Genomic DNA, 52,843 nt, shown 5'->3' on the forward strand with positions numbered 1-52,843 from the left:
TGACGACAGCGACCGGCCGGTTCGACCTCACCCGCTGGGACGAGGAGACGTGGTCCGACGAGAGCGGCGTGCGGCTCGTGGCCGTGACCAACGCCAAGACGTTCGAAGGTGGGATCGCGGGCACCAGCACGGCCCGCATCCTGCAGGCGTTGGCGAAGGAGGGCTCGGCCGCGTACGTCGGCATCGAGCTCGTCACGGCCACCGTCGACGGGCGGACCGGCACGTTCGTGCTGCAGCACTCGGCCGTCGCCTCGGCGTCTGGTGGGTCGATGACCGTCGCGGTCGTGCCGGACTCGGGCACTGGTGAGCTCACGGGCCTCGCCGGCGACCTCGCGATCGCCAAGTCGGACGAGGGCGAGCACACCTACACGTTCACCTACGAGCTGGACTGAGCTCAGGCGGTGACCGGGCACTCCGGCCGGTGCGCGGCCGCTGCCCGCAGGCCCCACCGCGCCCCGCACACGCGGCACAGTCGCGCGCTCTCCCCGTCCACCAGCGGGATGACGGGGTCGCCTCCCGTCAGCGCGTTGTTGGCCAGCGTGTAGACGGCGAGCTCCGCGTCGGTCATCTCGGAGCGCGGCTTGTCGACCAGCTCGCGGATGCGCAGCAGCGCGTACTGCATCCACGCGCCGGTGGTGAGCGGGCGGTCCAGGGCAGTCGTCATCGAGCCCTCCGTGGTGGGAACTGTCGTCACTCGACAGTCTGCGGCACCCGGCTGGTGTCGACTGTGCCGATGTGAGACAGCACGCCCGCGAGGACGGCCTCGGGTGCGTCCTCCTGCAGGAGGTGCCCGGCGTCCGGGACGAGCGTGTACCGCGCCCCGGGGATCGCCGCCGCGAGCTGCGCCGCCCGCGCGGCCGGGACCCAGCGATCCTGCTCGCCCCACAGGATGTGGACGGGGCACCGCACGTCGCCCAGCAGCTCGGCGAACTCCGCGGTGTAGCGGTCGTCCTGCTGCGCCACCTGCCGGTAGAACGCCGCCTGCCCGACCGGGCCGCGCCACGGTGCCGCGTAGCGGTCGAGCTCGTCGTCCGTGAGATCGCGGTGCGCCGCGTTGTCGACGTATGCGCGCAGCAACGCCTCGTGGATGTACGCGGGCAGCCCCGCGAACACCGCCTCGTGCTCCCGCGCCGCCTGCACGAACGGCGAGCCGTGCGTGCCGATCGCGACCGGGTCGACGAGCGTGAGCGTCCGGTAGTCGCGCCCGTCGAGCAGGTGGGTGCGCAGCGCGGTGGCGCCGCCGAAGTCGTGCGCGACGACGTCCGGGCGCGTCAGACCCCAGTGGTCGAGCAACGCGGCGAACACCCGGTTCTGCACGCCGAGCGACACATCGCCGGGAGCCTTGTCGGACGCGCCGTAGCCGAGGAGGTCCCACCAGTACACGCGGCGGTACGGGGTGAGGTGCGGCGCGATCCGTCGCCAGACCTGCGACGAGAACGGGGTGCCGTGCACCAGCACGAGCGGGTCGCCGGCGCCGGCCGCGCCCCAGCGCACCGTCCGACCCTCGAACCGAAAGGTCTCCTGCAGGTCCATTTCTAACCCCTTTCGATCGATTTCTGGTTAGCTCGACCCATGCTCCCAGAGCTGATCGACGCCGGCCACCCGGCGCTGGACCTCCTCAACACGGCCGGCGGCGCCACGCGCGAACGTGATGTGGAACGGCTGACGTCCTTCGCCGAGGCCGTCGCCTTCGCGGCGCGCTCCGGGCTCGTCGACGCAGCGGAGGCCGCGGGGCTGGCCGGGCTCGACTCGCCCGCCGAGGTCGTGGAGCTGCGTGCGCAGCGCGAGGCCCTGCACGGGTACCTGTCCGCGCTGGTCGACGGCCGCCCGCCGGCCCCGGCCGACCGCTCCCGCGTCGAGCGTGATGTGCGCGCCGCGTACCGGGCCGCTCGATTGTCCGGCTCGCTCGCGGGGCCTGCCTGGATCGTCGAGGTAGGGCCGGGTCTCATCGGGCACCGGTTCGCGCTCGCCACCGCGGCGCTTCTTTCGGGGTCTTCGCGAGAGCAGATCTCCCGGTGCGGGCGGTGCTCCTGGTTCTTCCTCGACCCCTCGCCGTCGCGGCGGCGGAGGTGGTGCTCGATGGCCACGTGTGGGAACCGGGCGAAGGCGGCGCGGCACCACTCGCGCTCGCGCTGAGTTCTCTCGCGGGAGATCTGGTCGGCCGTGGCGGGTTCGCGGCGTGGGTCGGTTCGCCTCGCGGTGGTCTCGGGTCGCGTGGTCGGGGTCGCCGCTGGTGTCGTCCGTGTTGGCGATGTCGCGGCGAGCTTCGGCTCGCTGCCGGTTCTCTTGCAGGTGCTTTCGGCTCGAGGTACGGGTTGCTGCCGCGCTGCTTCCGCTCCTCGGCCCTGGCGGGCCTGCGGTGCGGGTCAGCTTGCCCACGAACCACCCTGGTCGCCCTGCTCGGGTGGTCACCCCACGTGGTGCCGCTGATCCTGATTCTTCCCGTTTTCGCTGGTTAACGGCACCGCCTTGCGGTAGAATCGAACGCATGGTCGACGTTGAGGAGTGGGTCGGTGTGCCCGACTCGCTGCTGCTCGACGGCTCCCCGTCCCCCGCGGCGGTGCAGCCGTCGGGATGGCTCGCGCTCGAACTCGACCAGTACTTCTCCGACCCCTCCACCCTCGACGACCCCGCCCTGATCGACGCCCTGGTCGGCTACGAACGCCTCGCCGCGTGGGCGCAGGCCCGGCAAGCCCGACTGATCGCCGAACTGGCCGAGCGGCGCACCGAACGCGACGCGGTCACCGACTGGGCCGCCGACGAGGTCGGCACCGCCCTGCACCTGTCCGGTGGGGCGACGGCGTTTCGCACCCGCCAAGCCGAGACGCTGACCGCGCGACTGCCGGACACCCTGGCCGCGTGGGAAGCCGGCCTGGTGGATCAGCGGCGGGTCACCGTGATCACCGAGGGCACCGCCCACCTCACCAACGCCCACGCCGCCGCCGTGGAAGCCCGGGTGCTGCCGAAGGCGCCGCAGCAGACCGCGGCCCAGCTGCGGGCCGCCGTCAAGCGGGCGATCATCGCGGTCGACCCGGCGGGTGCGCAGGAGCGGCACGAGCGGGCGCGCCGGGATCGGCGGGTCGCGGTCAACCCCGAACCCGACGGCATGGCGTCGCTGTGGGCGCTGCTGCCCGCCCCGGACGCGGTCGCGGCGTACGAGTGGTTGACCCGCCTGGCCCGCGGCTGCGGCGCCGACGACCCCCGCACCATGGACGAGCGGCGCGCGGACCTGCTCGCGGATCTGCTGTCCGGCCGGCTCACCAACCCCGACCTGGCGCTGCCGACCCCGGTGAACCCGGGCAAACCGCTGGTGCAGCTGCTGATGCCGATGACCAGCCTGTTCGGGCTCACCGACGATCCGTGCGAGCTGCTCGGGTACGGCCCGATCACCGCCGAGGTGGCCCGCGAGATCGCCGCCAACTCCACCTGGCGGCGGCTGTTGTTCGACCCCGCCTCCGGGGCGCTGCTGGATCACGGCCGCAGCACCTACACCCCACCGACGGCGTTGGCCGAGTTCGTGCGGGCGCGGGATGTGTACTGCCGCTTCCCCGGCTGCCGCCGCAAGGTGGTCAACGGCGAACTCGACCACATCACCGCGTTCGCCGCCGGTGGCGCGACGAGCGCGGCCAACCTGGCCGGCTACTGCGTGCGCCATCACCATCTGAAGCACGCCGGCGGTGGTTGGCAAGTCCGCGCCCTGCCCGACGGCGGGCTGGAGTGGACCACCCCGACCGGGCACACCCACCTCACCCGGCCCTACGACTACCGCACCGATCCCGACCCACCCTGAGCGAATCTTCCTTATCGGTGATAAATTGAGGCCGTGGCAGAACGCGTCGCGGGGCGGCTGGACCGTGAACTGATCGTCCGCACTGCACTCGACCTGCTCGACGAGATCGGGCTGGACGCGCTGTCCACCCGCAAGCTGGCCGAGCGGCTAGGGGTGCAGTCGCCCGCGCTGTACTGGCATGTGCGGGGGAAGCCGGAACTGCTCGACCTCATGGCGCAGGAGTTGCTGCGGCCCGGGCCGCAGCCCGGCGTTGCGGGTGGAACCTGGTCGGAACGTGCCCGCGAGGTTGCTCGCGAGCGTCGGCGTCGGCTGCTGTCCCGGCGCGACGGGGCACGGCTGGTGGCCGGCACGCGTCCCGGGCCGGACGCGGCGCGGGAAGCCGAGGCCGGGATCGCCGAGCTCGTGGCGGCGGGAATGGATCCGGCGACAGCGCTGCACTCGCTCGTCGCGATAGGCCACTTCGTCACCGGCTTCGTGCTGGAGGAGCAGGCCGCAGCGGGTCGGGAGCTGCCCGTACCGGCTGATACCGGCGACTTCCCGCTGCTCCAGGCCGCGCTCGCGGCCGGTGGTCCACCGGAAGGAAACCGCGCGTTCGAGCACGGGCTCGGCGCGCTCATCGACGGGCTGGCCCGGCACCTGCCGAACCACGAGGAAGGACAACGATGACTCGACCCAACGTGCTCGTGCTCGGCTTCGACCCCTACCGGGTGCCGATCTCCGACGCGGACGCCGTGGCCGCGGCGCTCGATCGCGGTCAGGCGCGCTTCGCGGAGCTCGACCTCGCCACCGAGACGTGCCTCCTCGGCCTGGACGACGACGTGCCGGCCGTCGTGACTTCAGCGCTCACGGCCCAACCGTGGGACTGCGTCGTCGTCGGCGGCGGTCTGCGCAAGCCGGCGGAGGCGCTCGAGCTGTTCGAGCTCGTGGTGAACCTCGTGCACCGCCACGCCCCGCAGGCCGCCATCGCGTTCAACACCAGTCCGGAGGACAGTGCTGACGCCGCGGTCCGCGTACTGGCCGCCTGATCCGGCTCAGGCGGGCAGGAGCGGCGCCGGCTCTCCGAGCGCCTCCAGAAGGCGCGGCGGGACGGGGCGCTTGCCGGAGAAGTCCGACGCGACCACGACGTACACGTTGCGCGCGGCGACGCACACCTCCCCGCCCCGCAGGACCTGGAAGTCGAGCGCGAAGCTGGTGGTGCCGATCCGGCCCGTCGACACCGCGACGGCGGCGTCGTCGCCCCAGCGCACGCCCGACTTGTAGTCGAGCTCCGACCGCACCACGTGCACGTCGAAGCCGAGCTCGATCAGCTCCGGGTACGGGAGCCCGCGGTCGGCGAGGAACGCCGCCATGGCCTCGTCCACCCAGGTCAGGTACCACCCGTTGAACACCACGCCCTGCGAGTCGATCTCCATGTAGCGGGGCGTGATCGGCATGCGGAAGGTCATGGCCCGACGCTAGCCGAGCCCGCATCCGCTCAGGCGCAGTGCGCGGACGAGATCGGGAGCGACACCACCGCGCCCGGCGGCAGGACCGTCCAAGCGCTCGGCGCGGCACACCGTCAGCGTCGAGCACAGGTGGCGGTGGTGGATCTCTTTCGCGGTCTCCCTCGGGTACTGCCCGGTCTGGTCACGGGGGGACGACACGCACTCCCCGAACCCCGCGAACGGTGTCTACCCGACGCGCTCCCGGATGGTCCGGTTCACCGCGCGGCCGAACGCGTTGACGACGCCGCGGACCGTGACGGGCTTGAGGTGGGCCAGTGCTTCGGCGAGGCGGGTGCGTTCCTCGCTCGGTCGGCCGCGGTCACGGTAGGGCTGCAGGATCTCCGTCTGGAACATGGTCATCAGGTCCTCGGCGAGCGCCGAGGTGTGCTGCTCGATGAGCCGGTGGGCCTTGCGCCACAGCTCGGGCGGCAGGCCCGAGTCGATCACCGCGAGACCGGAGCCGAGGACGGCGGCGCCGTGCAGCCGGAGGCGTCCGTCGTCCAGCGGCTCGACGACACCCAGCCCGACCAGGGTCTGGATGTCGGCGTCGGAGAGGGTGCGGCCGGCGCGGCGGTCCAACTCGGCGCGGTCGACCTCCTCGATGTGCTCGGGCACCCACGGGGTGAGCAGGGCCCGTTGCAGGGCCAGCTCCGCCGGGCCGGCATCGAGCGGCAGCCGCTGTAGGTGCGACTCGATCGCACTGAGCGTGAAGCCCAGTGCCGACAGCTCGCCGACCAGCTCCAACCTGGCCAGGTGGGCGGGTCCGTAGAGCCCGGTCCGGCCGCGCAGCTGAGGAGGCGGGAGGAGTCCGCGGCCGGCGTAGTAGCGGATGTTGCGCACGGTGACCCCGCTGCGGGCGGCCAACTCGTCGATCGTGAGCAACTCCTCCACTGCCGTCATGGGTGAGAGGTATACCCGATCCTTGACCTATGTGACAGTACTGCTGTAACAAAGGCGCATGACCCAGATCCCCGAGGCTTACGTCTACGACGCGATCCGCACACCGCGCGGCCGGGGCAAGGCCTCCGGCTCGCTGCACGAGGTCAAGCCGGTCTCGCTCGTCATCGGACTCATCGACGAGATCCGCCGCCGGTTCCCCGACCTCGACACGAACACCATCGACGACGTCGTGCTCGGCGTCGTGTCGCCGATCGGCGACCAGGGCGGCGACATCGCCAAGACCGCCGCCATCGCCGCCGGCCTGCCTGACACCGTCGCCGGCGTGCAGCTCAACCGCTTCTGCGCGTCGGGCCTGGAGGCCGTGAACACCGCCGCGCAGAAGGTGCGCTCCGGCATGGAGGACCTCGTCCTCGCCGGCGGTGTGGAGGCGATGTCGCGCGTGCCGATGGGCTCCGACGGCGGCGCGTGGGCGATGGACCCGGACACCAGCTACCAGACCGGCTTCGTGCCGCAGGGCATCGGCGCCGACCTGATCGCCACGCTGGAGGGCTTCTCCCGCACCGACGTCGACACGTTCGCCGTCGAGTCGCAGTCGCGCGCGGCGAAGGCGCAGGCCAACGGGTACTTCTCGCGGAGCGTCGTGCCGGTGAAGGACCGCAACGGGCTCACCGTGCTCGACCACGACGAGTTCATCCGCCCCAACGCGAGCGTCGAGGGCATGGCCGCGCTCAGCCCGTCGTTCGCGATGATCGGCGACCAGGGCGGCTTCGACGCCGTCGCGCTGCAGCGCTACCACTGGGTCGAGAAGATCGACCACGTCCACCACGCCGGCAACAGCTCCGGCATCGTCGACGGCGCGTCGCTGACGCTGATCGGCAACGAGGACGCGGGCAAGCGCAACGGGCTCACGCCGCGCGCCCGCATCGTCGCCACGGCGCTCTCCGGTGCCGACCCGACGATCATGCTCACCGGCCCGGCGCCGGCCAGCCGCAAGGCGCTGGCGAAGGCCGGGCTGACGGTCGACGACATCGACCTGTTCGAGATCAACGAGGCCTTCGCCGCCGTGGCCATGCGCTACATGAAGGACATGGGCATCAGCCACGAGCAGACGAACGTCAACGGGGGCGCCATCGCCATGGGCCACCCGCTGGGTGCGACCGGGGCGATGATCCTCGGCACCCTCATCGACGAGCTGGAACGCCGTGACCTGCGCCGTGGCCTCGCCACGCTGTGTGTGGGTGGCGGCATGGGAATCGCGACGATCGTGGAGCGGGTCTGAACATGACTGAGCAGAAGGCAGTGCGCTGGGAGAAGGGCGCCGACGGCATCGCGATCGTCACCCTCGACGACCCGAACGCCAGCGCCAACACCATGAACGACGCGTACAAGACCGCGATGGGAGAGGTCGTCGACCAGCTCGTCGCGGCCAAGGACGAGCTGACCGGTGTGATCATCACGTCGGCCAAGAAGACGTTCTTCGCGGGCGGCAACCTCGACCAGCTCTCGTCGGCGGGACCCGACGACGCGCCGCTGATCTTCGAGAGCGTCACCGAGGTCAAGGCGCAGCTGCGCCGCCTGGAGACGCTGGGCAAGCCCGTCGTCGCGGCCATGAACGGCACCGCGCTCGGCGGCGGCCTGGAGATCGGCCTGGCCTGTCACCACCGCATCGGGCTCGACGCCAAGGGCGTCGTCTACGGGCTGCCGGAGGTCACGCTGGGCCTGCTGCCCGGCGGCGGTGGCGTCACCCGCATCACCCGCATGCTCGGGATCATGAACGGGTTCATGAACGTCCTGGCGCAGGGCCAGCGGCACAAGCCCGCGAAGGCCCTGGAGATCGGGATCATCGACGAGCTCGCGTCGACGCCCGAGGAGATGCTCGACAAGGCGCGCGCGTGGATCGCCGCGAACCCCGACGCCGCCCAGCCCTGGGACAAGCCCGGCTTCAAGATCCCCGGCGGCGCCCCGTCGAACCCGAAGCTCGCCGCCGTGCTCCCGGCGTTCCCGGCGAACCTGCGCAAGCAGCTCAAGGGCGCTCCGATGCCGGCCCCGCGCAACATCCTCGCGGCTGCCGTCGAGGGTGCGCAGGTCGACATCGACACCGCGCTGCGCATCGAGGGCCGGTACTTCACCGAGCTCGTCGTCGGGCAGACGTCGAAGAACATGACCAAGGCGTTCTTCTTCGACCTGCAGCACATCAACAACGGCGGCTCGCGCCCCGACGGGTTCGAGCAGTGGCAGCCGCGCAAGGTGGCCGTGCTCGGCGCCGGGATGATGGGCGCCGGCATCGCGTACGTGTGCGCGCTGGCCGGCTGGGAGGTCGTGCTGAAGGACGTCTCGCTGGAGGCGGCCGAGAAGGGCAAGGCGTACTCCGAGGGCCTGGTCGCCAAGGGCGTCAAGCGCGGGAAGACCACGCTGGAGAAGGGCGAGGCGCTGCTGGAGCGCATCACCCCGACCGCCGACTACGGCGACCTCGCCGGCTGCGACGTGATCATCGAGGCCGTGTTCGAGTCGGTGCAGCTCAAGCAGGAGGTGTTCCGGGAGGCGATGAAGGTCGTCGAGCCCGACGCCCTGCTCTGCTCCAACACCTCGACGCTGCCCATCACCGAGCTGGCCGCCGGCCTGGACCGCGAGGGCGACTTCATCGGCCTGCACTTCTTCTCGCCCGTCGACAAGATGCCGCTGGTCGAGATCATCAAGGGTGAGCGCACGTCCGACGCCGCGCTGGCCAAGGCGTTCGACCTCACGCTGGGCATCAAGAAGACCCCGATCGTCGTCAACGACAGCCGCGGCTTCTTCACCTCCCGCGTGATCGGCACCTTCATCAACGAGGGCGTCGCGATGATCGCCGAGGGCATCGACCCGCAGACCATCGAGCAGGCGTCCTCGCAGGCCGGGTACCCGGCGCCGGTGCTGCAGCTGATGGACGAGCTGACGCTGACGCTGCCGCAGAAGATCCGCAAGGAGTCCAAGGCGGCGGTCGAGGCGGCCGGCGGAACGTGGGTGGCGCACCCGTCGGAGGCGGTCATCGACCGGCTCGTCGACGAGTTCGACCGCAAGGGCAAGTCGTCCGGCGCCGGGTTCTACGAGTACGAGGACGGCAAGCGCACGCGGCTGTGGCCGGGGCTGCGCGAGCACTTCGGCGCCACCAACCACGACGTCGACCTGCACGAGCTGTCCGAGCGCATGCTGTTCGTGGAGTCGATCGAGACCGTCAAGTGCTTCGACGAGGGCGTGCTCACGTCGGTGCCCGACGCCAACATCGGCTCCATCTTCGGCATCGGCTTCCCGCCCTGGACCGGCGGCGTCATCCAGAACATCGACGGCTACCCGGGCGGCGCCGCCGGCTTCGTGGCGCGCGCGGACGAGCTGAAGGCGAAGTACGGCGAGCGGTTCGAGGTGCCGGAGAGCCTGCGCAAGCGGGCCGCGGAGGGCACGAAGGCGGCGTAGTTCCGGCCGGCCCACGAGGGTTGCAGCAAAGCCACTTTCACGCAGGGATCCTGCGTGGAAGTGGCTTTCCTGCAACGTGGGTCGGCTGCGCGGATCGGGCCCGCGGCGTCGGGGTCGGCGGCTACCCTTCACCCATGGCGTCGATCGAGGACCTCGAAGCGCGGGTGGCGGCCCTGGAGGCCGACGTGCGCGCTGTGCGGCAGGATGCTGCGGCGGCGCGCGTGTTGGCCGGCGGCGCCGATCGTGACGTGTCGGCCTTCGCGGCCCGGCTCGACGCGCAGCGCAAGCTGCTCCAGGCACTCCGCGAGACGCAGATCGAGCACACGGCCCGGCTGGACAGCCTCGAGCAGCGATTCGGCAACCTCGAGCAGCGAGTGGGCGGCCTCGAGCAGAAGGTCGATCAGGGGTTCGACTCGATGCGTGAGGTGAATGCCAAGGTTCTCGCCGGGCAGACCGAGATCCTCACCCTCCTGCGCCGCGCCGAGGGCTGAGCTGCTCCACCGGCAGCACCAGCACCTGCAGCAATCGCGCCAACTCTGCCGCCGGGTCCGCCGTGCGGCCCGTGTGCACCGGCCCCGGCCGCACGACCGTGCTGCGCGGGGCGGTGAGCCGGCGGAACCGCCGCCCCAGGTCCTCACCCGTCCCCGGCCCGGACGCGGCGAGCGCGCCGTCGGTGCGGCGGTCCGCGCGCGGCGGGGTCGGGACCTCGCAGACCGCGGCGGCCACCTCTACCAGCGCGGTGATCGCGTCGACGTCGACGTGCGGGTCGAGGACGCGCAGCCGGGCTGGGTCGACGTGCACCGCGCCACGCAGGAAGTCGACGTCGCGGCAGTACAGCAGCACCCCGACGTTGACCGACTCGCCGCGCTCCGGCCGCGGCACCGCCTGCAGCACGGCGTACTCGTACAGGTTCACGGCCGGGCCGTCAGCCAGTAGGGCGGCTTCGGCGCGCGGGTGACGGGTCGCGGCCGTCCGGCGGCGACGGTCGCGCGCACGCCGGGCAGCCACGCGTCACGGGCCGCGAGGCGGGCGCCGAGCTGCTGCACGTAGGCGCCTCGGACGGCATCGGGACCGGCGAAGCCGGGTTCGTCGGCCAGCCAGTCGTCGGGGACGGCCGCGGCGGCTGCGCCGAGCGCGTCGGCCGTGATCAGCGGGGCGAGGGCGGCGTCGGCGGCGTCCAGGTCGGGGGCGGAGCCGAGCAGGACGTGGTCGGCGGCGTCGTACGGCCTGCGCACGGCGTCGCCTGCCCGTTCCCACGCGTGGTGGAACGTGAGCGTGGCGCCGTGGTCGATCAGGTACGGCGCCCGGTGCCACAGCAGCATGTTCGGGTTGCGCCACGAGCGGTCGACGTTGCCGACGAGCGCGTCGAACCACAGCACCCGGCCGGCGAACTCGGGGCCGGGGTCGAACGCCAGCGGGTCGAAGTCCAGGGCGCCGGGGAGGAAGTCGAGCCCCAGGTTGCGGCCGGGGGAGCGCCGCAGCAGCTCCTGCACCTCCTGGTCGGGCTCGGCGAGCCCCAGCGCTGGATCGACGTCGACGGTGACGAGCTCGGGCACCGGCAGCCCGAGCGCCCGTGCCAGCTCACCGGTGATGATCTCGGCGACCAGCACCTTGCGGCCCTGGCCGGCACCGTGGAACTTGACGACGTAGTGCCCGAGGTCGTCGGCCTCCATGAGGCCGGGCAGCGAGCCGCCCTCACGCAGGGGCGTGACGTAGCGGGTCGCGGTGACGTGGCGGAGCACGGTGCCGATCATCCTCGGGTCGCGTCGGCCAGTGCTGCCACCCGGGCGGTCCGGGCCCCGGACCGCCAGCACAGCACCCACCGGACGGGTGGGGAACCGGGCGCGAACGGCACCATGGCGAGCGTCGGGCGGGCGAAGTAGTCGGCGGCGTGCGCGGCCAGCGGGCACACGCCTTCACCTGCGGCGACGCGTGCCATCAGGTCCAGCAGGGTGGCAGCGACGGGCTCGGGCGAGCGGCGGTAGGGGGCGGCGCGTCGGCCGGCGCGGAACACCGCCTCGCCGTCGAGGTCGGCCAGCGTGACCTCGGACCGTTCGGCCAGCCGGTGGCCGCGGGGCATCGCGAGCACGACCGGTTCCTGCAGGACGACCGGGCCCTCCTCGAACCCGGGCTCGTCGACGGGCGCGTTGGTGACCGCGACGTCGACCTCGCCGGAGCGCAGCAGATCGAGCGGATCGACGAACCCGGTCTCGCGGAAGGCCAGCTCGACGCCGGGGTTGCGCTGCCGGAACCGCGCGAACACGGGTGCGGCCAGCTCGGCCACGGCCGGCGCCTCCAGGCCGACGGTGAGGGTGCCCGCGATCCCGCGCCCGGCGGCGATCGCGGCGGCGATGCCGCGTTCGATCCGGTCGTGCCCGGCGCGGACGTCGGCGTAGAGGGCGGCGCCGATCGGGGTGAGCGCGACGCGCCGGCTGGTGCGGTCGAACATGGCCGCGCCGAACTGCCGCTCCAGCTTCTTGATCGTCTGGCTGACGCGGGCCTGCGAGATCAGCAGGCGCTCGGCGGTGCGACCGAAGTGGAGCTCCTCCGCGAGCGTCAGGAAGATCTCGATCTCGCGGCGCTCCATAATGCAGAGGCTATCAGTCCATGCGCAGAACGTCGTTGTTCCCGCAGGTCGGCGCCATGATGCTCGTGACATGACCGATTACCTGAAGTCCACCGATCCCGGCTACGACGCCGAGCGCTCCGGCTACAACCTCGCTGTCGAGCACAAGCCCGAGGTCGTGGTCCCGGCCGCGTCGGTGGCCGACGTCGTCGCCGCCGTCCGGTACGCCACGGCGCACGGCCTCGGCGTTGCCGTCCAGGCGACCGGCCACGGCCCGTCCCGCCCGGCCGACGGGCAGCTGCTGATCACCACCGGGCGGATGGACGGCATCGCGATCGACCCGGTCGCGCGCACCGCGCGCATCGAGGCGGGGGTGCGCGGAGGTGCGCTCGTCCGGGCCGCGGCCGAGCACGGCCTGGCCCCCGTCAACGGCTCGTCACCCGAGGTCGGGGCGGTGTCCTACCACCTCGGCGGCGGGTTGGGGATCCTCGGCCGCAGCCTCGGCTGGGCCGTCGACCACGTCCGCGCGATCGAGCTCGTCACCGCCGACGGGGAGCTGCGCCGGGTCACCGCCGACACCGAGCCTGAGCTGTTCTGGGCGCTGCGCGGCGGTGGCAAGGGCACGTTCGGCGTGGTCACCGCGCTGGAGATCGACCTGCACCCGGTCGCCCGGCTGTACGGCGGAGGCATGCACTTCGCGGCGGACACCGCGGAGCGCGCGCTCACCACGTGGGCGGACTGGACCCGCACCGTGCCCGAGGCGATGAGCTCGTCCGTGCTGCTCATCCGCATGCCGGACCTGCCGTTCCTGCCGGACGAGCTCCGCGGCCGCTACGTGGTCCACGTGCGGTTCGCGTACACCGGGTCGGCCGTCGAGGGGGAGCGGCTCGTCCGCCCGTTCCGCGAGCTGGGACCGATCACGGACACCGTCGCGGAGATGCCGTACGCGGCCGTCGGCACGATCCACGCCGAGCCCACCACGCCCGTCCCGTTCCACGCGCGCAACGCGGTGCTGCGCAGCCTGGACGCGCAGGCGGTGGCGGAGCTGCTGCGCCACGCAGGTCCGGACGCCGGTGCGCCGTACCTCGTCGAGCTACGGCACCTGGGCGGCGCGCTGAGCCGTCCAGGTGCCGTGCCCAGCGCGCTGGCCCGCCGCGACGGCGAGTTCGTGCTGTACGCCGGGGCGGCCGCCGAGCCGGCGCAGGTTCCGGCACTGCAGGCAGCGTTCGAGCGCCTGTTCAGCGCGCTGGCGCCGTGGGGGACGGGCGGGGTGTGCGTGAACTTCCTGTCCGGCCCCGATGTCACGGCGGCCCAGCTCGCCACCGGTTACCTGCCCGGCGACGCCGATCGGCTGGCCGCGGTCAAGCGCGCCGTCGACCCCGGCGACGTCTTCCGCACCCACCACGGCCGTGCCTGAGAGTCGTCAGCCGACCGTGATGGTGACCTTGTCCGGGTAGAACGCGACGTGGTCCTTGATCTCGGAAACGGCGTCGTACGGCGTCCGGTAGATCCAGACGGCGTTGCCCAGCTCGCCCTCGCGGCCGAGGTCGAAGTAGTCCGCCTCGCCCTTGAACGGGCAGTAGGTGTGGTGGTCGCTGGGACGCAGCACGGCGGGGTCGACGGCCGCCAGCGGCAGGTACTGCACGGCGGGGTAGGTCGACTCCTGGAGGGTCAGCGCATCGGTGGTGTCGGCGATGACGGTGCCGTCCAGCTCCACCACGACCCGCTGCCCGGTGGGGCGGACGGTGATCGGGTGGCTGGCGTCGGGCAGCTTCTGGCGAGGATCCATGAAAGGGTCAACGCCGGCGGCTCGCCGCAGCTTCCGCGGTCAGCCCGTGTTCTCGTGCGTCGCGACGATGACCGCCCTGGCCAGTGTGTGGGAGAACAGGTTGAAGCCCAGGAACGCCGGGGTGGCGCCCTCCGGCAGCTCCAGCGCTTCGACGTCGACGGCGTGCACCACGAACCAGTAGTGGTGCGGGCCGTGCCCGGGCGGCGGGGCGGCGCCGAGGAAGCGGGCCAGGCCGGCATCGTTGGCGAGGGTGACCGCGCCGTCGGGGAGACCGGATCCCTGTTCGTCGCCGGCGTTCGTGGGCAGTGAGGTGACCGAGGCCGGGATGTTCGCCACGGCCCAGTGCCAGAAACCCGACGCCGTGGGCGCGTCCGGGTCGTAGCAGGTGACGGCGAACGACTTCGTCCCGTCGGGGAACCCGCTCCACGCGAGCTGCGGCGACACGTCCTCGCCCCCGGCGCCGAAGATGCCGGAGAGCTGGGCCTTCTCCAGCGGCGCGCCGTCGGTCAGGTCCGTGCTGGTGACGGTGAACGATCCGACCTGCGGGAGATCTGCGTAGGGATCACGAGACATGGCTCGCACCCTAGTGCGGGACCGTCGGGATCGTCGGCTGCAGCGCGGCCATGGGTGGCATCCTGCTCCTGTGGTGCGGCTGGCAGGGGTGCGCAAGACCTACCGGCGGCGCACCGTGCTCGCCGAGGTCGACGTGCAGCTACCTCCCGGGGTGCCCGTGGTGGTGACCGGCCAGAACGGGTCGGGGAAGTCGACGTTGCTGCGGATCGTCGCCGGGGCTTCCGCGCCGTCGGCCGGCACGGTGACGGGTCGTCCGCCCGTCGTCGGGTACCTGCCCGCGCCCTACCCGGCGTCGGCGCGGATGCCGGTGCGCGACCACCTGCGCCACCTCGCCGCCGTGCACGGCCGCGCGTCCCGGCACATGGCGGTGCTCGACGCACTGGGTTTCGACGGGGCGCTCGCCGGGCCCGTCGCGCAGCTCTCCACGGGCAACGCGCAGAAGGTCGGCCTGGCGCAGGCGTTCGGCTGCGCGCCGGACCTGCTCGTGCTCGACGAGCCGTGGATCTCCCTCGACACCGCTGCCGCCGCGGCACTGGACCGGCTCGTCGTCGACGCGCTGGACGCCGGCGCCGCCGTCCTCGTCGCCGACCACACCGGGCGCGCCTACGGACTCCCCGGCGTCGAGGCGTACGAGCTGGTCGACGGCCGGCTCGTCCCCGTCGAGCCGCCGGTGCCGGCCCCGCCGACGGCGATGATCGAGCTGCGCTGCCCCGGGGCGAGGTTGCCCGAACTCCCGCCTGTGGTCGAGGCGTGGCGGGACCGCGACGCCCTGACCGTCCGCGTCGCGGCGGGCCGCAGCGACGCCGTTCTGGCGGCAGCGCTCGCGGCCGGCTGCTCGGTGGTGTCGGTCCGGCAGGAGCACCCGTCGTGAGGACGGTCGCGTGTGCGCGCTACCTCTGCGCCGATGTGCTCCGGTCGCAGCGGGTGCTCCTGCCCGTCATCCTCTACGCAGGGGTGCTCGCCGTTCTGTACGGCGGGGATCCCGGGCCGCTGCCCGCGCCGTGGGCGGCGTCGGCGCTCGTGCTCTACCCGGTGGCGACGTGGCTGGCGCTGGTGCTCGCCAACACCGAGGAGCCGCCGGCGCGGATGGTCACCGTCGCTGCCGCGGGCGGGACGGGCCGGGTGGTCGCGGCGACCCTGGCGGTCGCGCTCGCCGCCGACGTGCTGCTGTCCGCGGCGGCAACGATCGTGCCCGTGCTGATCAGCCACTACCGCGTGCCCGACGGCGCGCTGCTGCTGGGCCTGTGCACCCACCTCGCCGCCGCGGCGACGGGCACCGCGATCGGCCTGCTCGTCGCCCGCCCGTTGATCACCCGCATCGGCTGGTCGTTCTGCATCGGCGCGGTCGTCGTGTCGGCGACGGCCGTGCAGCCGTCGCTGCCGCCCGTCGGGACGGCGGTGCGGACGGTCACGGAGGGTGCCGCGGTGCCGTGGGCGCCCGCCGTGCTCGCGGTGGTGCTGGCGGCCGCGGCGGCCGTCATCGTGTGGGCGGTGGAGAGCAGGCGGTAGCCAGTCTCGAACCCAGCGCACGCAGCTCGGTTCGCAGCTCCTCCGGTGCCTCGACGACGAACGGCGCGTCCAGCCCGATCAGCACGCCGGGCACCCAGTCGAGCCGCTCTGCCCGGAGGCGGACGCGGACCCTGCCGTCGTCGACCGGCTCGATCGTGGCGAGGCCGCGCGGGAGCCGCGCGCGGACCTCGTCCGCGTCGCCACGGACGAGCACCGACACCTCGTACCGCCACGGCGTGCGCGCGATCCCGGCCAGCACGTGCTCGGCGGGGTCGAACCCGGCCGGGGCGTCGAACCGGCCGTCGACGGGCGCGACGCTCGTGACCCGGTCGAGGCGGAAGGTGCGCACCTCCCCGCTGGCCGAGTCGGCACCGGTCACGTACCACCGGCCGCGGTGGGCGACGATGCCGTACGGGTGCAGGGTGCGGTCGCTGCGCCGCCCGTCCCGACCGGTGTAGCCGATGCGGACGGGTCGGCGGTCCCGCGCGGCCCCGGCCAGCCGGAGCAGCACAGCGGTCTCCGGGCTCGGCGCCGGGTGCTCCGGCGCCGTGACGTCGACGGTCTCCAGCAGCGCGTCGAGGCGGGTGGCCAGTGGTTTCGGCAGTACCCGGCGCACCTTCGCCGCCGCGCTCTCCGCAGCCGCCGCCGAGGTCGGCACCACATCGGCCACGAGCCCGAGCAGGACGGCGAGGGCCTCCTCGTCGGTCAGCATCAAGGGCGGCATCCGGTAGCCCGGCGCCAGGCGGAAGCCGCCGTAGCGACCGCGCACGGACTCGACCGGCACGCCCAGGTCGACCAGGTGCTCGACGTAGCGCCGCGCGGTGCGCTCGTCCACGTCGAGCCGGTCGGCCAGCTCGGCGGCCGACCGGACCCCGCCGTTCTGCAGGATCTCCAGCAGTGCCAGCACGCGGGCTGCGGGTCGGGCCACGATCCCTCCTCGATACCGGGCGGAACCTGCCCGGTATCGATCGTAGCGTCGACGGCATGACCATCTCTTCCTTGCGCATCATCACCGAGGACGTCGCCCGGCTTGTCGTGTTCTACGAGCAGATCGCCGGGCTGACCGCCACCTGGGCCACCCCGGACTTCGCGGAGATCAGGACGCCGACGTTCGTCCTGGCGATCGGCAGCACCCGCACCGTCGCTCCGAGCACGGCCCGACCGGCGGCCAACCACAGCGTGATCATCGAGTTCCTGGTGGACGACGTGGACGCCGAGTACACGCGCCTCGCGGAGCACGTGCAGGTCGTCGCCCCGCCCACGACCATGCCGTGGGGCAACCGGTCGCTGCTGCTCCGCGATCCCGACGGGACGCTGGTCAACCTCTTCACGCCCGTTACGGAGGACGCGCTCGCGAAGTGGGGTTAGCTCGTGCGGCGGCGGAAGAGCCGGCCGGACGCCGCGATCCCGGCGATCAGCAGGCCGATGCACCACAGCAGAGCAGGGACGCCCGCGTCACCGACGGTCCGGTCGAGCAGCAGGGCGCGCAGCGTCTCCACCACGGGGGTGATCGGCTGCGCCTGTGCGAACCCGCGCAGCACCTCCGGCATCGTCCCCGTCGGGACGAACGCGCTGCTCACGTAGGGCAGGAAGAGCAGCACGAAGGCGATCGCGCCGGCGGCCTCCGGCCCGCGCACCAGCAGCCCCCACGCCGCCGACACGGCGCCGAAGGCCGCCATGAACAAGGCGAGCAGCGCCGCCGCGAGCACCCAGCCCAGCGGTGTCGCGGCGGGCCGGAACCCGATCAGCACGGCCACGACCACCACGACGGCGGCCGAGACGAGGTTGCGCAGCACGCCCGCCACCACGTGCCCGATCAGCAGCGACGCGCCGAGCACCGGCAGCGAGCGGATGCGGTCGACCATGCCCGTGGCGAGGTCGTGGTTCACCGACGTCGCCGTCATGGCCGAGCCGTGCGCCGCGCAGAGCACGATGATCCCCGGCACGACGTAGGTGAGGTAGTCGGTGCCGGTCTGCATCGCGCCGCCGAACACGAAGACGAACGTGAACAGCATCAGCACCGGCAGCACGATGGCGACGGCGGTGCCGTCGATGCTGCGGGCGGTGTGCCGGACGCTGCGCCCGATGAGGGTGGCGACCTCGATCGCGGGGGATGGAAGGCCCGACGGAGGAGGGCCGGGGCGGGTAGGGGAACTCATGCCGCGACCTGCTCGGTGAGGGCGAGGAACACGTCGTCGAGCGTCGGGCGGTGCACGGCCACCCGGTCGACGGGCACGTCCCGCGCCGCCATCAGCTGCAGCAGATCGCGGACCGCGCCGGCGCTCCCGTCCGTGGTCACGTGCAGGGACATGCCGGACTCGTCGATCCGGCCCTGCCCGTCGAGGGCGGCGCAGGCGGCGGCCAGCGCGCCGACGTCGGACAGCACCAGCTGAACGGTCTCCCCGCCGATCCGCGACTTCAGCTCGTCGGGTGTCCCCTCGGCCGCGACCCGGCCGCCGGCGAGCACCGTGACGCGCTCGGCCAGCTGGTCGGCCTCCTCCAGGTACTGGGTGGTCAGCAGCACCGTGACGCCGGATCCGGCCAGCTCCTCGACGGCCGTCCACACGTCGCGGCGGCTGCGCGGATCGAGCCCGGTGGTGGGCTCGTCCAGGAAGAGCACCTGCGGATCGCCGACGAGGCTCAACGCGATGTCGAGCCGCCGCGCCATGCCGCCCGAGTAGGTGCCGACGGCGCGGTCGGCCGCGTGGACCAGGTCGAACCGGGCGAGGAGGCGCTCGGCCGTCTCGCGGGCGGCGGACCGGCCGGCGTGCCGCAGCCGCGCCATCATCACCAGGTTCTCGCGGCCCGTCAGCACCTCGTCGACGGCCGCGTACTGGCCGGTGAGGCTCACGGCGCGGCGAACGGCCGCGGGATCGGCGACGACGTCGTGGCCGGCGACGACGGCCCGGCCGCCGGACGGCGCGACGAGCGTCGTGAGGATCTTGACGGTCGTGGACTTGCCGGCGCCGTTCGGGCCCAGCAGCGCGTGGACCCCGCCGCGCGGGACGTGGAGGTCGACTCCGTCGAGCACGGGTGTGGCGCCGTAGGTCTTGCGCAACCCCTCGACAGCAATTGTGTATGCCATAGACGAAGTATATGACATACACCGAGTGTAGGATCAACACCGATGACCGAGTCGACGCCGCTGGAGGCGGTCTGGACGGCCGTGCCGGGAGCCGTGCCCCGCACCGGCCTCACGCTCGACCGCGTGGTCGCGGCCGCGATCGAGATCGCCGACGCCGAAGGGCTGGGTGCGGTGTCGATGAGTCGCGTCGCCAAGCGGACCGGCTTCACACCGATGGCGCTCTACCGGCACGTCGCGAACAAGGACGAGTTGGTGCTGCACATGCAGGACCGCGCGATGGGACCGCCGCCGCCCGAGCTCGCCGCCACCGGCGACTGGCGGGCCGACACCGAACGCTGGGCGTGGGCGTCGCTCGCGCGGATCCGCGCCCACCCCTGGTACGTGCAGACGCTGTCGACGTTCGGCGCCCCGGCCACCCCCAGTCACCTGCTGTGGGCGGAAGCGGCGTTGCAGGCGCTGGCGCCCACGGCGCTAACCGAGTCCGAGAAGGTCGAGACGACGCTGCTGATCAACGCGCACGTCGTCGGTGACACGACGTTCCACGCGATCGAGACGGCCACCGAGGCGGTCGGCGTCTACGACGACGTGCTGGCCCGGTTCCTCGACGAGGAGCGGTTCCCCGCCGTGGTCCGCGCGGTGGCGGCCGGCGCCTTCGCCGCCGGCCCCGACCCGGCCGCCGACCGCGACGCCCTCTTCCGCTACGGCCTCGACCGCATCCTCGACGGGGTGGCCGCCTACCTGGCGTGAACCGAGTCGTGGTCCGGCCGGGGTGGGTCAGGCCGCTGAGCAGGCCGAGCGGTCCACGCGGGCGAGGAGGCGGTCGAGCGCGGCCGCGAACACCGCGGGCTGCTCCACCGGCGGCATGTGCGCCGCCTGCTCGACGACCGTCAGCTCGGCGCCGGGGATCCGCGCCAGCTCGTGCGCGACGGGGAGCGGGGTGAAGTCGTCATCGGCACCGACGACGACGGCTGTGGGCACCGCGATCCCGGGCAGCCGGTCGCGGTGGTCCGGGCAGTCCGCGCGCAGGCGGTGGGCAGCTGCCACGCCCGACGGGTCGGAGTCCCGCATCATCGTCAGCACGTGCCCCGAGACGTTCTCGGAGCAATCAGGTCGGATCATTCGGTACAGGTTTTCGACGGTGTAGGGATCCATGCCCTCGCGTTCGATGCGGTCGGCCAGCGCGTGGCGCGCGACCGGGTCCGGGTCGGGCCCGGCGGAGGTGTCGACCAGTGCCAGGCCGGCCACGAGCTGCGGATAGCGGTGCTGCAGGTCGAGCGTCACCAGCCCGCCCATCGAGAAGCCGACGATCACGGCAGGGCCCACCTGCCGGTCGGCCAGCAGTGCGGCCAGGTCGTCGGCGTACCCGCCGAAGTGCGCAGGCGGTCCGGCGCTCGCGCCGAACCCGCGCTGGTCGACGACGAGGACGCGGCGCTGCCGGGCCAGCCGGTCGACGTGGTCGCGCCACATGGTGTGGTCGAACGGCATGCCGTGCACGAGGAGCACCGGGGTGGCCGGACCGTGACCGCGGTCGTGGAACGCGAGGGTGCCCCCGGGCCGGTCGATCGTGTGCATCTCGCTCTCCTCCCTTGATTGACTCCCCGAGCATGCGCGGTGCAAGATGGTGAGAGCAATACCGACAATGGCATCGGAGCAATGCGGTGGACGACTTCCGGGTGCTCGCGGACGCCCTGGCTGCCGACATCGCGTCCGGCCGGCTTCGCCCCGGCGAGCGGCTGCCCACGCAGCGGCGCTACGCCCGTGACCGCGGCGTCGCGGTCTCGACGGCCTCACGCGTCTACGGCGAGCTGACCCGGCGCGGGCTCGTCGTCGGCGAGGTGGGCCGGGGGACGTTCGTCCGCGCCGGCGACTCCGACGTGCGCCGTGGTGCCGTCGAGCCGGCGCGCACCCGGGTCGACATGGAACTCAACTTCCCCGTCCTGCCCGGTCAGGCCGTGCTCCTCGCGCGTTCCCTCGACGGGATGCTGCGCCCGGAGTCGCTCGGGGCCGGGCTGCGGGCACCGCTCGCCGCCGGCACACCGGGAGCCAGGGCTGCGGCCGCGGCGGCGCTGTCTCGGTCGGGTTGGACGCCCGCGCCCGAGTGCATCCTGTTCGCCGGCAACGGCAAGCAGGCCATCTCGACGGCCATCAGCGCGTTCGTCCCCGTCGGTGGCCGGCTCGGGGTGGAGGCCCTGACCTATCCGGTGGTCCGCGGCATCGGCCAGCGGCTCGGCGTGCAGTTCGTGCCGCTCGCCGTCGACGAGGAGGGGCTGCGGCCCGACGCCGTCGCGGCCGCCGGCCCGCTGTCGGCGCTCTACCTGCAACCCACCCACCACAACCCGCTGGGCGTGACGATGTCGGCGGCCCGGCGGGTCGAGCTGGCGAAGGTCGCCGCCGAGCTCGACCTGGTCGTGATCGAGGATCTGATCAACGCCTTCCTCGCCGTCGATGCTCCGGCGCCGCTCGCCGCGTTCGCGCCCGAGCGCGCGGTCGTCGTCGACAGCCTGAGCAAGCGGCTCGCCCCCGGCCTCTCCGTCGGGTACGTGGTGCCGCCGCCGGCCATGGTCGGGCGCGTGGCCGGGGCGCTGCGCGCCGCCGGTGCGATGGCGCCGACGTTCGCCGTCGAGGCCACCACGCGGGTGATCAACGACGGCACGCTGCGCCGGCTCGAGGAGGCCAAGCGGGCGGACGCCGCCGTGCGGCAGGGCATCGTCGCCGAGCAGCTCGCGGGGTTCACGGTGCGCGCCGACCCGCACTCGTACTACTGCTGGTGGGAGCTGCCGGCGCCCTGGCGGGCGGAGACGTTCGTCGCGGCCGCCGCCCGCGCCGGCATCGGCATCACCCCTGCCGCGGCGTTCGCGATCGGGCCGGCGCACGCACCCAACGCCGTCCGGCTCGCGCTCGCGGTGCCGTCGCTGCCGGTGCTCACGGAGTCGCTCGCCACGCTCGCCACCCTGGCCCGCGGCAATCCCGGGGACGAAGGCGGCACGGAATGAGTCGCGTCGTCCGCGTCGCCAGCGCCCGGGCCCACCCGTACGTGGCCGCGCTTCCCCGAGCCGCCACCGCCGACAACACCGCCGTGATCGCGCTCTACGAGCGGCTCGGCTTCCGCCGCATCCTGACCAGCTCGTACGGGTCCCGGCTGTTGGGACGCACCCCGTGACCCGGCGGCTGCCCCGGAGCGTGACGTGGGGGCTGTTCGCCGCCTGGGTCCTGCACGACGCCGAGGAGCTCGTGACGATCCCGCGTTGGATCGAGCGTGCGCGACCGCGGCTGCGACGGCGGTTCCCGTCGGTGCCGGACGCCGCGTGGGACCGGCTCGCACCTGATCAGACGCACACCGCCGTCGCGATCGCGCTCATGGGCGGCCTCGTAGCGGCCGCGGCTGCGGCCGGTGAGCGCACGGAAGGGCGCAGCCCCTTCTTCCAAGCGGCACTCCTCGGGTTCGGTGCCCACGCCGTCGTCCCGCACCTGGCCGGCGCCGCCGTGACGGGTGGCTACACGCCCGGGCTCGGCACCGCGCCCACCGTCGTCCTGCCGTTCACGTGGTGGGCGCGCCGGCAGCTGCGCAAGGCAGGGGTAGAGCCGGCGCCGCTTCCCGCGTCCGCGTTGCTGCTGGTCCCGTTGTCGATCGGCGGGGCACAGGGCGCCGCGAGCCTGATCGTCCGCCTCGCCCGGAGCGTGCGCCGCTACAGCGGGGTGGCGAAGACCTGAGTCCAGTGGATGCCGATGCCGCCCGTCGCGATGCCGACGCCGATCTGCGTGACCTCCGGACGGAGGATGTTGGCGCGGTGGCCCGGCGAGTGCATCCACGCGTCTACGACCGTCGCCGCGTCAGGCTGACCTGCGGCGATGTTCTCCGCGACGACGCGGTAGGAGTACCCGGCCGCGCGGACGCGGGCGTCGACGCCCAGGCCGTCGGGGTCGGTGTGGGCGAAGAAGCCGCGGGCGACCATGTCGGCGCTGTGCCGGCGCGCGGCCGCCGCCAGCCGGGCGTCGACGGTGAGCGGGGGCAGCCGGTGCCGGGCCCGTTCGGCGTTCGTGGCCGTGACGACCGCGGCGCAGCGGGCGTCGTCCGGCTCGCCGTCGTCGTCGACCTCGACGCCGAAGTCGCGGGCGAGCCCGGCGAGGCCGTCGGCGTAGCCCTGCCCGACGGCCCGCAGTCGCCAGCCGTCACCCCGGCGGTAGACCTCGGCCACGAGCAGCACCGTCTCGGTGGACAGCCGGGGCACGACGAACCGGGCGAACGCGCGGCCGCGCTCGTCGGCGAAGCTCACGGCGGGTGCGGGTAGCCGGCCGAGCGGGGTGCCGGGCACGTCCGGTGACGCCACCACGACGACGCGTTCCGCGCCGCGCCGCAGCCGGGCAGGTCGCACGGCGAGCCGCGTGCCGGACAGGCGCACGCCGGGGGCGTCGGGGGCGTTGTAGAAGACCAGGTCGGCGTCGGTCGCGACGAGCCCGTCGGCGCCCACGACCAGCGCCGATACGTCGTACGGGCCGGTGATCGAGACGTCCACGGCGGGCCCGGGCATCGCGATGACCGCACCGGGGACGAGGTCGGTCGCCACGAGCCGTGAACGTGGGTCCCTCCGTCCGGGTTCCCGTGCGGCACGATGCGGACGTGAGTACCGCATTGCTGGTGTCCGCGCGGACGATCCTGCGCGGCCCCGTCACCGACCGGATCGACGACGGCGCCGTCCTGTCCGTCGACGGCACGATCACTGCCGTCGGCCGGCGCGCGGAGGTCGAGGCCGCAGCGCCGCCCGGCACCGTGCACCACGATCATCCCGACGCCACGCTGCTGCCCGGCCTCGTCGACGGGCACGTCCACCTGGCGCTGGAGCCGGGCCGGGACCCGTTCCGCGCCGCCCGCGAGGACGACGACGCGACGCTGGAGGCCGCGATGCGACGGGCGGCGGCGACGCTGCTGGGGGCCGGCGTCACCACCGTCCGCGACCTGGGCGACCGCGGTTACCTGGCGCTGCGCGTGCGGGACGCGATCGCGGCCGGCACCGTGCCGGGCCCGCGGGTCCTCGCGGCCGGCGCCCCGCTGACCCCGCCCGGCGGGCACTGCCACGTGCTCGGCGGCGTCGTGGACGGGCCGGTGGAGATCGCCGAGCGCATCGCCGAGCACGCCGCCGCGGGGGTCGACCTGATCAAGGTGATGGCGTCGGGCGGGCAGTCGACCACGGGCGGCGCGACCATGTGGGAGAGCCAGTTCGACCGCGCCGAGCTCGCCCTCGTCGTCGAGGAGGCGGCGCGGCACGGGCTGCGCGTAGCCGCGCACGCGCACGGCACGCAGTCGATCACCGACGCCGTGGCCGCGGGGGTGGCGACGGTGGAGCACTGCACGTGGATGAACGGGCCGGGCACGAGCGACCAGCGGCCCGAGGTCGTCGCCGACATGGCCGGCCGGGGCATCGTCGCCTGTACGGGCAGCAGCGCCGACTGGCGCCGGCTCGGCGCACTGATCGGCGACGACGAGCGTGCGTTCGCCCTGATGAGCCGTGTGCGCGGGCTCGCGGAGGCCGGGGTGCGGGTGGTGCCCGGCACCGACGCCGGGCTCTCCCCGTTCGACGCGCTGCCGGCGGCGCTGGGCCGCCACCGCGACTTCGGCTTCTCGGCGGCGGAGATCCTCGACATGGCCACGTCCGGGGCCGCGGACGCGCTCGGGTTGGGCGCGGTGACGGGCCGGCTGGCGCCGGGACTGGCCGCCGACCTGCTCGTCGTCGACGGGGATCCCGTCGACGAGCTCGACCGGCTCACCGACGTGCGCATGGTCGTGGCGGCCGGGCGGGTGGCGGCGTGAACCCCGGGCTGTTGTCACGCGTGGTGCGCGGCGGGTTCGTCGAGTCGGAGCACCACGGGCACGCCGTGGCGCTGGACGCGTCCGGGGCGATCGTGTGGTCGATCGGCGACCCCGACGTCACGTTCCTCGCGCGCTCGTCGCTCAAGCCGCTGCAGGCCGTCGCGATGCTGGAGAACGGCCTCGACCTGGACGGGGAGCTGCTCGCGCTGGCCGCGGCCAGCCACTCCGGGGAGGCCGGACATCGCGCCGGGGTGCGGAAGATCCTGGCCGGCGCCGGCCTGGACGAGTCGGACCTGCGCAACACGCCGACCGTGCCGTGGGGCGACGAGGCCGCCTTCCACTGGCGCGCCGAGGGGCACGGCCCGGCGTCGATCGCGCAGAACTGCTCCGGCAAGCACGCGGCCATGCTCGCGACGTGCGTCGCCGCCGGCTGGGACCGCACCCGCTACCTCGACCCCGGTCATCCCCTGCAGCGCGCCGTCCGGGCCGCCGTGGGCAAGCTGACCGGAGACGGCGACCCGCTCGTCTCGACGATCGACGGGTGCGGTGCACCGCTGTTCTCCTGCACGGTGGCGGGTCTGGCCAGGGCGTTCGCCCGGATCGGCGCGCTGGGCAAGGACACCCCGGAAGGGCGGGTCGGGGCGGCGATGCGCGCGAACCCGTGGTGGGTGTCCGGCACCGGGCGGCTCGAGGTGGAGCTGGCCGCGACCGTGCCCGGGGCGATCGGGAAGGTCGGCGCCGAGGGCGTGTTCGCCGCCGCGCTGCCGGACGGGCGGGCGCTCGTCGTCAAGGTGCTCGACGGGGCGCTCCGCCCGTTGCCGGTGGTCGTCGCGGCGGCGCTGCGCGCGCTCGGCGAGTCCGACCTGGGGTCCTTCGGCTCGGTCCCGGTGCTCGGCCACGGCGAGCCGGTGGGGCAGATCGAGCCGGCGGGCTAGGCGGCCGCGAGTGCCGAGAGCAGCACGAGCACCAGGGTGACCACGGCGAGGACGCCGTGCGCCCCGACGACGGCGACCGGGAAGCTCCGCTCGGGCGGAGCGCTCGCGGCCGTCCCGCCGCCGCCCGCGGTCACGGCGGCACCGCGGTAGGTCGGGATCCAGCGCAGGAGCATGACGAACCCGAGCGCCGCGACGGGCAGGAGCAGCACGAAGGCGATCCACGCCAGCGTCGCGCCACCCGCGACGAGGTGGACGATCCACAGGACCAGTCCCGCGGCGGCGAGCCCGAAGTGCCCGAAGATGACCGCGGGTGGGAGGTGGGTGCTGCGGGGCTCGCGCACGCCGCCCTTGGCGATCCACGTGCCCAGCATGAACAGCCCACCCCCTGCGGTGAGCACCCACGAGATCAGCGCGGCTACGGCCATGATCAGTTCTCCTCGGATCGGTAACCCTCTGCCTGGGTCGCCTCGTCGGCGACCCGGACGCCGTAGTGGTAGGCGAGCTTGCCGCCGAGGTAGCCCGACACGCCGAGCGCGGCGACGCTCACGGCCGCGAGCACGAGCGGGCCCACCGGAACCGGCGCCACCTGGTCCGCCCGCCGCCACAGGAAGTTGCCGGCGTACGCGACCGTGATCAGCAGGTTCAGGCTCATGTGCACCAGCGCGGTGCGGAAGGCCGGCGTGCCGGTCGGGATCGCGAACAGGTCGAGGAAGCCGACCGTGGCCGCGGCCAGCGCGCCGAGCACCCCGATCGCGATCAGCCACACCGAGCCGGTGGCCAGGAACGCCGGTGCGTCGACGAACTGCGAGGCAACGTCGAACACGAGGCTCGCGATCCAGCAGCCGATCGGCACCGTGACGAGGATCGGGTGGAAGGGATGCCCGTACGGGCCGGCGATGAGCGCCGACACCGGACGTTTCGCCTGCTGCGCTTGACCGGTCATCGGCGACCTCCATGCGACGCTGCATTTGCCAAGAAAGTTTGGTCTTATCGCGGCTACCCCGTCAAGAGCGGTTTTAAACCTCATCGGGTAGGCGTTAACGTGAACGGATGCGAGGCGCGATCAAGGCCGTGGCCGCGCTCGACGACGAGCTGCGGCACGGCATGTTCTCCTTCATCCGGCGCATGCGCCGCCCCGTGAGCCGCGACGAGGCCGCCGCGGCCGTGGGGATCTCGCGCAAGCTCGCGGCGTTCCACCTCGACAAGCTCGTCGACGCCGGGGTGCTGCAGGCGCGGTTCGCGTCGGGGGACGGCGTCCGCAAGGTCGGGCGGCGGCCGAAGGTCTACGAGCCGGTGGCGGACGACCTGCGGGTGACCATCCCGCAGCGCCAGCACGACGTGCTGGCGGGCATCCTCGTCGACGCCGTCCTCACCGAACGCGAGGGGGAGACCGCGCGGGAGGCGGCACTGCGCGTCGCCCGTGACCACGGCGCCGAGCTGGGGGCGGCCGCGCGGGCCGAGCTGCGGCCCGGCCGGCTGGGCGCCGAGCGCGCGCTGACCGCGGCGTCGACGGTTGCGGAGCAGAACGGGTTCGAGCCGGCCAGGACGTCACCGACCTGCGTGCGGCTGCGCAACTGCCCCTTCCACCCGCTGGCAGCCGCCGCACCCGAGCTCGTCTGCGGCATCAACCACGGGTTCTTCTCCGGCGTCCTCGCCGGCCTCGATGCGACGACCGTCGATGCCGTGCTGGACCCGCAGGCCGGCGAGTGCTGCGTGGAGCTGCGGGCGGCCCTCTGACAGCAGCGCTCAGCCGGTCGGGGCCTTCCCGCCGGTCGGGGTGATCACCGACCAGCCGTTCTGCCCGTTGTGGCCGGCGCTCGTCAAGCCGGGCTCATCGGTGGCGTTGTAGTAGAGCGGCCAGCCGGCGAGGGTCAGCTGCACGGTGCCGTCGGGGCGGCCGACCTGCCCGACCTTGCTCTTCTCGACGCCGAGCAGCTCCGGCTGCTGGCCGGACGGCAGGAGCATCGGCTTCCACGTGTCGGTGCACGCGTCGGTGCAGTGGCTGGCGGGCGGGCTCGCCGAGTCGGCGTCGGAGCGGTAGAGCAGGCGGCCGGCGCCGTCGGTCGCGACGACGCCGAGCGGGCCGCTCTGCACCGCCCACAGCTCGGGGCTGCCGGAGCCGTGGCCGGAGTGGCCCGTCGCCGCCGTCTGGGTGACCTGGGGTGGTGGCGCGGCGGGCGCGCTGAAGCGGCCGGTCACGACGAGACCGACGAGGACGCCTGCCGCGATCGCGGCGAGGACGAGCAGCGGGGAGCGCAGGCGTGGGGAGCGCATGGGCTCCACCGTCCCTCAGGGTTGCCCGCCGGCACGGCGTCCGTCGCCCGGGGGTCGGTGCCGCGCGGCGAGTGCCGGCATCGTTGGGCCGAAGGGACCAAGATCAGGCGTCGAGGCTGCGGGACAGGGCGCGGAGCAGGCGCACGAGCTGTGCGCGGTCGTCCGCGGACAGCCCGGCGAGCAGCGCCTCCTCATGCCGGACGTGCGCGGCGACCGCATGGTCGACGAGCGCGAGCCCGTCCGCGGTGAGCGTGACGAGCACCGAGCGCCGGTTGGCCGGGTCGACCTCGCGGTGGACCAGGCCGCGGGCGACCAGCCGGTCGATGCGGTTGGTGATCGCCCCCGACGTGACCATGGAGCTCTCGACGAGGCCCCCGGCCGTCAGGCGGTAGGGCGCGCCGGCGCGGCGCAACGTGGCCAGCACGTCGAACTCCCAGTGCTGCAGGTCGAAGCGGGCGAAGTTCTCGCCGAGCCTGCGGTCGAGCTGCCGGGACGCCCGGGAGAGGCGCCCGAACACCCCCATCGGGCCGGGGTCGAGGTCGGGGCGCTCCCGGCGCCACTGCTCGAGGATCACGTCGACGGCATCGCGTTCCGGTTCCACGTGTGTTATCTTAGCATTGAAGAGTTCAACGTTGAGATGAGGGTTGGACATGTACCGGACGGTCGCGCTCACCGCGTTCACCCCGCTGGTCTGGGGCACCACGTACCTGGTCACGACCGAGCTGCTCCCGCCGGGCCGTCCGTTGCTCGACGCGACCGTCCGGGCGCTCCCGGCCGGCCTGCTCGTCGTCGCGATGATGCGGACGCTGCCGCGCGGGCACTGGTGGTGGCGGGCGTTCGTGCTGGGCGCGCTCAACATCGGCGGCTTCTTCGCGCTGCTGTTCGTCTCGGCGTACCGGCTGCCCGGCGGGGTCGCCGCCACTCTCGGCGCCGCGCAGCCGCTGGTCGTCGCGGCGTTGGCGTTCGGGCTGCTCGGCGAGCGGCCGACCCGGTGGCGGCTCGGGTGGGCGGTCGCCGGCGCGGTCGGGGTGGCGATGGTGGTGCTGCGGCCCGCCGCCGCGCTCGACGGGCTCGGTCTCGTCGCCGGGCTCGCCGGTGCGGCATCGATGGCGACGGGCATGGTGCTCACCAAGCGCTGGGGACGGCCGGTGCCGCTGCTGGCGTTCACCGGCTGGCAGCTCGCCGCGGGTGGACTGCTGCAAGTTCCGGTGACGCTGCTGGTGGAGGGGCTGCCGCCGGCGCTGGACGGCACGGCGATCGCCGGGTTCGCGTGGCTCGCCGTGCCCGGCACGCTCGTCGCGTACGCGCTGTGGTTCCGCGGGGTCGAGAAGCTGCCGGTCACCGCGGTGTCGCTGCTCGGGCTGCTGTCGCCGCTGATGGCCACGCTGCTGGGGTGGGCGGTCCTGGGCCAGTCGCTCACCGCGGTGCAGCTGGCCGGGTTCGCGCTGGCCGTCGGAGCGGTCGTGCTGGGGCAGATCCCGGCACCTGGTCGTGTGGCCGCGCCCACGTTCGGGCGTGTGCGGCCGGCTCCGGCCGTGTCCGTGTGCCGACAATGACCGGTATGGGCAACCCGCTGGCCGAGACGTCCGACGAGTTCCGCGAGTTCTGGACCGAACGCCGGGTCTGCCTGCTCGGCACGGTCTCGCCCGACGGCACCCCGCACGTCGTCGCCGTCGGGGTGACGGTGGACCTCGACTCGGGGCTGGCCAGGGTGATCGCCAGCCGCACGTCGAAGAAGATCCGCAACGTGCTGGCGCACGGTGACGCCGGCGCCCGGGCGTCGGTGACCGGCCACGACGGCCGTCGCCGCTGGTCGACGCTGCAGGGGCTGGCGCGCGTGCGCACCGATCGCGAGGCGGTCGCCGAGGCCGAGCGACGCTACGCGCAGCGGTACCGGGTGCCGCGACCGAACCCAGAGCGGGCGGTGCTGGAGATCGCGATCGACCAGCTGCTGGGCAGCGTGCGATGACGGACGAGCCAGTGATCGTCGTCGGCATCGGCGCCGACGGCTGGGCCGGGCTCACCGACGCGGCCCGCGCCGCGATCGTCGACGCCGAGGTCGTGCTGGGCGGGCGGCGGCAGCTCGACCTCGTCGCCGGCCGCACCACAGCCGAGCCGGTCGCCTGGCCGTCGCCGATGCTGCCGCGGCTCGCCGGGTTCCTCGACGGCTTCGCCGGCCGCCGGGTCGTCGCGCTGGCCAGCGGGGACCCGATGCTGCACGGTCTGGGCGGCACGCTCGTGCGGGTGCTGGGCGCCGACCGCGTCACCGTGCTCGGGCACCCGTCGTCGGTGTCGCTGGCGTGCGCGCGGCTCGGGTGGGCGGTCGAGGACGTCGAGATCGTCACGGTCGTCGGGCGGCCGCTCGACCGGTTGCGCCGGGTGCTCGCCGGTGGCCGGCGGATCATCGTCCTCTCCGCCGGTGCCGGTACCCCGGCCGAGATCGCGGCGCTGCTCGTCGACGCGGGGTTCGGCGCGTCGGAGATGACGGTTCTGGAGCAGCTGGGCGGGCCCGCGGAGCGGCGCGTCGACGGCACGGCCGAGAAGTGGGCCGAGCCCGTCGACCCGCTCAACCTCGTCGCCCTGGTGTGCCGCGGCGACTCCGGGCTCGGCGAGACGCCCGGGCTGCCCGACGACGCCTACGCCCACGACGGGCAGCTCACCAAGCGCGAGGTCCGCGCCGTCACCCTCGCGCACCTGGCCCCGCGGCCCGGCGAGCTGCTGTGGGACGTCGGCGCCGGCTGCGGCTCGATCGGCATCGAGTGGATGCGCGCGCACCCGGCCTGCGCGGCCGTCGCGATCGAGCAGGACGCCGAGCGGGCCGCGCGGATCAGCACGAACGCCGCCGCGCTCGGGGTGCCGGGCCTGCGGGTCGTGGTCGGGCGGGCCCCGGAGACGTTGAGCGGCCTCCCCGAACCGGACGTGGTCTTCGTTGGCGGCGGCCTCACCCGCGACGGCGTGCTGCCCGCCTGCCTCGCCGCGCTCCGCCCGGGCGGGCGGCTCGTCGCCAACGCCGTCACCGTCGAGACGGAGGCGGTGCTCGCCGCCGCGCACACCGCGCACGGCGGGCAGCTCGTGCGGATGTCCGTGGCGCGGTCCGGACCCCTCGGCGAGTTCACGGGCTGGCGCCCGGCCATGCCCGTGACGATCTGGAGCACGACCGTCCCGTAACCCGCGAGTCGCGGAAACCGCGTCGGCGAGTCGTGGAAATCGGCACGGCGAGATGTGGATTCCGCGCCGGACGCCGTGTCGCCATTTCCACATCTCGGCCTCACGAGAACCACGACTCGCGGGGCGGGTGGTACGACTGCACCGTGACCGTGCACTTCATCGGCGCCGGTCCCGGCGCTGTCGACCTGCTCACCCTGCGCGCACGGGACCTGATCGCCGCCTCCCCGGTCTGCCTCTACGCCGGCACCTACGTGCCGCCGGAGATGCTCGCGATCTGCCCGCCCGGCGCGCGGCTCGTCGACACGGCGCACCTGTCGCTCTCCCAGATCGTCGACGAGATGGTGGCCGCGCACGCCGACGGGCTCGACGTGGCGCGGCTGGCGTCGGGCGACCTGTCGGTGTTCTCCGCGCTGGCCGAGCAGATGCGCCGGCTCGACGAGGCCGGCGTGCCGTACGACCTGTGCCCCGGGGTGCCCGCCTACGCCGCCGCGGCCGCGGTGCTGCAGCGGGAGCTGACGGTGCCCACCATCGCCCAGACCGTCACTCTGACGAGAATATCGGCGCTGGCCACGCCCATGCCGTCCGCGGAGGGGCTGGCTCAGCTCACCGCTGCGGCGGGCACGCTGGTGCTGCACCTGTCGGTGCACCGCATCGACGAGGTGGTCGCCGCGATCGAGCACGTCCACGGCCCGGACGCGCCCGCAGCCGTCGTCGCGTCGGTGAGCCGGGAGCACGAGGTCGTGCTGCGCGGGCCGCTCTCGACGCTGCCCGCCGCCGTCCGGGAGGCCGGGATAACGATGGCGGCCGTGATCGTGGTCGGGCCGGCGCTGGCCGCCGCGCAGTTCCCGGACAGCCACCTGTACTCGGACGCCCGATGCCGGTAGTCCTGATCCTCGGCGGCACCACGGAGGCGCGCGAGCTGGCCGGGGAGCTGGTCGGCGAGTTCCGCGTGATCACGTCGCTGGCCGGCCGGGTGCGCGCGCCCGCGCCGCTGCCGGGGGAGGTGCGGATCGGCGGGTTCGGCGGGGTCGAGGGACTCGTCGCGTGGCTGCGCGACGAGCAGATCGATGCGATCGTCGACGCCACGCACCCGTTCGCGGCGCAGATGACAGCGCACGCGGTTGCCGCGGCAGAGCGTGCCGGCGTCCCGTACCTGCGGCTGGACCGGCCCGGCTTCCCGCCCGACCCGGCGTGGACGGTCGTGGCCTCACTGGAGGAGGCGGCGGCCGCCCTGACCGGCGACCGGGTGTTCCTGACGACCGGGCGGCAGAACCTGCGCGTGTTCGCCGAGTGCCCGCAGTGGTTCCTCGTGCGCGCGGTCGACCCCCCGTCGGGGCCCGCGCCTGCACGGATGCAGGTGCTGCTGGACCGCGGCCCGTTCACCGTCGACGGGGAGCGGGCGCTGCTGCGCGAGCACCGCATCGATGTGCTCGTCACGAAGGACAGCGGCGGCAGCGCGACGGAGGCGAAGCTGGAGGCGGCCCGGGCGGAAGGTGTGGCGGTGGTGCTGGTGGCCCGCCCGCCGGGCCCGTCCGGAGTGCCGACGGTGGCGGAAGCGGCGCGGTGGGTCCGGGCCACCACCCCGTCGAGAACGAAGTTGTGGTGATCAACAGGGCTTGTTGATCACCGTAAGTTCGTTCTCGACGCGTACCGCGCGGGGGGTGTAGACCGCGGGGCCGTCAGCGCGGTGCACCACTCGGGTCGTGCTCGAGCCGACGATGACCAGTGTGCGCATGTCCACCTGCTCCGGGTCCAGCTCAGCCAGCGTCGTGATCGTGACGCGCTCGCCGGCGCCGCCCACGTCCCGCCCCAGGATGACCGGGGTGTCGGGGGCGCGGTGCTCCAGCAGCAGGTCCCGGGCGGCGCCCACCTGCCACGGGCGGGCGCTGGAGCGCGGGTTGTAGATCGCGATCGCCAGGTCGGCCTGCGCCGCGGCGACCAGCCGTTCGGCGACGACCTCCCACGGCTTGAGCCGGTCCGACAGCGAGATCACGGCGTGGTCGTGCCCCAGCGGCGCGCCGACGGCCGCGGCGACCGCGCTCGACGCGGTCACCCCCGGCAGCACCCGCACCCGCACGCCCAGGTACTTCTCCTGCGCCGCCACCTCGTGCACGGCCGCCGCCATCGCGAACACGCCCGGATCGCCGCCGGACACGACGGCCACCGTGCGCCCGGCGGCGGCCAGGTCCAGCGCGTGCGCGGCCCGCTGCGCCTCGACGCGGTTGTCGCTGGCGTGCCGGGTCTGGCGCGGGTTGGGCGGCACGCGGTCGAGGTACGGGCCGTAGCCGACGAGGTCGTCGGCCTCGGCGAGGACGGCTGCGACCTGCGGGGTGAGCCAGTCGCGGCCCGCCGGGCCGGTGCCGACGACGACCACCTCTCCGCCCGTCGACACGCGCTCGACGTCTGACGGGATCGAAGCGGCGACCGCCCCGGGCAACAAGGCGATCGCGAAGTACGGCACCGAGTCCGGGTCGACGTCGGCGAGCCGGCTGGTGCGCTGCCCGTCCATCGTGGCGCGCTCGACGTAGAAGCCCTCGCGGCCGGCGTCGGCGACGGCCCCGGCGACGTCGGGGAACGTCCGGCCCAGCTTGAGCACGGCCGCCGAGTCCGTGTCGGCGAGCCGGCGGGCCAGTTCCGCGCGCGGCAGCGTGCCGGGGAGCACGGTGAGCACCTCGTCGCGCTCCACCAGCGGCTGCCCCAGCGCCGCCGACGCGCCGCTGATCGACGTCACGCCGGGCACGACCTCCGTCGGGTAGCGGTGCGCGAGCCGCTTGTGCATGTGCATGTACGAGCCGTAGAAGAGCGGGTCGCCCTCGGCGAGGACGACGACGTCGCGGCCGGCGTCGAGGTGCGCGGCCAGCCGCGCGGCGGCCTCGGCGTAGAACTCGTCGATGGCGCCCTGGTAGCCGCCCGGATGGTCGGTGGTCTCCGTCGTGACGGGGTAGACCAGCGGTTCCTCGATCTGTCCTGGCGTGAGGTGCGGCTCGGCGATGCGGCGCGCGATCGAGCGGCCGTGGCGGGCGGAGTGGTAGGCGATCACGTCGGCCGCGCCGATCAGCCGCGCAGCCTTGATCGTGACGAGCTCGGGGTCGCCGGGTCCGACGCCGACCCCGTACAAGCGGCCCGTCACAGGATCTCCTTCTCCGCGGCCAGCGCGTTGACCGCGGCCGCCGTGATCGCCGAGCCGCCGCGGCGCCCGTGGACGACGAGGAACTCCAGGTCGGTGGCGGCCAGGTCGGCCTTCGACTCGGCCGCCCCGATGAACCCCACCGGGATCCCGACGACCGCGGCGGGCCGCGGCGCGCCGCCGTCGATCATGTCGAGGAGGTGGAGGAGCGCGGTGGGGGCGTTGCCGATCGCGACGACCGCCCCGTCGAGGTGCGGCCGCCACAGCTCGACGGCGGCCGCGGAGCGGGTGTTGCCGATGTCGGGTGCGGGCTGGCCGAGCGTGCAGATCACCTCGTTGCCGGCGGGCAGCCGGGCGGCGGTGATGCCGGACGCGACCATGCGCGCGTCGCACAGGATCGGCGCGCCGGCCTGCAGCGCCTTCCGGGCCGCTGTGACGACGCCGGGGGAGAACGCGACGTCCGCGGCCAGATCCACCTGCCCGCACGCGTGGATCATGCGCACGACGACCTGCGCCACGTCCGGCGGGAACGGCGACAGGTCCGCCTCGGCGCGGATGGTGGCGAACGAGCGGCGGTAGATCTCGTCGCCGTCGCGGACGTAGTCCCTCACAAGTAGCGCTCTCCTGCCACGAACTCGATGTGCTCCCCGCGCGGTGCCCCGCAGCGGCGCGCGCAGCCCGACACGTGCACCCGCCCGTCCGGCAGCCGCCCCTCGGCCCAGGCCGCACGGGTGTCGGCGCGGACGTCGGCCAGTGCCTTCGCGCATCCCGGCCGGCCGACGCAGGCGCTGACCCTCGCGAGCGCCGGATCGATCGGCACCTCGCTCGGGACCCACTCGGGTTCGATCAACAGGATCGTCCGCCACGGCGTGACGACGGCCCTCTGAGCAGCGTCGGCGACGGCACGGACGGCGGAGGCGGTCAGCTCGCCGAGGAGGGGTGCGACGACGAGGTGGCGGGGCTCGAGGGTTGCGGCAAGGCCACTTGCTCGAAGGTGGCTTCGCTGCAACGAACGGGCCACCACCGACCGTGCGGTGGCGGGCAGCTCCCGCATCCGCCACTCCGTCGACCGCACCTCCAGGAACGCCTCCGCTGCCGCGATCAGCGACCGCACCGGGTCCGCGTCCTCGACGCCCGCGTCCTCGCCGGCGAGCAGGACCCGTCCGGCCTGCCAGCAGACGTCCGGTTCCTCGGCCGCGACGTCGCCGCGGCCGTCGTCGAGGGCGAAGAGGAAGCGGCCGGGCAGGGCGGCCAGCGCGGGGCGGTCGCAGATCGCCCGGTCCAGCTCGGCGGCGGGGAGGCCGGCGAGCGGGGTGGCGAGGATGTTCCGCACCCGCTCGTGCGTCTCCGACGGCAGCAACCCGGCCGCGCGCAGCCGCAGGATCACCGGCGCCAGGTCGTCCCCGAGGCCGCGGACCTGCAGGTTGCCCCGCGAGGTCAGGTGGACGCTGCCGTCGCCGAAGAACTCGGCGATCAGCGCGACGATCCGCAGCTGCGCCGAGTTGATCGCGCCGCCGGGCAGCCGGATGCGCGCGACCCACCCGTCGGCGGCGGGGTGCGGCGCGAAGACGCCGGGGCAGGCGTCGGGTTCGGCGCGGGCGGGCACCGCGTCACTGTAGGTCAGTGCGCCGGCGGCCCGGCGGGTTACAGTGCAGCTTCGATCCGACACAACCTCATACGGCGAGCGGAGCCAGGAAGCCGGTGCGAGTCCGGCGCGGTCCCGCCACTGTGACCCCGTCCCGGGGGAGCCAGACACTGCCCCTCGCCGTCGACCGTGACCCGGGACGCGGATCCCGAGGAAGGTGCCGAGCGTGGACCCCACGATCCTCCTCCTGTCCACCTCGGACACCGATCTGCTGTCGGCGCGCGCCTCGGGGGCGCCGTACCGCCTCGCGAACCCGGCCCGCCTCCTCGTCGACGACCTCCCCGCGCTGCTCGACGGCGCCGAGGTCGTGATCGTCCGGATCCTCGGCGGCCGCCGCATGTGGGAGGACGGGCTCGCCGCACTGCAGGCCGCGGGGGTGCCGCTGGTGGCGCTGGGCGGCGAGCAGTCGCCCGATGCCGAGATGATGGAGCAGTCGACGGTCCCGGCGGGGGTGGCCGCGGCGGCGCACACCTACTTCGCGCAGGGCGGGCCGGAGAACCTCGCTCAGCTGCACGCCTTCCTCACCGACACCCTGCTGCTGACGGGCCGCGGGTTCGCCCCGCCCGTCGCGCTGCCGACCTGGGGGATCCTGGAGCGGGATGCCCGCGCCGTCGACGGCCCCACGGTCGCGGTGCTCTACTACCGCGCCCAGGAGCTGGCCGGGAACACCGCTTACGTCGAGGCGCTCTGCACCGCGCTGGAGGATGCCGGCGCGCGCCCGCTGCCCGTCTACTGCGCCTCGCTGCGCGCCGCCGAACCCGCGCTGCTGGACGTGCTGCGCACCGCCGACGCCATGGTCGTCACCGTGCTCGCGGCGGGCGGCACCAAGCCGGCGACGGCCGCGGCGGGCGGTGACGACGAGGCGTGGGACGTCGCCGAGCTGGCCGCGCTGGACGTGCCGATCCTGCAGGGCCTGTGCCTGACGACGAGCCGCGCCGACTGGGCCGACAACGACGACGGGCTCTCCCCGCTCGACGTCGCCACGCAGGTCGCCGTCCCCGAGTTCGACGGGCGGCTGATCACGGTGCCGTTCTCGTTCAAGGAGTTCGACGCCGACGGCCTCTCCACGTACGTGCCCGACCCCGAGCGCGCGGCGCGGGTGGCGGGGATCGCGGTGCGGCACGCCCGGCTGCGGCACATCCCGAACGCCGAGAAGCGCATCGTGCTGATGCTGAGCGCGTACCCGACGAAGCACGCGCGCATCGGCAACGCCGTCGGCCTGGACACCCCGGCCAGTGCGATCGCCCTGCTGCAGGCACTCCGCGACGCCGGCTACACCGTCGGTGACCTGCCCGAACACGGCGACGACCTGATGAAGGAGCTCATCGCCGCCGGCGGGCAGGACCCGGACTGGCTCACCGAGGAGCAGCTGGCCGGCAACCCGGTCCGCATCTCCGCCGAGACCTATCGCCGCTGGTACGAGCGGTTGCCGCAGGACTTCCGCGACGGCGTCGAGGAGCACTGGGGGCCGGCCCCCGGCGAGCTGTTCGTCGACAAGGGCGACATCGTGGTGGCCGCGCTGCAGGCCGGCAACGTGACGTTGATGGTGCAGCCGCCGCGCGGGTTCGGCGAGAACCCGGTCGCGATCTACCACGATCCCGACCTCCCGCCGTCGCACCACTACCTGGGCGCCTACCGCTGGGTGGCCGCGCCGGTCGAGGAGGGCGGCTTCGGCGCCGACGCGATCGTGCACCTGGGCAAGCACGGCAACCTGGAGTGGCTGCCCGGCAAGACGCTGGGCATGAGCGCGTCCTGCGGCACGGACGCGGCGCTCGGTGATCTGCCGCTGATCTACCCGTTCCTCGTCAACGACCCGGGCGAGGGCACGCAGGCCAAGCGCCGGGCGCACGCCACGCTCGTCGACCACCTGATCCCGCCGATGGCCCGCGCCGAGACCTACGGCGACATCGCGCGCCTGGAGCAGCTCCTCGACGAGCACGCCAACATCTCCGCGCTCGACCCGGCCAAGCTGCCCGCGATCCGCCAGCAGATCTGGACGCTGATGCAGGCGGCCAAGCTCGACCACGACCTCGGCCTGTCGGAGCGGCCGGAGGAGGAGCGGTTCGACGACTTCCTCCTGCACGTCGACGGGTGGTTGTGCGAGATCAAGGACGTCCAGATCCGCGACGGGCTGCACGTGCTCGGCGTCGCGCCCACCGGAGCCGCCCGCGTCGACCTCGTGCTGGCCATGCTCCGCGCCCGGCAGATGTGGGGCGGCGAGCAGAGCCTGCCCGGCCTGCGGGAGGCGCTGGGCCTGGCGGAGGACGCCCCGAAGGCCCGCGTCGACGAGGTGGAGGCGCAGGCCCATGCCCTGGTGGCCGCCATGGAGGACGCGGGCTGGGACCCGGCCGCGGCGCCGGCCGGCCCGGCCGGCGACGTGCTGCGCTTCGCCGCAACCGAGGTCGTGCCCCGCCTGAACGGGACGGGGCGGGAGATCTCCCAGATCCTGCACGCCCTCGACGGCGGGTTCATCGAGGCCGGCCCGTCCGGGTCGCCGCTGCGCGGGCTGATCAACGTCCTGCCGACGGGGCGCAACTTCTACTCCGTCGACCCGAAGGCCGTGCCCAGCCGGCTGGCCTGGGAGACCGGGCAGGCGATGGCGGAGTCGCTCGTCGAGCGCTACCGCGCCGACCACGACGGCGCCTACCCGCAGAACGTCGGCATCTCGGTGTGGGGCACGAGCGCGATGCGCACGTCCGGCGACGACGTCGCGGAGGTGTTCGCGCTGCTCGGCGTGCGCCCCGTCTGGGACGAGGCCAGCCGGCGCGTCACGCGCCTGGAGGTGATCGACCTCGCCGAGCTGGGCCGCCCCCGCATCGACGTCACTGTGCGCATCTCCGGCTTCTTCCGTGACGCGTTCCCGCACGTCCTGGCGTTGCTGGACGACGCGGTGCAGCTGGTCGCCGGCCTCGACGAGGCAGCGGAGCAGAACTTCGTGAAGGCCTCCGGCGAGGAGCGCCCGATGCGCATCTTCGGCTCCAAGCCGGGCACGTACGGGGCCGGGTTGCTGCAGCTGATGGAGTCGCGCAACTGGCGCGACGACGCCGACCTCGCCGAGGTCTACTCGACGTGGGGCGGGTACGCCTACGGCCGCGGCCTCGACGGCGTGCCCGCGCGGGGCGCGATGGAGGCGGCGTACCGGCGGATCGCGGTGGCGGCGAAGAACACCGACACCCGCGAGCACGACATCGCCGACTCCGACGACTACTACCAGTACCACGGCGGCATGATCGCGACGGTCCGCGCGCTGACCGGCCGCTCACCGGAGGCCTACATCGGCGACTCGACGCGGCCGGAGTCGGTGAAGACCCGCACCCTGCACGAGGAGACCGCGCGGGTGTTCCGCGCCCGCGTGGTGAACCCGCGCTGGATCCAGGCCATGCGCCGGCACGGGTACAAGGGCGCGTTCGAGATGGCGGCCACCGTCGACTACCTGTTCGGCTACGACGCCACCACCGGCGTCGTCGCCGACTGGATGTACGAGAAGCTGACCAGCGAGTACGTGCTCGACCCCGACAACCGCAAGTTCCTGCAGGAGTCGAACCCGTGGGCGCTGCACGGCATGGCCGAGCGGCTGCTGGAGGCGGTCGACCGCAACCTGTGGGAGTCGCCGGAGCCGGAGACGCTCGCCGCGCTGCGGCAGGCCTACCTCGAGACCGAGGGCGACCTCGAGGGGGAGTGAGCGGCGAGCTGCGCCCGCAGCCCGTCCATGACGACCGAGAGGCCCGCCTCGAACGCGACGTCGGGGTCGGGGTCGAACAGGTCGTCGACGGCGGCCGCGGCCAGCGGGAACCGCGCGACGTCGATCTCGGCCGCCGGCCCGGTGCGGGTCTGCTCCTCGATCACGAACCCGATGGTGAAGTGGTAGAGCGCCGGGTAGGACCGCGCGGCGGCTCGCGGCGGGAACCCGGCGGCGGTGAGCGTGCGCAGGGTCAGCTCGAGCGCGCGGTGCCCGGCCGCGTCGCGCACGTCGGAGCCGGCGAACACGCGCGCCCCGTCCCGATGGGCCAGTAGCGCCCTGCGCAGGGTCCTGGCCCGCTCGGCGAGCCAGTCGTCCCAGGTCACGCCGGGGGCGGGCAGCTCCAGGTCGGCGAGCGACGCCGCGTGGATGCGGGCCGCCATCGCGTCGAGCAGCTGCTGCTTGTCGCGCACGTGGAAGTACAGGGCCGACGGCCGGACGTCGAGGCGGGCGGCGAGCGGGCGCATGCCCAGCCCGTCGACGCCGGTCTCGGCGAGCAGGTCCAGCGCTTCGGTGACGATCCGGTCGGGACTGAGGGCCACGGTTGACAGGCTAACACCGTTCAGCGTCTACTGAACATCGTTCATCGATAACAGAACGACGTTCAGGAGACTCTCGTGTCCGATCTGCTCACTGTCCCCGGTGCCCGCATCCGCCACCGCGTCGACGGCTGCGGCCCGATGCTGCTGCTCGGGCAGAGCGGCGAAGGCGGCATCGACCGGGCCGCGCCGCTGGTCGCGCTGCTCGCCGACCGGTTCACCGTCGTCAGCTACGACCGGCGCGGCCTCGGTGGCAGCCCGGTCGACGACCCCGCCGCGCCGGTGTCGATGGCCACGCACGTGGACGACGCGGCGCGGCTGATCGCAGCCGTCGCCGACGGTCCGGTGCTGATGGCCGGCCTGTCGTACGGGGCGGTGATCGGCCTGCACCTCGCGGCCGAGCGGCCGCACCTGCTCGCCGGGCTGGTGGCCCACGAACCGGTCGCGCCCGGCCTGCTTCCCGAGCCCGATGCCGACCGCTTGCGCGCCGAGCTGGCCTCGGTGGAGGCGGTGTACGCCGACCAGGGCTGGACGGCCGCGATCCGCGCCATCGGCCCGATCCTCGGCATCGACCCCGCGCGGCAGCGGCCCGAGCCCGGCGTGGAGCTCGGCTCGCCGTTCGCCGAGCACCGCCGCGCCGACTTCGAGCACTTCCTCGCCGTGGACATCCCTGCGGCCCGCCAGGACGGGCTCACGCGTGCGGACGTCGCAGGGATCCAGGTGCCGGTGGTGGCGGCAGCAGGCGCGGACACGCCCGAGCACGTGCTGGACCGGCGGGCCGCCGTCGAGCTGGCGGGGCTGCTCGGCCGTGAGCTCGTCGCGTTCCCCGGCGGGCACAACGGCGATCTCGTCCAGCCGCGCGCGTTCGCGAAGACATTGGCGGAAACACTGGACCGGAATGTTCCGTTCTGTTAGAGTTCTCCCATCGGCCGGAGCCACCGGCCCCGCGACGGAGGAGTCGTCATGGAGATGAAGCTCGAGGTCATCGGCATCCCGGTCAGCGACGTCGACCGCGCGAAGGCGTTCTACGTCGAGCAGGTCGGCTTCGGGCTCGACCACGACATGACGCCCGCTCCGGGCATGCGCGTGGTGCAGATGACCCCGCCCGGCTCGCCGACCTCGGTCGTCATCGGCGAGGGCATGCCGCTGGGCGAGCCCGGCACCACGAAGGGCCCGCAGCTGGTCGTGCAGGACATCGACGCCGTCCGCGCCGAGCTGGCCGAGCGCGGCGTCCCGATCAGCGAGGTCCTTCAGCTCGGCCCCGAGGGCGCACCGGGTTCGCGGTTCGCGTTCTTCTCCGACCCCGACGGCAACGGGTGGTCCGTGCAGGAGTTCAAGCGCTGACACTGCCCCTGAGATCGGCACGCACGGCGCGCGGGGAGGCGCCGAGCTCGCGGCGGCAGGCCTTGTTGAAGGCCTGCAGGTCCGGGATGCCGACGGACAGCGCGATCGCCGGTATCGACAGCGTCGAGGAGACGAGGAGGTGCCGGGCTCGGGCCAGCCGGCGGCCGCGGATCCACGCGATCACGGTGTCGCCGGTCTCGGCGCGGAAGAGCCGGGTCAGGTGGTTGTGCGACACCCCGGCCAGCCGCGCGAGCTCCGGGACGGTGAGCGGCTGCGCCAGGTTCGCCTCGACGTGCGCCATCGCGGTGGCCACCGCGGGATGCCGGTGGTCGCTGCCGGTGCTGCGCGCGGCGAGGTCGGCGATGCGCCACAGCACGGTCCACACCTCGGCGGCGGTCCGCGCCGAACCGGACGGCGCGGCCTGCAGCGCCGAGCGGAACAGGTCGGTGAGCGCGGGCGCGGCGACCCCGGCGTCCTGGGCGACGGGCACGGGGGTCGGCTCGCCGGTCGGGACCGGCCGGAAGTGCGCGTACAGGTGCTCCGACCGGCCGCGGTAGGCGAACTCCACCGGGGTGCCGGCCGGCACCAGCGACACGTACCCGGGCGCGACGGGGTACCGGACACCGCCGACCGTCAGCTCGGCCGAGTAGCCGTAGAGGTGCAGCTGCCACAGGTCGGGCAGCCGGAAGGTCTCGCGCTGCGCGCGGAGGCCGTGGATGCCCACACCGACGTTGACGACCTCCGGCGGAGCCGCGAGGTGCAGCGCGAGCACGGTGAGAAACTACCACCAGTGGTGATCACGTCCCACGCGAGAAGGCGCTGATCGTGCCTAGCCTCGTGGAGAACCGACCACCGAACCGGAGGGTGCCGATGCCCCGGCCGCATCGCGAGAACCTGCTCACCTCGGTCCAGATGGCGCACTTCGTGGCCACCGGCGCGCTCCGCATGGACGCCGTCGTCCCGGAGGAGATGAACCGGCGGGCCGTCGACGTCCTGCGCGCCGGCATCCCCGCCGAGCCCTACGGCACCCCGCTGTCGGAGGCGTTCGCCGGCAGCGAGTTCGTCCGGCAGCTGCTCGCCCTGCCGGAGATCGCGGGCGCGATCCACAGCCTCGTCGGCCCCGACCCGACGGTCGACCACCACGCCGTCCACATCCGCGAAGCGCACTGCGGGGAGGCGCAGGACCTGCACGCCGACGCCATCATCGACGTGCGACCGGACGCCTTCGACGTCCAGCTCATGTACTACCCGCACGACGTCACGCTGGAGATGGGTGGCACGCTGAGCGTGCCGGGCACCCACCTGCGTCGCGTCAACGAGACCGACATCGGCCGCTACCAGAACCTGCTCGGCCAGACCCGGCTCGTGTGCCCGGCCGGCACCGTCGTGTTCCTGCACCACGGCATCTGGCACGGCGGCCGGCGCAACGACAGCGACGTCGACCGCTACATGTTCAAGATCCGGTTCAACCCCACCGTCCGGCAGGTGCGGCTGTGGAACACCGACGACCTGTACGACGAGGCCGTGGCGCGCGAGCTCGACCAGTCGTTCCCGTGGCACGAGTGGGCCACCGGGCGGCTCGAGCGCTACAACCGGGTCAAGCTGTGGCAGGCGCTGACCGGTGACGACACCTACGACCCGGAGTTCTGGGTGACCCGGGTGTCGAACCGCCCGCAGCGCGTCGTTGCGCAGCACAGCGTCCACCCGTGGGGGAAGAAGGAGACGGCATGAGCGCGACTGCCCCAGCTCAGACCCTGCGCCAGCAGGTGCTGGTGCTCTACCTGGCGTCGTCGGCGCTGGACTCGCCGGTGATCGGCTGGTCGGTCTACGACGGCACCGGCCGCACCACCCCGACGACGGGGGACAGCGACGTGCCGCCCTACGCGACCGGTCTCGACGCCCTGAAGGACGGCTGGCGGCTGTTCCAGGCCGCGCAGCTGCTCCCGCCGCAGCCGGGCCACGAGTACGACGTCTCGTTCCTCAAGCACGAGTTCTTCTTCGAGAAGCTCACGAGCTGAGGAACTCCGTGACCAGGTCAAGGCAGCGCCGGTGCCCTTCCAGGTGCGGCAGGTGGCCGGTGCCGTCGAGGATCTCCAGTCGGGCGCCGGGGATGGTCGCGCCGAGGTGCTGGGCGGCGGGGATCTCGGTGTCGTCGAGGTCGCCGACCAGCACCAGCGTGGGCACGGCGATCGAGCCGACGCGGTCCCACGCGTCGGCGACGTCGCCGATCTCCGGCCCTGCCTGGCCGGCCAGCTGCAGGTGCAGCCCGTTCATGGCGAGGAACAGGTCGCGCGGGAAGCCCTGCACGCGGAACTCGCGCGCCGACCACCCGTCCAGCCAGGCGTGCGCCTCCACCCGGTTGATCGTGTCGGGGTCACCGCCCTCCTCCGCCTCCGCGTAGGCGTCCTCCAGGGCCCGCGCGTGCGCGTACTGCAGGTAGACGCCGGTGTCACCGGTCAGCGACAGCATCCGGTCCAGGTCGAAGACGTAGTCGCGGGTGCGGCTGGTGGTCAGGTCGGCGAACTTGACCGCGCCGATCCCGATCTCGGCCGCCCGCCGGTCCAGCTCGTCGGGCGCGAGGTCGGGGCTGCGTTCCGCGACGGTCGCGCGGGCGTGCGCGACCGCCGACTCCAGCAGCTCCAGCAGGCGGACGGTCTCGCCGGCCCGCGTCTTGAACGGGCGCCCGTCCGGCCCGAGGACCGAGCCGAACGCCACGTGCACCGCCTCGACGTGCAGGGGCAGGTAGCCGGCCCGTCGCGCGACGGCGAACACCATGCGGAAGTGCTGCGCCTGGCGTGCGTCGACGACGTAGAGGATCCGGTCGGCGTGGAGGCGCTGGACCCGGTGGCGGATCGCGGCGAGATCGGTGACGGCGTAGCCGAACCCGCCGTCGCTCTTGCGGACGATCAGCGGCGCCGCGTCCTCATCGTTGAAGGCGCACAGCGCCCCGTCGGACTCGACGGCGATGCCCCGCGCCTCCAGGTCGTCGGCGATGCCGGCGAGGTCGGCGTTGTAGAAGCTCTCGCCGACGGCGTCGGCGGGCTCCAGCAGGACGTCGAGTCGGCGGTAGATCTCCTCGAAGTACGCGGTCGACTCCGCGACGATCGCCGCCCACGTGCTCCGCGCGCCCGGCTCGCCCGCCTGCAGCGCGACGACCGCGGCGCGCGACCGGTCCGCGAACCCGGGATCGGCCTCGAACCGGGCCCGCGCCGCGCGGTAGAGCGCGTCGAGCCCCGAGATCGACTCCCCGGCCGGTGCCGGGTGTTCGGCCAGGTACTGCACGAGCATCCCGAAGTTGGTGCCCCAGTCGCCGAGGTGGTTCTGCCGCACGACCGTCGCGCCGGCGTGCCCGAGCAGCCGGGCCAGCGCGTCACCGACGACGGTGCTGCGGAGGTGCCCGACGTGCATCTCCTTGGCGATGTTGGGCTGGGAGTAGTCGATGACCGTGGTCGCGGTGGTCGTGGTCGGTGCACCCAGCCGGGGGTCCGCCGCCCGCGCGGCGACCTGCTGCATCAAGGCTGCGTCGGTGAGGGTGATGTTGAGGAAACCGGGCCCGCTGGGTTCGACGGCGGCGATCAGGTCGTCGGCCGGCAGCGCTGCTGCGACCTGCGTGGCCAGCTCCCGTGGCGGGATGCCGTACCGCTTCGCGACCGGCAGCACGCCGTTGGCCTGCAGGTCGGCGCGCTCCGAGTGCCGCACGACCGGATCGGCGCCCTCCTCTTCGGGGAGCACCGCGGCGATCCCGCGTCGGACCCGCAGCTCCACCGCGTGCGCGAGGGAGGTGAGCGGGATGCGGGTCGGGTTCATGCCGAGTGAGTACCGGCCCGGTGTACCGGCGGCAACCGAGTTCGGGCTAGAAGTTGCCCACCTTCACCAGGTAGCAGGCGCCGCACATCGACTCGTAGCCCACGTCGCCCTCGATGGCGACCTGGTCGCCGGCGACGGTGAACGAGCCGTCGACGGTGCGGGCGTTGAGGGTGGCCTTGCGGCCGCACCGGCAGATCGTCTTCAGCTCCTCGATGGAGTGCGCGAGCTCCATCAGCCGGATGGAGCCGGGGAAGCCGCGGGTGCGGAAGTCGCTGCGCAGCCCGTACGCGATGACGGGCACGTTGTGCTGCACGGCGAGCCGGAACAGGTCCTCGACCTGCTCGTCGGTGAGGAACTGGGCCTCGTCGACGAGCACGCAGTCGATCCGCGGGCCGGGTGTGGCCAGGACGGCGTCGCGGAGCGCGGTGTGCTCGTCGGCGACGAGGTCGACCTCGCGGGCGACGCTGATCCGGGAGAGGACGGCGGGGCTCTTGGTGTCGATCGCCGGCTTCACGACGAGGACGCGCTGCCCGCGTTCCTCGTAGTTGTGCGCCACCTGGATGAGCGAGGTCGACTTGCCGGAGTTCATCGCGCCGTAGCGGAAGTACAGCTTGGCCACGGTGAGAGTCTCTCAGCCGGACGTTCATACGCTGGCGGGGTGCGTCCTGTCGCGATCGTCTCCGGGGTGCTGGCGTGCGTGCTGCTGGCCGTCGTGACGGTGGTCGCCGCGCTCTCCGCGCAGCGCCCGTCCCCGGGCCGCAGCGACGACGGGCTGGCGCCGGCGGAGGTCGCCCGCAACACCCCGTTGCCGCAGCCCGACCCGCTGCCCGCCGGCACGGACCTGGACGCGTGGGCAGTGGCCCACACCGCCGGCACCGGCATCCCGGCCCGCGCCTTGCGCGCCTACGCGGCGGCGGAGATCGAGCAGCGCAAGGCGACGCCGCGCTGCCGGCTGTCGTGGGTGACGGTCGCCGGGATCGGACGGGTGGAGTCCGACCACGGACGCTTCGGCAGCTCCGAGATCGACGCCGACGGCGTGGCCCGCCCCGACATCGTCGGCATCCCGCTGGACGGCTCGGCCGGCACCCGGCACGTCCCCGACACCGACGGCGGCCGGCTCGACGGCGACTCCACCTACGACCGCGCTGTCGGGCCCATGCAGTTCCTGCCGGCGACGTGGGCGCGCTACGGCAAGGGCGACCCGCAGCAGATCGACGCCGCCGCCCGCGCCACCGCGGCGTACCTGTGCGCGGCCCGGCGCGACGTGTCGACGGGTCGCGGCTGGTGGGACGGGGTGCTCACCTACAACTCGTCGGGCGAGTACGCGCGGCTGGTGTGGGCGGCGGCGAACCGCTACGCGAACAAGCCCTCGCCCCAGTAGCCGCCCTCGCCCAACCCCGGCGGCACGGCGAAGACGGCCGAGCTGGTGTGCTCGATGTACTCCATCATCGTGTCGTTGTTCGCGAGCGCGCTCTGCATCGGAACGAACTGCTTGATCGGGTCGCGCATGAACGCGAGGAAGAACAGGCCCGCGTTGAGGTGGCCCTGCCCGTCGCTGCCGTCGACGAAGTTGTAGCCGCGGCGCAGGATCTTGATCCCGTTCAGCGCGTGCGCCGAGGCGAGGCGGATGTGCGCGTCCATCGGGATGGCCGGCTGCCCGTCCTCGCCCTTCGCGGCGTAGTCCGCGAGGTCGAACTCCTTGGTGCCCGACAGCGGCGCGCCCTCGCCCTTGGTGCGCCCGACGAGGGCCTGCTGCTCGTTGAGGGACGTGCGGTCCCACACCTCGATGTGCATGCGGATCCGCCGGACGACGAGGAACGTGCCGCCCTCCAGCCACGGCTGCCCGCCGCCCTTGACCCAGACGTGCTCGTCGAGCCCGGCCGGGTCCTCGGCCTTGAGGTTGTTGGTGCCGTCCTTGAAGCCGAAGAGGTTGCGCGGCGTCGCCTGCCCTGTCGACGTGGACGAGGTGCGACCGAACCCGAGCTGCGACCACCGCACGGCCGTGGTGCCCAGCCCGATGCGCACGAGGTGGCGGATGGCGTGCACCGCCACCTGCGGGTCGTTGGCGCACGCCTGGATGCAGATGTCGCCGCCGGAGATGGCCGGGTCGATGTCGTCGAGGGTGAACGGGGGCAGGTCGACGAGCGCCGCCGGCCGTTTCGCGGCGAGGCCGAACCGGTCCACCCCAGCCTTCTCGAACAGCCCCGGCCCCACCCCGAACGTGATCGTGAGCTGCGACGCGGGCAGCCCCAGCGCCTCGCCGTTGTCGTCGGGCGGGGCTTCGGGGTTGCGGTTGACCGCGCCGCCCGGGGTGACCTCGGCGCCGGCGGTCATGCGCTCCGCCGCCGCCGTCCACTTCTGGAACAGGCTCTGCAGCCGTGCCCGATCGCCGTCGACGACGTCGAGCGCGACGAAGTGCAACCGGTCCTGCGCCGGGGTGATGATCCCGGCCTGCCGGGTGCCGCGGAACGGCACGACGTCCGACGGCGTCGGCGCCGCCGCGGGCGCCGAGCAGGCCGCCGCGGCCCCGGCCAGCGCGACGCCGGCCCCGGCCGCCCCCAGCAATCGCCTCCGCGAGACCCCGGTCATGCGCTGACGACCCCGGCGACCTGCGAGATCGGCTCCGCGAGCGCATCGACGGCCTCGGTCATCTTCTTCTTGTCGTCGTCGGTGAGGGCCGTGTACGGCTTGAAGCCGTCGCCCGCGCGGTAGCCCTCCAGCAGCTTCTCCACCGCGGCGAAGCGCTGGTCGAGCTGCGGGCCGAGGTCCTTGTTCTTCTCGTCGAGCACCGGGCGCAGCGCGGCGACGGCGGCCTGCGAGCCCTCCACGTTGGCCTTGAAGTCCCACAGGTCGGTGTGCGAGTAGCGGTCCTCCTCGCCGGTGATCTTGCCGGTGGCGACCTCGTCCAGCAGCTCCTTCGCGCCGTTGGCCAGCTGCACCGGGGTGATCTCGACGGTGGCGACGCGGCTCTGCAGGTCCTTCATGTCGGCCAGCAGGTTGTCGGCCATCTGGTTGGTGTCGGGCTTCAGCCCGTCCAGCCACAGGTCCTTCTCGATGCGGTGGTAGCCGGTGAACGGCACGCCCGGCTCGCCGTCGTCGCGGCCGTCGACCTTGGGGTCGATGTCGCCGAACGACTCCGCGACGGGCTCGATGCGCTCCCAGTACGTGCGCGAGACGGGGAACAGGGCCTTGGCCTCGTCCACCTTCCCGGCCTTGACGGCGGTGACGAACTCCTGGGTCTTCACGACCAGCGTCTCGATCTGCGAGGTCACGTACCGCTTGTAGCCGGCGGTGGCCTCGGCGAGCTTCGCGTTGGCGTCGGTGGAGCGCTGCGTGCTCCCGGTGACGGTGAACGGGGCACGGATGCCGTCGCCCACCATGCCGGGCTTGCACGCGGTGACGTACGAGCCGCCGTCGGGGACCTCGACGATGAGCTGGCGGGTGATGCCGGGCCCGATGTTCTCGACCTCGCCCATGATCCGGTCGCCGACCCCGTACAGGTAGAACTCGGTGACCTTGGAGCCCGCGTTGTTCACCGAGAAGGTGATGTGGCCCGCCGGTGCCTCCGTGGCGCCGACCTCGCACGCCGTGTCGGTGGCCTTCACGGAGATGGGGCCCCCCGCGGCCGCGCCTCCGGTGTTCTGGGCCGGCGCCGTGCTGGTGCAGCCGGCGAGCGCGACAGCGGCGATGCCGGCGCACACGATGCCGGCGGAGGTTCTGCGGGACATGGGAAGGACGCTCCTCGTGGGGGTCAGGACGGGGAACCGACGGGGGTGCGGGCGGACCGCAGGAACAGGCTGAGGACGATCGCCACGTAGGCGACCCACACGATGGCTTCGAGCACCGTGGTCTGCGGGGAGAAGTTGAAGATCCCCTTGAGGAGCGTGCCGTACCAGGAGTCGGGCGGGACGGCCGCGCTGACGTCGAAGGCGAGCGTCGTCAGGCCGGGCAGGATCGCGGCCTCCTGCAGGTCGTGCACGCCGTAGGCGAGGATCCCGGCGGCGACGAAGATCAGCAGCACGCCGGTGACGGTGAAGAACTTGCCGAGGTTGATCCGCAGCGCGCCCCGGTAGATCAGGTACGCGAGCGCGACGGCGATCGCGATGCCGATCAGGAACCCGATCAGCGGCTGCGTGGTCTCCCCGGCGGCCTGGGCGGCCGTGTAGAAGAACAGCGCCGTCTCCAGGCCCTCACGGCCGACGGCGAGCGCGGCCATCACGACGACGGCGGTGGAGCCCATCGCCACCGCGCTCTCCAGCCGGCCCTCCAGCTCGCGGGAGATGGTGCGGCCGACGCGGCGCATCCAGAAGATCATCCACGTGACGAAGCCGACCGCGACGATGGAGAGGCTGCCGCCCAGCGCCTCCTGGGCGGTGAACGTCAGCTGCTGCTCGGCGAGGCCCAGCGCGACCGTGACCGCGACGCTGACCGTGACCGCGATCGCGACCCCCAGCCACACCTTCGGCAGCACCGCGCGCCGGTCGGTGCGCACCAGGAACGCGACCAGGATGCTGACCACGAGCGCGGCCTCCAGGCCTTCTCGTAGCCCGATCAGCAGATTGGCCAGCACGGCGGCTCCCACGGGTGTCGTCGGCCGTCGTTAGGGCAGCCTCAGCAGTAGCGGGGTCAGGCTAGCCTGCGCTCTCGCGGATCGGAAGCCGCCGGCGTTGTGACCTGCGCGGACGCCCGTTTAGTCCGGTTCGGTGCCGTCGATGGCCATCCGGGCCCGCACCTCGCCCAGCGCTTCCTGGTACTCCGGGCGCGGATCCATCGCGGCGGCCATCTTCAGCTGCGCGTGTGCTTCCGGCAGCCGGCCCTGCCGGTGCAGCGCCTTGCCCAGACCGAACCGGGCGTAGTGGTCCGACGGATCGTGCGCCAGCACCCGCTCGAACGCCTGCTCGGCGCGCCTCAGCTGCGCGGAGTTCAGGTACGCCCGTCCGGCCAGCAGCTGCACGGACGCGTCGTCCGGCTGGCTCTCCAGCACCGGACCCAGTGCGGCCAGCGCGTCGAGCGGACGGCTGTCGGCCACGAACATCTCGGCGCGCCGGTACGACTCGAAAAGACCCTCGGGCTGGCTCGTCATGGTCGTACCCACGTTAGGTGTCGCGGCGGTGAACTGCGAGAGTTGACAACCGCGCGGAGGGTTGCTCCCGGGCGCGCCGGTACCCGGCCACTAGGCTGGTGGGAGTCGCGGAATCGATCATGAGGCAGGGAGCACTGGTGGCGGTCATCGAAGAGGTCGGTGCACGCGAGATCCTCGACTCGCGGGGCAACCCCACGGTCGAGGTCGAGGTCGCACTCGACGACGGCACGCTGGCCCGGGCGGCGGTGCCCTCGGGCGCCTCGACGGGTGAGCACGAGGCCGTCGAGCTGCGGGACGGCGACCCGGCCCGCTACGGCGGGAAGGGCGTGGAGAAGGCGGTCTCCGCGGTCCTCGACGAGATCGGGCCGGAGCTCGTCGGCCTGGAGGCGTTCGAGCAGCGGATCATCGACCAGCGCCTGGTCGACCTCGACGGCACCCCCAACAAGGCCCGCCTCGGCGCGAACGCGCTGCTCGGCGTGTCGCTCGCCGTCGCGAAGGCGGCCGCCGATTCGTCAGGGCTGGAGCTGTTCCGCTACCTCGGCGGGCCCAACGCGCACGTCCTGCCCGTTCCGATGATGAACATCATCAACGGCGGCGCGCACGCCGACACGTCCGTCGACGTGCAGGAGTTCATGATCGCGCCGATCGGTGCCGACTCCTTCAAGGAGGCGCTGCGCTCCGGCGCCGAGGTCTACCACGCGCTCAAGTCGGTGCTGAAGGGCAAGGGCCTGGCCACCGGCCTCGGCGACGAGGGCGGCTTCGCCCCCGACCTGCCGGGCACCCGCGCCGCGCTCGACCTCATCGTCGAGGCCGTCGAGAAGACCGGCTACACCATCGGGCGCGACATCGGGCTGGCCCTCGACGTGGCCGCCACCGAGTTCTTCACCGACGGCACCTACTCCTACGAGGGCAGGAAGCTCTCCGCCGAGGAGCTCTCCGAGGTCTACGCGGGCCTCGTCGCGGACTACCCGCTCGTGTCGATCGAGGACCCGCTGTCCGAGGACGACTGGGACGGCTGGGTCGCCCTGACCGCCCGCGTCGGCGCGGACGTCCAGCTCGTCGGCGACGACCTGTTCGTCACCAACCCGGAGCGGCTCGACGACGGCATCTCCCGCGGCGCCGCCAACGCGCTGCTGGTGAAGGTCAACCAGATCGGCACGCTGTCGGAGACCCTGGACGCGGTCAACCTGGCCCACCAGTCCGGCTACCGATGCATGATGAGCCACCGCAGCGGCGAGACCGAGGACGTCACGATCGCCGACCTCGCCGTCGCCACCGGCTGCGGGCAGATCAAGACCGGCGCCCCGGCCCGGTCCGACCGCGTCGCGAAGTACAACCAGCTGCTCCGCATCGAGGAGGCGCTCGGCGACGCCGCGCGCTACGCGGGCGACCTCGCGTTCCCGCGGTTCCGCTCCGAGAGCTGAGCACGGTGGCCGAGGAACGGGCGCGGGCGCCCAAGGTCCGGCGGCGGCCGGCCCGACCGGAGGGCACGGTCAGCTCGGCCACCCGCCGGCGGGCCGGCCGCGAGCCGCAGCTGACCCGTACCCGGCCCGGTGGGATGGTCGCGGCCACCACCGGGTTCCTCGGCATCTCCTCGGCGCGTCGCGCGGCGATCCTCGCGATCGTCGTGTGCGCGCTGGCCCTTTCGGTGGCCGTGCCGCTGCGCAACTACGTCGCGCAGCGGCAGGAGCTCGCCGCCGTCACCCAGCAGCAGCGCGACCTCGCCGCCGAGGTCGAGCGCCTCACCCGGGAACGGGACCGGCTCTCCGACCCCGCCGAGATCGAGGCGATGGCCCGCAGCCGGCTCGGGTACGTCCGGCCGGGCGAGGTGCCCTACGTCGTGCAGCTGCCGGCGCCGCCCGCCGCACCCGAGACCGCCGCCGGCTCCGGGGCGCCCTGGTACGCGCTGCTGTGGCGCGAGGTCACGGCGGGGTCGCCGTGACCGTCGCACCCGCCGACGTGGCCGCCGTCGAGGCGCAGCTGGGGCGCCGACCACGGGCGATGATGGACGTCGCGCACCGCTGCCCCTGCGGCCAACCGACCGTGGTGCGCACCGCCCCGCGGCTGGAGGACGGCACCCCCTTCCCCACCCTCTACTACCTGACGTGCCCGCGGCTCGTGTCCCGGCTCGGCACGCTGGAGGCCGAGGGCCGCATGCGCGAGATGACCGAGCGGCTCGCGAGCGACCCCGAGCTGGCCGCCGCCTACACCCGCGCGCACGAGGCCTACCTGG

Annotated in this window: 63 protein-coding genes and 1 riboswitch (3 of these 64 cut by a window edge); of the genes, 34 read left to right on the top strand and 29 right to left on the bottom strand. The window is 73.5% G+C overall.

Annotated elements, in window-relative coordinates; genetic code table 11:
- Positions 1–3, top strand: the end of a protein-coding gene (locus tag ACQEVB_RS10260) for a DUF2867 domain-containing protein (protein ID WP_432968047.1). 960 nt of this gene lie to the left of the window's left edge; 3 of the gene's 963 nt are visible here — the last part of the coding sequence; the start codon falls outside the window, past its left edge; it ends in the stop codon at positions 1–3.
- Positions 1–392, top strand: the 3' portion of a protein-coding gene (locus ACQEVB_RS10265) for a DUF3224 domain-containing protein (RefSeq protein ID WP_432968050.1). The gene continues 1 nt to the left of window position 1, outside the view; the window shows 392 of its 393 coding nt (coding positions 2–393); the start codon is cut by the window's left edge — 2 of its three bases fall inside, at positions 1–2; its stop codon occupies positions 390–392. Before ACQEVB_RS10260 ends, ACQEVB_RS10265 begins: the two co-directional genes overlap by 4 nt.
- Before the next feature lie 2 nt (positions 393–394).
- On the opposite strand, the gene ACQEVB_RS10270 is transcribed toward ACQEVB_RS10265, so the two are convergent.
- Together ACQEVB_RS10270 and ACQEVB_RS10275 are read right to left on the bottom strand one after the other, a co-directional pair.
- Positions 395–664: a hypothetical protein gene (locus ACQEVB_RS10270; RefSeq protein ID WP_432968053.1), complete on the bottom strand. Its 270-nt coding sequence runs from the start codon at positions 662–664 to the stop codon at positions 395–397.
- A 26-nt stretch (positions 665–690) separates the two neighbouring features.
- Positions 691–1,533 (bottom strand): alpha/beta fold hydrolase, encoded by an 843-nt coding sequence (locus ACQEVB_RS10275; protein ID WP_432968056.1) that lies wholly within the window; start codon positions 1,531–1,533, stop codon positions 691–693.
- A gap of 39 nt (positions 1,534–1,572) precedes the next feature.
- Between ACQEVB_RS10275 and ACQEVB_RS10280 the strand changes: the two genes are divergently transcribed.
- The 4 genes from ACQEVB_RS10280 (at position 1,573) to ACQEVB_RS10295 (ending at position 4,815) form a co-directional block, all read left to right on the top strand.
- Entirely contained in the window at positions 1,573–2,136 is a 564-nt protein-coding gene (locus tag ACQEVB_RS10280; RefSeq protein WP_432968059.1) for a CGNR zinc finger domain-containing protein, read from the top strand.
- Positions 2,137–2,488: 352 nt separating this feature from the next.
- Positions 2,489–3,790, top strand: coding sequence for a DUF222 domain-containing protein (locus ACQEVB_RS10285; protein ID WP_432968062.1), 1,302 nt, complete (start codon positions 2,489–2,491; stop codon positions 3,788–3,790).
- Positions 3,791–3,823: 33 nt separating this feature from the next.
- Complete coding sequence (locus tag ACQEVB_RS10290; protein ID WP_432968065.1) at positions 3,824–4,456, top strand: TetR/AcrR family transcriptional regulator C-terminal domain-containing protein; 633 nt, start codon at positions 3,824–3,826, stop codon at positions 4,454–4,456.
- On the top strand, positions 4,453–4,815 hold the full coding sequence (locus tag ACQEVB_RS10295) for a hypothetical protein (RefSeq protein ID WP_432968068.1): 363 nt from the start codon (positions 4,453–4,455) through the stop codon (positions 4,813–4,815). The genes ACQEVB_RS10290 and ACQEVB_RS10295 overlap by 4 nt, the downstream gene beginning before the upstream one ends.
- A 6-nt stretch (positions 4,816–4,821) precedes the next feature.
- On the opposite strand, the gene ACQEVB_RS10300 is transcribed toward ACQEVB_RS10295, so the two are convergent.
- Positions 4,822–5,235 (bottom strand): acyl-CoA thioesterase, encoded by a 414-nt coding sequence (locus ACQEVB_RS10300; RefSeq protein WP_432968071.1) that lies wholly within the window; start codon positions 5,233–5,235, stop codon positions 4,822–4,824.
- A gap of 225 nt (positions 5,236–5,460) precedes the next feature.
- Entirely contained in the window at positions 5,461–6,174 is a 714-nt protein-coding gene (locus tag ACQEVB_RS10305; protein ID WP_432968074.1) for a MerR family transcriptional regulator, read from the bottom strand.
- A gap of 58 nt (positions 6,175–6,232) precedes the next feature.
- Here ACQEVB_RS10305 and ACQEVB_RS10310 point away from each other — a divergent pair, with 58 nt between their 5' ends.
- From ACQEVB_RS10310 to ACQEVB_RS10320, 3 genes are all read left to right on the top strand, one after another.
- The gene (locus ACQEVB_RS10310) at positions 6,233–7,453 is read left to right on the top strand and encodes an acetyl-CoA C-acetyltransferase (RefSeq protein WP_432968077.1); all 1,221 of its coding nucleotides are present in this window, start codon (positions 6,233–6,235) and stop codon (positions 7,451–7,453) included.
- Positions 7,454–7,455: 2 nt separating this feature from the next.
- Entirely contained in the window at positions 7,456–9,621 is a 2,166-nt protein-coding gene (locus tag ACQEVB_RS10315) for a 3-hydroxyacyl-CoA dehydrogenase NAD-binding domain-containing protein (protein WP_432968080.1), read from the top strand.
- Positions 9,622–9,755: 134 nt separating this feature from the next.
- Entirely contained in the window at positions 9,756–10,112 is a 357-nt protein-coding gene (locus tag ACQEVB_RS10320) for a hypothetical protein (protein WP_432968083.1), read from the top strand.
- Here ACQEVB_RS10320 and ACQEVB_RS10325 read toward each other — a convergent pair.
- From ACQEVB_RS10325 to ACQEVB_RS10335, 3 genes are read right to left on the bottom strand one after another with little or no spacing between them, the layout of a single operon-like run.
- Positions 10,084–10,536, bottom strand: a complete 453-nt coding sequence (locus tag ACQEVB_RS10325; RefSeq protein ID WP_432968086.1) for a DUF3037 domain-containing protein — start codon at positions 10,534–10,536, stop codon at positions 10,084–10,086. The two genes, ACQEVB_RS10320 and ACQEVB_RS10325, sit on opposite strands and share 29 nt — an antisense overlap.
- A complete protein-coding gene (locus ACQEVB_RS10330; protein ID WP_432968089.1) occupies positions 10,533–11,363 on the bottom strand; it encodes a HipA family kinase in 831 nt (276 codons plus the stop codon). Before ACQEVB_RS10330 ends, ACQEVB_RS10325 begins: the two co-directional genes overlap by 4 nt.
- A gap of 8 nt (positions 11,364–11,371) precedes the next feature.
- Positions 11,372–12,208, bottom strand: a complete 837-nt coding sequence (locus ACQEVB_RS10335) for a LysR family transcriptional regulator (protein ID WP_432968092.1) — start codon at positions 12,206–12,208, stop codon at positions 11,372–11,374.
- A 70-nt stretch (positions 12,209–12,278) separates the two neighbouring features.
- Between ACQEVB_RS10335 and ACQEVB_RS10340 the strand changes: the two genes are divergently transcribed.
- Entirely contained in the window at positions 12,279–13,604 is a 1,326-nt protein-coding gene (locus tag ACQEVB_RS10340; protein WP_432968095.1) for an FAD-binding oxidoreductase, read from the top strand.
- A gap of 6 nt (positions 13,605–13,610) precedes the next feature.
- Here the strand turns inward: ACQEVB_RS10340 and ACQEVB_RS10345 are convergent, their stop codons facing one another.
- Both ACQEVB_RS10345 and ACQEVB_RS10350 read right to left on the bottom strand, forming a co-directional pair.
- A complete protein-coding gene (locus ACQEVB_RS10345) occupies positions 13,611–13,976 on the bottom strand; it encodes a DUF427 domain-containing protein (protein ID WP_432968098.1) in 366 nt (121 codons plus the stop codon).
- A gap of 39 nt (positions 13,977–14,015) precedes the next feature.
- A complete protein-coding gene (locus tag ACQEVB_RS10350; RefSeq protein WP_432968101.1) occupies positions 14,016–14,549 on the bottom strand; it encodes a YbhB/YbcL family Raf kinase inhibitor-like protein in 534 nt (177 codons plus the stop codon).
- A gap of 70 nt (positions 14,550–14,619) precedes the next feature.
- Between ACQEVB_RS10350 and ACQEVB_RS10355 the strand changes: the two genes are divergently transcribed.
- Together ACQEVB_RS10355 and ACQEVB_RS10360 are read left to right on the top strand one after the other, a co-directional pair.
- On the top strand, positions 14,620–15,420 hold the full coding sequence (locus tag ACQEVB_RS10355; RefSeq protein ID WP_432968104.1) for an ABC transporter ATP-binding protein: 801 nt from the start codon (positions 14,620–14,622) through the stop codon (positions 15,418–15,420).
- Positions 15,417–16,058 (top strand): hypothetical protein, encoded by a 642-nt coding sequence (locus ACQEVB_RS10360; RefSeq protein WP_432968107.1) that lies wholly within the window; start codon positions 15,417–15,419, stop codon positions 16,056–16,058. Before ACQEVB_RS10355 ends, ACQEVB_RS10360 begins: the two co-directional genes overlap by 4 nt.
- Here ACQEVB_RS10360 and ACQEVB_RS10365 read toward each other — a convergent pair.
- The gene (locus ACQEVB_RS10365) at positions 16,027–16,986 is read right to left on the bottom strand and encodes a helix-turn-helix transcriptional regulator (RefSeq protein ID WP_432968110.1); all 960 of its coding nucleotides are present in this window, start codon (positions 16,984–16,986) and stop codon (positions 16,027–16,029) included. The two genes, ACQEVB_RS10360 and ACQEVB_RS10365, sit on opposite strands and share 32 nt — an antisense overlap.
- A 56-nt stretch (positions 16,987–17,042) precedes the next feature.
- On the opposite strand from ACQEVB_RS10365, the gene ACQEVB_RS10370 reads away from it, so the two are divergent.
- Entirely contained in the window at positions 17,043–17,426 is a 384-nt protein-coding gene (locus ACQEVB_RS10370; RefSeq protein ID WP_432968113.1) for a VOC family protein, read from the top strand.
- On the opposite strand, the gene ACQEVB_RS10375 is transcribed toward ACQEVB_RS10370, so the two are convergent.
- Positions 17,423–18,217 carry an ABC transporter permease gene (locus tag ACQEVB_RS10375; protein WP_432968116.1) on the bottom strand — a complete coding sequence of 265 codons (795 nt, stop codon included), beginning with the start codon at positions 18,215–18,217 and terminating at the stop codon, positions 17,423–17,425. The two genes, ACQEVB_RS10370 and ACQEVB_RS10375, sit on opposite strands and share 4 nt — an antisense overlap.
- Positions 18,214–19,143 carry an ATP-binding cassette domain-containing protein gene (locus ACQEVB_RS10380; protein WP_432968119.1) on the bottom strand — a complete coding sequence of 310 codons (930 nt, stop codon included), beginning with the start codon at positions 19,141–19,143 and terminating at the stop codon, positions 18,214–18,216. The genes ACQEVB_RS10375 and ACQEVB_RS10380 overlap by 4 nt, the downstream gene beginning before the upstream one ends.
- Before the next feature lie 42 nt (positions 19,144–19,185).
- On the opposite strand from ACQEVB_RS10380, the gene ACQEVB_RS10385 reads away from it, so the two are divergent.
- Positions 19,186–19,890, top strand: a complete 705-nt coding sequence (locus ACQEVB_RS10385; protein WP_432968122.1) for a TetR/AcrR family transcriptional regulator — start codon at positions 19,186–19,188, stop codon at positions 19,888–19,890.
- Between the two features lie 27 nt (positions 19,891–19,917).
- On the opposite strand, the gene ACQEVB_RS10390 is transcribed toward ACQEVB_RS10385, so the two are convergent.
- A complete protein-coding gene (locus ACQEVB_RS10390; protein WP_432968125.1) occupies positions 19,918–20,715 on the bottom strand; it encodes an alpha/beta fold hydrolase in 798 nt (265 codons plus the stop codon).
- 86 nt (positions 20,716–20,801) lie between these two features.
- Here ACQEVB_RS10390 and ACQEVB_RS10395 point away from each other — a divergent pair, with 86 nt between their 5' ends.
- Genes ACQEVB_RS10395 through ACQEVB_RS10405 form a run of 3 tightly spaced genes read left to right on the top strand, consistent with a single transcriptional unit; the run spans position 20,802 to position 22,854 of the window.
- A complete protein-coding gene (locus ACQEVB_RS10395; protein WP_432968128.1) occupies positions 20,802–22,136 on the top strand; it encodes a PLP-dependent aminotransferase family protein in 1,335 nt (444 codons plus the stop codon).
- Positions 22,133–22,303: a hypothetical protein gene (locus ACQEVB_RS10400; protein WP_432968131.1), complete on the top strand. Its 171-nt coding sequence runs from the start codon at positions 22,133–22,135 to the stop codon at positions 22,301–22,303. The genes ACQEVB_RS10395 and ACQEVB_RS10400 overlap by 4 nt, the downstream gene beginning before the upstream one ends.
- The gene (locus ACQEVB_RS10405; RefSeq protein WP_432968134.1) at positions 22,300–22,854 is read left to right on the top strand and encodes an HXXEE domain-containing protein; all 555 of its coding nucleotides are present in this window, start codon (positions 22,300–22,302) and stop codon (positions 22,852–22,854) included. The genes ACQEVB_RS10400 and ACQEVB_RS10405 overlap by 4 nt, the downstream gene beginning before the upstream one ends.
- Here the strand turns inward: ACQEVB_RS10405 and ACQEVB_RS10410 are convergent.
- Positions 22,830–23,708, bottom strand: coding sequence for a CAP domain-containing protein (locus ACQEVB_RS10410; RefSeq protein WP_432968137.1), 879 nt, complete (start codon positions 23,706–23,708; stop codon positions 22,830–22,832). The two genes, ACQEVB_RS10405 and ACQEVB_RS10410, sit on opposite strands and share 25 nt — an antisense overlap.
- 53 nt (positions 23,709–23,761) lie before the next feature.
- Here ACQEVB_RS10410 and ACQEVB_RS10415 point away from each other — a divergent pair, with 53 nt between their 5' ends.
- The gene (locus ACQEVB_RS10415; protein ID WP_432968140.1) at positions 23,762–24,949 is read left to right on the top strand and encodes an amidohydrolase family protein; all 1,188 of its coding nucleotides are present in this window, start codon (positions 23,762–23,764) and stop codon (positions 24,947–24,949) included.
- On the top strand, positions 24,946–25,884 hold the full coding sequence (locus tag ACQEVB_RS10420) for an asparaginase (RefSeq protein ID WP_432968142.1): 939 nt from the start codon (positions 24,946–24,948) through the stop codon (positions 25,882–25,884). Before ACQEVB_RS10415 ends, ACQEVB_RS10420 begins: the two co-directional genes overlap by 4 nt.
- On the opposite strand, the gene ACQEVB_RS10425 is transcribed toward ACQEVB_RS10420, so the two are convergent.
- Entirely contained in the window at positions 25,881–26,309 is a 429-nt protein-coding gene (locus tag ACQEVB_RS10425; RefSeq protein ID WP_432968145.1) for a hypothetical protein, read from the bottom strand. The genes ACQEVB_RS10420 and ACQEVB_RS10425 overlap by 4 nt on opposite strands.
- Positions 26,310–26,311: 2 nt before the next feature.
- Positions 26,312–26,827 (bottom strand): DUF2231 domain-containing protein, encoded by a 516-nt coding sequence (locus ACQEVB_RS10430; protein ID WP_432968148.1) that lies wholly within the window; start codon positions 26,825–26,827, stop codon positions 26,312–26,314.
- A 107-nt stretch (positions 26,828–26,934) separates the two neighbouring features.
- Here ACQEVB_RS10430 and ACQEVB_RS10435 point away from each other — a divergent pair, with 107 nt between their 5' ends.
- Positions 26,935–27,621 carry a helix-turn-helix transcriptional regulator gene (locus ACQEVB_RS10435; protein ID WP_432968151.1) on the top strand — a complete coding sequence of 229 codons (687 nt, stop codon included), beginning with the start codon at positions 26,935–26,937 and terminating at the stop codon, positions 27,619–27,621.
- Positions 27,622–27,630: 9 nt separating this feature from the next.
- On the opposite strand, the gene ACQEVB_RS10440 is transcribed toward ACQEVB_RS10435, so the two are convergent.
- The gene (locus ACQEVB_RS10440; RefSeq protein ID WP_432968153.1) at positions 27,631–28,158 is read right to left on the bottom strand and encodes a hypothetical protein; all 528 of its coding nucleotides are present in this window, start codon (positions 28,156–28,158) and stop codon (positions 27,631–27,633) included.
- A gap of 103 nt (positions 28,159–28,261) precedes the next feature.
- Positions 28,262–28,759, bottom strand: a complete 498-nt coding sequence (locus ACQEVB_RS10445; RefSeq protein ID WP_432968156.1) for a MarR family winged helix-turn-helix transcriptional regulator — start codon at positions 28,757–28,759, stop codon at positions 28,262–28,264.
- A 49-nt stretch (positions 28,760–28,808) separates the two neighbouring features.
- Here ACQEVB_RS10445 and ACQEVB_RS10450 point away from each other — a divergent pair, with 49 nt between their 5' ends.
- From ACQEVB_RS10450 to ACQEVB_RS10470, 5 genes are all read left to right on the top strand, one after another.
- The gene (locus ACQEVB_RS10450; RefSeq protein ID WP_432968159.1) at positions 28,809–29,714 is read left to right on the top strand and encodes an EamA family transporter; all 906 of its coding nucleotides are present in this window, start codon (positions 28,809–28,811) and stop codon (positions 29,712–29,714) included.
- 5 nt (positions 29,715–29,719) lie between these two features.
- Positions 29,720–30,127, top strand: coding sequence for a pyridoxamine 5'-phosphate oxidase family protein (locus ACQEVB_RS10455; protein ID WP_432968162.1), 408 nt, complete (start codon positions 29,720–29,722; stop codon positions 30,125–30,127).
- On the top strand, positions 30,124–31,326 hold the full coding sequence (gene cbiE / locus ACQEVB_RS10460; RefSeq protein WP_432968165.1) for a precorrin-6y C5,15-methyltransferase (decarboxylating) subunit CbiE: 1,203 nt from the start codon (positions 30,124–30,126) through the stop codon (positions 31,324–31,326). The genes ACQEVB_RS10455 and cbiE overlap by 4 nt, the downstream gene beginning before the upstream one ends.
- A 143-nt stretch (positions 31,327–31,469) precedes the next feature.
- Complete coding sequence (locus tag ACQEVB_RS10465; protein ID WP_432968168.1) at positions 31,470–32,210, top strand: cobalt-precorrin-4/precorrin-4 C(11)-methyltransferase; 741 nt, start codon at positions 31,470–31,472, stop codon at positions 32,208–32,210.
- Positions 32,201–32,932, top strand: coding sequence for a cobalt-precorrin-6A reductase (locus ACQEVB_RS10470; RefSeq protein WP_432968171.1), 732 nt, complete (start codon positions 32,201–32,203; stop codon positions 32,930–32,932). The genes ACQEVB_RS10465 and ACQEVB_RS10470 overlap by 10 nt, the downstream gene beginning before the upstream one ends.
- On the opposite strand, the gene ACQEVB_RS10475 is transcribed toward ACQEVB_RS10470, so the two are convergent.
- The 3 genes from ACQEVB_RS10475 to ACQEVB_RS10485 are packed head-to-tail and all read right to left on the bottom strand — an operon-like array spanning position 32,933 to position 36,059.
- Positions 32,933–34,456 (bottom strand): precorrin-2 C(20)-methyltransferase, encoded by a 1,524-nt coding sequence (locus tag ACQEVB_RS10475; RefSeq protein ID WP_432968174.1) that lies wholly within the window; start codon positions 34,454–34,456, stop codon positions 32,933–32,935.
- A complete protein-coding gene (locus ACQEVB_RS10480) occupies positions 34,453–35,064 on the bottom strand; it encodes a precorrin-8X methylmutase (RefSeq protein WP_432968177.1) in 612 nt (203 codons plus the stop codon). The genes ACQEVB_RS10475 and ACQEVB_RS10480 overlap by 4 nt, the downstream gene beginning before the upstream one ends.
- Positions 35,061–36,059, bottom strand: coding sequence for a precorrin-3B synthase (locus tag ACQEVB_RS10485; RefSeq protein WP_432968180.1), 999 nt, complete (start codon positions 36,057–36,059; stop codon positions 35,061–35,063). Before ACQEVB_RS10485 ends, ACQEVB_RS10480 begins: the two co-directional genes overlap by 4 nt.
- Before the next feature lie 61 nt (positions 36,060–36,120).
- Positions 36,121–36,231, top strand: a riboswitch (cobalamin riboswitch).
- A 33-nt stretch (positions 36,232–36,264) separates the two neighbouring features.
- Between ACQEVB_RS10485 and ACQEVB_RS10490 the strand changes: the two genes are divergently transcribed.
- On the top strand, positions 36,265–39,780 hold the full coding sequence (locus ACQEVB_RS10490; protein WP_432968183.1) for a cobaltochelatase subunit CobN: 3,516 nt from the start codon (positions 36,265–36,267) through the stop codon (positions 39,778–39,780).
- Here the strand turns inward: ACQEVB_RS10490 and ACQEVB_RS10495 are convergent.
- A complete protein-coding gene (locus tag ACQEVB_RS10495) occupies positions 39,744–40,379 on the bottom strand; it encodes a TetR/AcrR family transcriptional regulator C-terminal domain-containing protein (protein WP_432968186.1) in 636 nt (211 codons plus the stop codon). The genes ACQEVB_RS10490 and ACQEVB_RS10495 overlap by 37 nt on opposite strands.
- 75 nt (positions 40,380–40,454) lie before the next feature.
- Here ACQEVB_RS10495 and ACQEVB_RS10500 point away from each other — a divergent pair, with 75 nt between their 5' ends.
- Positions 40,455–41,291, top strand: coding sequence for an alpha/beta fold hydrolase (locus ACQEVB_RS10500; RefSeq protein ID WP_432968189.1), 837 nt, complete (start codon positions 40,455–40,457; stop codon positions 41,289–41,291).
- 48 nt (positions 41,292–41,339) lie between these two features.
- Entirely contained in the window at positions 41,340–41,720 is a 381-nt protein-coding gene (locus tag ACQEVB_RS10505; RefSeq protein WP_432968191.1) for a VOC family protein, read from the top strand.
- Here ACQEVB_RS10505 and ACQEVB_RS10510 read toward each other — a convergent pair.
- Complete coding sequence (locus ACQEVB_RS10510; RefSeq protein WP_432968194.1) at positions 41,710–42,492, bottom strand: helix-turn-helix domain-containing protein; 783 nt, start codon at positions 42,490–42,492, stop codon at positions 41,710–41,712. The genes ACQEVB_RS10505 and ACQEVB_RS10510 overlap by 11 nt on opposite strands.
- Before the next feature lie 98 nt (positions 42,493–42,590).
- Here ACQEVB_RS10510 and ACQEVB_RS10515 point away from each other — a divergent pair, with 98 nt between their 5' ends.
- Both ACQEVB_RS10515 and ACQEVB_RS10520 read left to right on the top strand, forming a co-directional pair.
- On the top strand, positions 42,591–43,451 hold the full coding sequence (locus ACQEVB_RS10515) for a phytanoyl-CoA dioxygenase family protein (RefSeq protein ID WP_432968197.1): 861 nt from the start codon (positions 42,591–42,593) through the stop codon (positions 43,449–43,451).
- Entirely contained in the window at positions 43,448–43,738 is a 291-nt protein-coding gene (locus ACQEVB_RS10520) for a hypothetical protein (RefSeq protein ID WP_432968200.1), read from the top strand. The genes ACQEVB_RS10515 and ACQEVB_RS10520 overlap by 4 nt, the downstream gene beginning before the upstream one ends.
- Here the strand turns inward: ACQEVB_RS10520 and argS are convergent.
- Together argS and ACQEVB_RS10530 are read right to left on the bottom strand one after the other, a co-directional pair.
- Positions 43,728–45,527 (bottom strand): arginine--tRNA ligase, encoded by a 1,800-nt coding sequence (gene argS, locus ACQEVB_RS10525; RefSeq protein WP_432968203.1) that lies wholly within the window; start codon positions 45,525–45,527, stop codon positions 43,728–43,730. The two genes, ACQEVB_RS10520 and argS, sit on opposite strands and share 11 nt — an antisense overlap.
- Positions 45,528–45,573: 46 nt before the next feature.
- Complete coding sequence (locus tag ACQEVB_RS10530; RefSeq protein WP_432968206.1) at positions 45,574–46,146, bottom strand: thymidine kinase; 573 nt, start codon at positions 46,144–46,146, stop codon at positions 45,574–45,576.
- 39 nt (positions 46,147–46,185) lie between these two features.
- Here ACQEVB_RS10530 and ACQEVB_RS10535 point away from each other — a divergent pair, with 39 nt between their 5' ends.
- Positions 46,186–46,908: a lytic murein transglycosylase gene (locus ACQEVB_RS10535; RefSeq protein WP_432968209.1), complete on the top strand. Its 723-nt coding sequence runs from the start codon at positions 46,186–46,188 to the stop codon at positions 46,906–46,908.
- Here ACQEVB_RS10535 and efeB read toward each other — a convergent pair.
- From efeB to ACQEVB_RS10555, 4 genes are all read right to left on the bottom strand, one after another.
- A complete protein-coding gene (gene efeB / locus ACQEVB_RS10540; protein ID WP_432968212.1) occupies positions 46,881–48,116 on the bottom strand; it encodes an iron uptake transporter deferrochelatase/peroxidase subunit in 1,236 nt (411 codons plus the stop codon). The two genes, ACQEVB_RS10535 and efeB, sit on opposite strands and share 28 nt — an antisense overlap.
- On the bottom strand, positions 48,113–49,255 hold the full coding sequence (efeO, locus tag ACQEVB_RS10545; RefSeq protein ID WP_432968215.1) for an iron uptake system protein EfeO: 1,143 nt from the start codon (positions 49,253–49,255) through the stop codon (positions 48,113–48,115). The genes efeB and efeO overlap by 4 nt, the downstream gene beginning before the upstream one ends.
- Positions 49,256–49,278: 23 nt before the next feature.
- Positions 49,279–50,097: an iron uptake transporter permease EfeU gene (gene efeU, locus ACQEVB_RS10550; protein WP_432968218.1), complete on the bottom strand. Its 819-nt coding sequence runs from the start codon at positions 50,095–50,097 to the stop codon at positions 49,279–49,281.
- A gap of 120 nt (positions 50,098–50,217) precedes the next feature.
- Positions 50,218–50,610, bottom strand: a complete 393-nt coding sequence (locus ACQEVB_RS10555; protein WP_432968221.1) for a tetratricopeptide repeat protein — start codon at positions 50,608–50,610, stop codon at positions 50,218–50,220.
- A 137-nt stretch (positions 50,611–50,747) separates the two neighbouring features.
- Here ACQEVB_RS10555 and eno point away from each other — a divergent pair, with 137 nt between their 5' ends.
- The 3 genes in view from eno to ACQEVB_RS10570 are tightly spaced (at most 5 nt apart) and all read left to right on the top strand, a layout consistent with a single transcriptional unit that may run on beyond the window.
- Entirely contained in the window at positions 50,748–52,034 is a 1,287-nt protein-coding gene (gene eno, locus ACQEVB_RS10560; RefSeq protein ID WP_432968224.1) for a phosphopyruvate hydratase, read from the top strand.
- Positions 52,035–52,039: 5 nt separating this feature from the next.
- On the top strand, positions 52,040–52,552 hold the full coding sequence (locus ACQEVB_RS10565) for an FtsB family cell division protein (RefSeq protein WP_432968227.1): 513 nt from the start codon (positions 52,040–52,042) through the stop codon (positions 52,550–52,552).
- Positions 52,549–52,843 carry the 5' portion of a DUF501 domain-containing protein gene (locus ACQEVB_RS10570; RefSeq protein ID WP_432968230.1) on the top strand. Its footprint extends 203 nt past the window's final position, so only the first 295 of its 498 coding nucleotides appear in the window; the start codon lies at positions 52,549–52,551; its stop codon lies off the right edge, out of view. Before ACQEVB_RS10565 ends, ACQEVB_RS10570 begins: the two co-directional genes overlap by 4 nt.

The organism is Pseudonocardia sp. CA-107938 (assembly GCF_050936315.1).
Taxonomy (GTDB): Bacteria; Actinomycetota; Actinomycetes; order Mycobacteriales; family Pseudonocardiaceae; genus Pseudonocardia.

What these genes read in the sequence shown, in the direction of transcription:
- ACQEVB_RS10505 (WP_432968191.1), top strand. Translation starts at nt 41,340, where the DNA reads ATGGAGATGAAGCTCGAGGTCATCGGCATCCCGGTCAGCGACGTCGAC.
- ACQEVB_RS10520 (WP_432968200.1), top strand. Translation starts at nt 43,448, where the DNA reads ATGAGCGCGACTGCCCCAGCTCAGACCCTGCGCCAGCAGGTGCTGGTG.
- ACQEVB_RS10310 (WP_432968077.1), top strand. Translation starts at nt 6,233, where the DNA reads ATGACCCAGATCCCCGAGGCTTACGTCTACGACGCGATCCGCACACCG.
- ACQEVB_RS10470 (WP_432968171.1), top strand. Translation starts at nt 32,201, where the DNA reads ATGCCGGTAGTCCTGATCCTCGGCGGCACCACGGAGGCGCGCGAGCTG.
- ACQEVB_RS10280 (WP_432968059.1), top strand. Translation starts at nt 1,573, where the DNA reads ATGCTCCCAGAGCTGATCGACGCCGGCCACCCGGCGCTGGACCTCCTC.
- ACQEVB_RS10295 (WP_432968068.1), top strand. Translation starts at nt 4,453, where the DNA reads ATGACTCGACCCAACGTGCTCGTGCTCGGCTTCGACCCCTACCGGGTG.
- ACQEVB_RS10400 (WP_432968131.1), top strand. Translation starts at nt 22,133, where the DNA reads ATGAGTCGCGTCGTCCGCGTCGCCAGCGCCCGGGCCCACCCGTACGTG.
- ACQEVB_RS10390 (WP_432968125.1), bottom strand. Translation starts at nt 20,715, where the DNA reads ATGCACACGATCGACCGGCCCGGGGGCACCCTCGCGTTCCACGACCGC.
- ACQEVB_RS10555 (WP_432968221.1), bottom strand. Translation starts at nt 50,610, where the DNA reads ATGACGAGCCAGCCCGAGGGTCTTTTCGAGTCGTACCGGCGCGCCGAG.
- ACQEVB_RS10375 (WP_432968116.1), bottom strand. Translation starts at nt 18,217, where the DNA reads ATGAGTTCCCCTACCCGCCCCGGCCCTCCTCCGTCGGGCCTTCCATCC.
- ACQEVB_RS10345 (WP_432968098.1), bottom strand. Translation starts at nt 13,976, where the DNA reads ATGGATCCTCGCCAGAAGCTGCCCGACGCCAGCCACCCGATCACCGTC.
- ACQEVB_RS10285 (WP_432968062.1), top strand. Translation starts at nt 2,489, where the DNA reads ATGGTCGACGTTGAGGAGTGGGTCGGTGTGCCCGACTCGCTGCTGCTC.
- ACQEVB_RS10385 (WP_432968122.1), top strand. Translation starts at nt 19,186, where the DNA reads ATGACCGAGTCGACGCCGCTGGAGGCGGTCTGGACGGCCGTGCCGGGA.
- argS (WP_432968203.1), bottom strand. Translation starts at nt 45,527, where the DNA reads ATGAACCCGACCCGCATCCCGCTCACCTCCCTCGCGCACGCGGTGGAG.
- efeO (WP_432968215.1), bottom strand. Translation starts at nt 49,255, where the DNA reads ATGTCCCGCAGAACCTCCGCCGGCATCGTGTGCGCCGGCATCGCCGCT.
- ACQEVB_RS10430 (WP_432968148.1), bottom strand. Translation starts at nt 26,827, where the DNA reads ATGACCGGTCAAGCGCAGCAGGCGAAACGTCCGGTGTCGGCGCTCATC.
- cbiE (WP_432968165.1), top strand. Translation starts at nt 30,124, where the DNA reads ATGACGGACGAGCCAGTGATCGTCGTCGGCATCGGCGCCGACGGCTGG.
- ACQEVB_RS10300 (WP_432968071.1), bottom strand. Translation starts at nt 5,235, where the DNA reads ATGACCTTCCGCATGCCGATCACGCCCCGCTACATGGAGATCGACTCG.
- ACQEVB_RS10435 (WP_432968151.1), top strand. Translation starts at nt 26,935, where the DNA reads ATGCGAGGCGCGATCAAGGCCGTGGCCGCGCTCGACGACGAGCTGCGG.
- ACQEVB_RS10335 (WP_432968092.1), bottom strand. Translation starts at nt 12,208, where the DNA reads ATGGAGCGCCGCGAGATCGAGATCTTCCTGACGCTCGCGGAGGAGCTC.
- ACQEVB_RS10515 (WP_432968197.1), top strand. Translation starts at nt 42,591, where the DNA reads ATGCCCCGGCCGCATCGCGAGAACCTGCTCACCTCGGTCCAGATGGCG.
- ACQEVB_RS10450 (WP_432968159.1), top strand. Translation starts at nt 28,809, where the DNA reads ATGTACCGGACGGTCGCGCTCACCGCGTTCACCCCGCTGGTCTGGGGC.
- ACQEVB_RS10380 (WP_432968119.1), bottom strand. Translation starts at nt 19,143, where the DNA reads ATGGCATACACAATTGCTGTCGAGGGGTTGCGCAAGACCTACGGCGCC.
- ACQEVB_RS10270 (WP_432968053.1), bottom strand. Translation starts at nt 664, where the DNA reads ATGACGACTGCCCTGGACCGCCCGCTCACCACCGGCGCGTGGATGCAG.
- ACQEVB_RS10440 (WP_432968153.1), bottom strand. Translation starts at nt 28,158, where the DNA reads ATGCGCTCCCCACGCCTGCGCTCCCCGCTGCTCGTCCTCGCCGCGATC.
- ACQEVB_RS10455 (WP_432968162.1), top strand. Translation starts at nt 29,720, where the DNA reads ATGGGCAACCCGCTGGCCGAGACGTCCGACGAGTTCCGCGAGTTCTGG.
- ACQEVB_RS10425 (WP_432968145.1), bottom strand. Translation starts at nt 26,309, where the DNA reads ATGGCCGTAGCCGCGCTGATCTCGTGGGTGCTCACCGCAGGGGGTGGG.
- ACQEVB_RS10340 (WP_432968095.1), top strand. Translation starts at nt 12,279, where the DNA reads ATGACCGATTACCTGAAGTCCACCGATCCCGGCTACGACGCCGAGCGC.
- ACQEVB_RS10305 (WP_432968074.1), bottom strand. Translation starts at nt 6,174, where the DNA reads ATGACGGCAGTGGAGGAGTTGCTCACGATCGACGAGTTGGCCGCCCGC.
- ACQEVB_RS10370 (WP_432968113.1), top strand. Translation starts at nt 17,043, where the DNA reads ATGACCATCTCTTCCTTGCGCATCATCACCGAGGACGTCGCCCGGCTT.
- ACQEVB_RS10315 (WP_432968080.1), top strand. Translation starts at nt 7,456, where the DNA reads ATGACTGAGCAGAAGGCAGTGCGCTGGGAGAAGGGCGCCGACGGCATC.
- ACQEVB_RS10320 (WP_432968083.1), top strand. Translation starts at nt 9,756, where the DNA reads ATGGCGTCGATCGAGGACCTCGAAGCGCGGGTGGCGGCCCTGGAGGCC.
- ACQEVB_RS10275 (WP_432968056.1), bottom strand. Translation starts at nt 1,533, where the DNA reads ATGGACCTGCAGGAGACCTTTCGGTTCGAGGGTCGGACGGTGCGCTGG.
- efeB (WP_432968212.1), bottom strand. Translation starts at nt 48,116, where the DNA reads ATGACCGGGGTCTCGCGGAGGCGATTGCTGGGGGCGGCCGGGGCCGGC.
- ACQEVB_RS10350 (WP_432968101.1), bottom strand. Translation starts at nt 14,549, where the DNA reads ATGTCTCGTGATCCCTACGCAGATCTCCCGCAGGTCGGATCGTTCACC.